Source organism: Actinomadura livida, from assembly GCF_014648675.1.
In the GTDB taxonomy this organism is placed as follows: domain Bacteria; phylum Actinomycetota; class Actinomycetes; order Streptosporangiales; family Streptosporangiaceae; genus Spirillospora; species Spirillospora livida.
Map to the genome: position 1 here is coordinate 1 of NZ_BMRO01000017.1, position 56771 is coordinate 56771.

Sequence of the window (56771 nt, forward strand, 5' to 3'; positions counted from 1 at the left end):
GGCGCGCCGGCGAGCGGTGGCTGCGGGCGGGCGCGTCGGTGCCGCAGCAGCAGACCATCCGGGACTTCGCCAGGTCCGGTCACCGCGGTCGCGGCGACCGTCGCGGGGGACGCCAGCAGCCGCTCGGGCAGGGCGCCCGTGCTGCTCGCGAGCTGCCACAGCGCCAGCAGCGCCAGCGGGCTGAGGACTTGCGGCCCGATGCGGGGCCGCGGGAGTGCGGGGAGTCGGGGGCGCGCCCCGGAGGCCGGGCGCGCGAGGTCTACGGACGATGTGGACATGGGGGCTCCAGGTCCTTCGTGAGCAGGTCCTTCGGGAGAAGGCGGTCGGGGGGAGAGACCGGTCAGGAGGTGGTGGTGGCCCTCGCGGCGAGCAGCCCGGCCACCTGCGGCGCGACCTGGGCGGCCCAGGCGTCCAGGAGCTCGCCGGCCTGCTCGATCCGGTTCTCCGGGACCACGGCACCGGGGGTCGGGACGGAGGCGCCGAGCTCCGCGAGCAGCGGGCGCAGGTGGACTTCGACGGCCGGCGCGTGGCGGGCGTCGCCCATGACCATCAGCGGGAGCGCGACGGCCGAGGCCAGCGCGCCACCGGGGAGGCGGTCCAGGAAGGTCTTCAGCAGGCCGGTGTAGGTGCCCTTGTAGGTCGGGCTGGCCACCACCAGGACGTCGGCGTCCTGGACCGTCCGCTCCGCCGCCTGCAGCGCGGCGGGGGCCGCGGCCGAGCCCAGCCCCGCCGCGAGCGCCGACAGGTCGACGACCTCGCGGTCCACCGGGCCGAGCCGGGCGCCGACGGCCTCGGCGGCCAGCACGGCGAGGGCGCGGGTCCGCGACTTCGGCCGGGGGTTGCCGACCAGCGTGACGAGCCGCGCGGGCGGCGGCGTCACCACTGGCCCGCGTCCTCGGTCGCGAGCCGCACCAGCCGGCCGTCGGCGAGGTCGTAGCGGTTCATGGTCGCCAGCGGCGGGGAGTAGGCGTGCACGCTGACCGCCGGGGCGGCGGAGACGTTGCGCACCTCGTGGACGTAGTCGGCCCCGAACGTGCGGACCGTCCCCGGACCCACGTCCCGCACCGCGCCGAGGTCCCGCTCCTGCAGGCCGCCCAGCGCCACCGCGAACGCGCCGCGCGAGCCGCCGTGGTCGTGCAGCCCGGTGCTCTGGCCGGGCAGCCAGCTGATCAGCCAGATCTCCCGGTCACCGTCGTGGTGCAGCCGCTCGTACCAGCGGCCGGCCGGGCTCAGCCGCACCCGCGGCAGCCATGCGCCGGGGTTCTCGGCGAGTTCCGTCACGGTCGCGGCCAGCGCCCCGGCCACCGTGTCCCGCACCGGGGCGATCGTGTTCGCCATCCGTCGTTCCTCTCCCTGTGTCCAGTGGATTGCGCGCCGTGCGCGGCTGGGACGCCGCGCACGGACACAGGCCGCTCGACAGCCGGCCGAGATCGACGTGCGGCCGCGTCCACAGAGAGAACCCCGAGTGCATGCGGCCAAGCATGGCGGCGATTTCCTACTAAGTCAACCGGAAATGTTCTCTACTGTGCCCGGCCGCCCGGGTTTCCACCGGCGCGGCGCGGGCAGGACGAACCCCGCTACGCCCGGCGGCGCCCGCGGATGAGGGCCGCGCCGCCGCGGCCGGAGGCGAGGAGATGAGATCCATGAGCGGGACGGTCCCCGAGGTCTGGATCGAGGCCGGCGGGGGGCAGGACATGGTCCGCGCCGACATGATCGTGGTGCTCCGCCTGGACGAGACCGGGCGGCTGACCGCGCAGCTCCGCGACGAGGCGAGGGTCAGCGTGACCCTCCTGGAGGGCTCGGCCGACCCGCGCCCGCCCGACGACTTCCATCGCCGGCTGATCCGGACCGTCGCCGAACTCGGCCGAACCGGCGGCGCGCAGCTCGTCCGCGCGCGGCACGACGGCGACGGCTGGCACTGGGTCAGCGAACCCGTGTAGGGACGCGCCGCCCCGCCTCCGCGCGCCGGTCCCGCCCGGGGCGGTTCACCCGTCCGCGGTGACCGCGTCCTGGTGCCACCAGGTGAAGGAGTGGATGTACCGGGTGCCGTCGCGCGCCGGGCGGCGCCCATAGGTGAGGGCCACGATGCCTCGGCCGGGCGCCTCGGGCACCGGTTCCGGCGCCGCGTCGTGGATCTCCCCGAGCAGGAGCCGCGCGGACGCCCGCAGCTCCAGCCGCAGGTCGATCGGGCCGCGCATCGGGCCGCGGGCCCGCGAGGCGGTGCGGGCCAGGAACTCCTGGACGAGGGCCGTCAGATGGTCGGTGAGGTCGCCGGCCACGGGACCGAGACCCCACCCGTGCAGTGCGCCGTGGACCGTCCGGCGGACCTGGCCGGCCGCGGCGCGGCCGCCCGGCAGCCGGCATCGGGCGACCCGCAGGCCCGTCCCCGGGTCGTCGTCGGCGTCGTGCTGGGTGAACGCGGTCACTTCGCTCTCCGATCGGGAAGCACGTCCGGTGTCGCTGTCCGTGTTGTCCCCGGCGGCGGGCGGTTCAGACACGCTCGGTGGAGATGTCGCAGGAGGCCAGGATCTCCTGCGGCATCATGTCCCCGGTCTCGATGGCGGACCTGGCCAATGCGGCCTCGGCCGACGCCGGCGCCGCGCCGGGCGGGACGACGAGGAGCAGGAGCGGGTCCGCCTGCCCGCGGGTGACCGCGACGACGTGGTCGAGGTGGGCCAGCCAGCCCACCCGGATCTCGCGCCCCCGCACGGTGATGCGGAGGGGGATCTCGTCCCAGTCGTAGAAGTCGATGGTCACCAGGCTGGCCGGGGCGCCGCCCGGCCCGGCCAGGGCGGTCAGGAGCTCGGTGAGCTCGGCGGCGGTGTCGCGGGACCGGGGCCACCAGCCGCCGTCCAGGACCCCGCGGCCGGTGCCGCTCGGGACGAGGCGCACGCGCGGCCGCGGCGATGCCGCGGTTTCCGGGGCCGCGGTGTCGGCAGCTGCGGTGTCGGCCGGTGCGGTGTCGGCCGGTGCGGTGTCGGGAGGTGCGGACGCGGAGAGCGAGGTCACGGAGAGTGTGATCGCGGGCTTTGCGTCCGGGGAGGCGAGCCGTACTGCTTCACGGGCCATGGATGGGCCCCATTCTCGGTCCGTACGGGACCGGTTCGTGTACCGCCGGGGACGGCGCGGCAGGACCGCCGGCGCGCGGGATGCCCTCGGGGCCCGCCAGTCTACGTCACGGCACGTGGACGGCCCGGCGCGTAGACTCGCGGTGACCAGGAGTTCCCATCGCGGGCGGCCGTGCCCGCGTCTCCCCGGTTTCTCGCCTCTCGGCCCGCCACCGGGCCAGACGGGGTCCGCCGCCGTGACACCTCCGCACCTCCCCGCCCTCCCCCCGCCGGATGCCGCCGCCCGGCCCGCCGCCGCGCCGGGGCCCGGTTCGAGCCGGGGAGCGAGGTGCGGGCATGACCGGTGACGACCTGCGGCCCGGCGCCTGGGGGCCGCCCAGCGGCGCGGAGGACGCCCGGCGCCTCGCGGCCTCGTTCGAGCTGATGACGGCGGTCCGCGACGGGACGCCGCTGCACGGCCTGCTGACCCTGGTGGCGGAGCAGGCGCGCGCCATGGCGGCCGTGCCGCTGGCGTTCATCGCCCTGCCCGCCGAGGACGCCCTCATGCTGCGCGTCGAGGTCGCGGTCGGCGCCGGGAGCGAGCGGGTGCGCGGGCTGACGGTGCGGCGCGGGCGGTCGATGCTCGGCCGGGTGTTCAGCTCGCACCGGGCGCTGTCCGCCCGGATCGTCGCCGACCAGACCCTCAGCGCGCTGCCGGCCGGCCCGATCCTGATCCTGCCGCTGGACACCGGGGAGGCGACGCGCGGGGTGCTCGCCGCCCTCGGCCCGCCCGGGGCGGCGCCGTGCAGCCCGTCCACCGCCCGGCAGCTGCTGCTGTTCGCCGACACCGCCGCCCGCCTCGTCCAGCTCGCCGAGGACCGGCGCGCGGCCGTCCCGCGGAACCCCGCGGACGCGGACGTCATCCCGCTCTGGCCGCCGGGCGCCTCGCGGGCGTGACCCGGGCGGGAACGGAAATCCGACACGCCCCGGTCCGTACCGCGAATCATGTGGTACCGTGACTACTAGTTGCGGTTCCCATAGACATTTTCGTGCGCCTGTCGGATCTGACCTCAGGCGCATTTTTTGTTGTTCTGGATCTTCCGGATGGGCCATCGCGGCGTTTCGGTCGCGCACGGTGCGCGGCCGGGATAGACCCAGAAGGAAACGAATATGGCCACCGGTACCGTTAAGTGGTTCAACGCGGAAAAGGGCTTCGGCTTCATCGAGCAGGACGGCGGCGGCGCCGACGTCTTCGCCCACTACTCCAACATCGCGGCCCAGGGCTTCCGTGAGCTCCAGGAGGGCCAGAAGGTGTCGTTCGACGTCACCCAGGGCCAGAAGGGCCTGCAGGCGGAGAACATCGTTCCCGCCTGACACGCGACAGCGCGGGCGTGCCCGCCGCCCCGGGGTCTCCCCGGAGCGGCGGGCACGTTCGTTTTCCGCCGTGGTGCGCGTGCGCTACTTGCGGCGCGCCACGTCGTACGCGGCGCAGCCGACCAGTTCGAGCGACACCTGGAGCCGCTTCAAGCTGATGTTCTGGGCGATCGTGTCCTCGGGGGTGTGGTAGATCGGTTCGAGCTGGCTGGGCGCCTCGTCGCCGCGCCAGCTGAAGTTGCCCGCCGCGATGCCGCGCTCGTAGAACGCCTCGTGGTCGCTGGAGCCGCGGGCGGTGGGGCCCTGGACCTGCCCGGTGTAGCCGAGGCGGCCCGCGGCGGCGTTCACCGCGGCCGTGGTGGTGTTGTCGGCGCCGTCCACGGACAGCAGCCAGTAGGTGCCCGCGGGCGGATGGCTGGTGGCGACCATGTCGTTCTGGAAGCAGCCGGTGATCTGCGCGACGCCCGCCTCGTCGAGTTCCCGCACGTAGTGCCGGGCGCCGATCAGGCCGTACTCCTCCGAGCCCCACAGGCAGATGCGGATCGCCTGCTGGGTGGGCAGCCGCCGCAGGACGCGCGCCAACTCCAGGCACAGCACCGTCCCGCTGCCGTCGTCGTTGGCGCCGGGCGAGCCGGGGACGCTGTCGTAGTGCGCGCTGACGATGACGGCCTTGCCCTCGGGGTTGGGCAGCGTCGCCTTCCGCTCGGCCAGGACGTTGTACGAGGTCAGCCCCGAGTGGTGCGTGACCTCGAACGACAGCCGCCGGGCGCCCGCGCGGATCCGCTCGCCGTGGTACTCGGCCAGGCCCAGCACCGGGATCGCGACCTGCTCCCCCAGGTTCGGGGTGAACGAGCCGGGCTTGCGCTCCGGGTAGGTCTCCGAGCGCGCGTTGACGATGAGCGCGGCCTTGGCGCCCGCCCCCGCGGCGGCCTTGGCCTGCTGGGTCTCCATGCCGGTCACCCGGTCGAACAGCACCAGCTTGCCCCGCACGTCGCCGGTCACCTCGGTGACGCGGCCGGCGTCCACCACCTTGCCCTCCACCGAGCCGACGGCGCCCTGCGGCGCCGCGCTGGCCTGCCAGAGCCGCTCGCCGCGGGCGCGGATCTCCGCGAGGTACTTGTCGGCGACCGGGAAGGGCTGCAGTTCGACCTTGTAGCCGAGTTCGCGCAGGGTTCCGGCGATGTAGCGGGCGGCGCGGTGCTCGGACCGCGTGCCGGCGATGCGCCAGCCGATCTCGTCGCTGAGCACCTTGAGGTGCCGCAGCGCCCGGCGGGCGTCGACCCGGGCGACCACGGCCCGGTCGCCGACGGAGAGGGAGGGCGGCAGGGCGGCGCCGGGGCGCTGCCGGGTCGCGGCGGCGGCGGTGCCGGGGAGCAGGCCGACGGTCGCGAACCCGGCGAAGGCCGCGGCTCCGGCCAGCAGGTCGCGGCGTTTGACCTCGGACATGGTGTCTCCTCGTGGAGATAGGTGCCGTGCCCGCCCGGCTCGGGTCTCAAGCGTGGCGGACGACGGCCTGACAAGGACCTTTGCCCCCGTTTGCACGAACCTATGAAAAGGGATCTATAGCGGCAAGAAACGCGTACCGTTCCGCAACTCAATCGTGATCAAGACCGCGCGGCGTGATCACGACGGGTTCGGCCGCATGCCGCCGCCGCACGGCCGCCCCGATCGGCCGCGTGCCGCGCGACGTGATCAGGTACGCGCTTTACCTTTTCCTCGCCCGCTCGAAAGGGACCAACGGCGGCCGGCCAAGGGACCAAGGTCTCTCTTCGCCCGCGAATTTCTGATGGACACTCATATTGACGGGATTAGCGTCCGAACAACCCTCGTCGCGCACTTCGCGGACACTCACCGTATACACCTCAATAAAGGAGGAGGAAATGTCCGCGGAACGAAGAACCATCCTCGTCGGAGCCGACGGCTCCGCCCCCTCCGACCTCGCCGTCATCTGGGCCGCCGACGAAGCGGCGCGCACCGGCAGGTCACTGCGCCTCGTGCACGTCGTGGAGACGGCCATCCTGGACGTCCCCGGGCGCACGACCGACGGCATCGTCGAGGAGCTCACCGGGGCGGGCGAGCGGATCCTGCGGGACGCCGAGGTCCTCGCGCTGCGCCGGCAGCCAGGGCTCGCCGTCGAGACCGAGGTCGTCCAGGACCAGAACGTACGCCTTCGCCACCGCCGCCGCCCGCGAGGCCCCGCTGCGCGTGGTGCACGTCCGGCAGCCCGCACCGCCGGCCGTCGAGGCCCGGGTGGACCGGCGGGACGCGACCGAGGCCGCTCGCGAGCGCCTGACCTCCGTCCTGGCGCCGTGGCGGGAGCGCTACCCGGACGTCAAGGCCGGTGAGGAGGTCTTCATCGGCCACCCGGTCGACGCGCTGGCGACCGCGTCCGCGAACGCCGGCCTGGTCGTCGGCTCCCGGGAGCGCCTCATCCCGCTGGGATCGGTGAGCCACGGCGTGCTCCACCACGCCCGCGGCCCGGTGGCCGTCGTCCGCCCCTACGCGTGACGCCGCACGCTCAGGTCACCAGGCCGTTGCGGTAGGCGTAGACGACCGCCTGGAAGCGGTCGCGCAGGTCCAGCTTGGCGAGGATGCGCGAGACGTAGGTCTTGACGGTCTCCTGGCGCCCGGCCGGCCCGCACAGGACACGTTCACCGCCTTGCCCCCGACGTCGATCTTCTGGTTGCCGGTGAGCAGGTCGCCGCCGGCGCCCTGCCCGGCGGCGGTGCTTCCGGCGGGGGACGGGGACGCCGCCGCGTCCGTGACCTCGTCGCAGCCGGCGAGCCCGGCGACGGCGGCGGACGCCAGCGCGACCCCGGCGGGAGCCCGGTAATCGCGGAACATCGTGTCCTCCAAGAATTGGCGCGAATGCGAATGGCGGGGGGAATCGCGCGGGTCCGAGTCGCGGGGGTGCCGCGTGCACGTGGAGAACGCTATTGACCGGACGGTAGCCGGATCATCACCGTGCGGTGGACAATCGCCTGTAGCTCGCACGGGGGACAACGGTGCCCGCTCCCTTGGAGGGGACCTTTACGCCTCGGGGCGAATTGCCTGCACAACGGCGTTGTCCACGACGCAGTACACCGTTCCGCCCGCCGCGGTGTAGTGCTGCGTGGAACCCACCACGCGCTGGACGTCCTCGAACTCGAACCGGTAGCGGGTGCGGCCGGACGCCAGGTCGAAGACCGACATGCCGCCGACCGCGCCGTAATAGACCAGGGATCCGGAGATCAGCGGCCGTTCGCCGAGGCCCTTGTCGACGCCGCGTTCCCAGCGGGGTTCGCCGGTGGCGGCGTCCAGGGCGGCGACCCGTCCCTCGTCGTCGGTGACCACCGCCAGCCCGCCGCCCACGGACGGGATCGAGAAGCCGCGCGATCCGCCGCGCTCGGAGGCGCCCGCGCCCGGCCGCTTCCAGCGGACGCGTCCGGTCGCCGGTTCGATGGCGTGCAGGGTGCCGTTCGGGCCGCCGACGAAGGCGAGGCCGCCGGCGACGCCGACCGGGAGCCCCTCGGGGGCGTCGGTCGCCGCGTCGTCCCCGAGGTCGGTGCGCCAGCGCTGCCGCCCGGTGGCCGCGTCGAGGCCGAGGACGGCGCCGTCCCCGGTGAGGACGGCCACCACGTCGCCCGCCACCATCGGCGTCGTGGTGGCGGGCCCGCCCGTCCGCCGCTGCCAGCGGGCGTTGCCGGTGGTGACGTCCACGCCGTAGACGAAACCCTTCCGCGTGCCGAAGTAGCACGTGTCACCCGAAAGCACCGCCCGGCTCTGCAGCAGGTCGTCCGCGCGGTACCGCCAGCGGGGCCGGCCGGTCGCGGCGTCGTACCCGTACAGGCCGTACTCGCCGGTGCCGCCGCTGCCGGTGAGGCAGACGACGCCGGAGCCGGCGACCGGGGAGGGCGCGAGCCCGAACGTCCTGAGCTGCTCGGTCCACAGGGTCTTGCCCGTCGCCAGCTCGAACCCGGTCAGCAGGTTGCCGGACGAGTCGTAGAGGAAGCCCCTCCCGTCGAGCAGGGCCGCCGCCGAGTCGCGGGCGGCCGTGAAGCTCCCGCGCCACTTCTGCTTCCCGGTCCGGGCGTCGATCGCGAACGTCGCGCCGGACAGCCCGGCGGAGCCGAACGCGAACACGGCGCCGCCGTGCGCGACCAGCCGCGTCCGGACGTACATGCCGCCGGGCAGCGCGAACGTCCAGCGGACCGGGTCGTCGCCGCGGCGCATCAGGAACGTGGCTCCGGTGCCGCCCGCCGCCAGCGCGGTGAAGGCGACGCCGGCCGCGCCGATGGCGAGCAGCCGGCGGCGGCTGGGACCGCCGGGGACGGTCGCCTCCCCCCGCTGTGCGACGTCGTGCGCGACCTGCGGCGGGAGCCAGTGCGTGCCCTGCGGAGCGGCGGCGGGATCGGCGGACAGCTCCGCCAGCAGCCGGTCGGTGCCGGGACGGCGGTCCGGGTCCTTCTCCATGCAGGCCGCGATCAGCGCGCGCAGGCCGGGGTCGGGCACGGCGTCCAGGTAGGGCGGCAGGTGCATGACCCGGTACACCATCTCGTGCAGGGCGCCCACCCCGAACGGGCCGGTGCCGGTGGCCGCGTAGGTCAGCACGGAGCCGAACGAGAAGACGTCGCTCGGCGGCCCGGCCGGCAGGCCGGACGCCTGCTCCGGGGACATATAGGCGGGGGTACCGAGGGTCGCGCCGGTCCGCGTCAGGGTCGTGGCCTCGCTCGGGCGGGCGAGGCCGAAGTCGATGACGCGCGGCCCCTCGGGCGTGAGCATCACGTTGGACGGCTTCAGGTCGCGGTGCACGATCCCGGCGGCGTGGATCGACCGCAGCGCCTCCGCGAGCCCCGCACCGAGCGCCCGCACGGCCGGCGGGGGCAGCGGCCCGTGCGCCGCGACGGCGTCCTGGAGGGACATGCCGCGCAGGTACGTGGTCGCCAGCCAGGGCGGTGAGGCGTCGGGGTCGGCGTCGACCACCGGGGCTGTGTAGCCGCCGCCGACGGCGCGGGCCGCGGTGATCTCGCGCCGGAACCGCGCCTTGAAGTCGCCGTCCTCCGCCATGGCCGGGTGGATGACCTTGACGGCGACCGTGCGGCCCGCGGGCGACCGGCCGAGGAAGACCTGGCCCATGCCGCCCGCGCCCAGCCTGCCGACGACGCGGTAGGGCCCGACCTGCCGCGGGTCCCCCGGACGTGTCGCGGACATCGCTCTCCGTTCTCAGCCGGTCGCGGTGCCCGAGCCACCGCGCGCGTCGAGTGCGTACAGGTAGCCGTCCTTGCAGCCGGTGTACACGATCCCGCCGGCGACGGCCGGGCTCGACTCGACGCCCTCGTCCGCCTGGAACCGCCACAGCTTGCGGCCGGTGGCGGCGTCCACCGCGTACACGCCGCCGTCGGAGTAGATCCCGCTCGGAACGTACAGCGTGCCGCCCGCCATGACCGGGTTGTCCTGGATCTGGCCTTCGAGCTGGGCCTGCCACCGCATGGTCCCGGTGGCCGGGTCGAGGGCGGACACCTTGCCGCCGTAGTCGGCGGCGTACACCGCCCGGTCCGTGATCACGGGCCGGGAGGTGGCGGTCTCGCCGATGTCGAACGTCCAGCGGCGCTTGCCGGTGCGGGCGTCGACCGCGTGGACCTTCTCGCCCTGGAAGTCGGCGAAGCAGACGAGGCCGTTCGCCGCCGCGGCGTCCTGGACGCCGCCGGGCGAGGGGTAGGTCCAGCGGGCCCGGCCGGTGGACGCGTCGTAGGCGACGAGCTTCTTCTCGCCGGGGACGTAGACGGCGCCTCCGGCGGCGGCCGGGGTCCGGCCGGCGCCCGCCCCCCGCCAGCGGACCGAACCGCCGGCCGCGTCGAGCGCGTTGAGGGCGTCGCCGCCGCAGTAGACGAGGCCGCCCGCGACGATGGGGTCCGCCTGGGTGTTCCCGACCGTCCGCTGCCACTTCAGCCGGCCCGTGCGGGCGTCGACCGCGTGCAGGACGCCGTCCTGGGAGAGGGCGTAGACGAGGCCCGACGCGGCGGCCGGGCCCGTGACGATCCGCCGCGCGGCCCGGTACGTCCACCGCGGCTTGCCGGTCCTGGCGTCGAACGCCAGCAGGTTCCCCTTCTCGCTGCCGACGAAGACCTGCCCGCCGGCGACCACGGGGCTGGAGACGAGGTACTCGTCGCCGGACGGGCGCTTCCACAGGACCTTGCCGTCCCGCATCGGCGGGGGCGCGGCGGACGCGGCGGGCGACGTGGCGGGGGGCTGCGCGGCGGGCTCGGCGGCCGGTTCGCGCAGCACCCGCACCAGCGCGGCGACTCCCCCGGTGCCGAGCGCGACGGCCGCGGCGGCGCCGCCCACGACGAGGAACCGCCGGCGGCCCGGCGCCGCGACCGTCTCGATCCCGGTGGGCGGCGGCTCCGGGATGCCGGTGCCCGCCTGGGCGATGCGCTCGCCCAGGTCGGCGGGCAGCCAGCCGACGCCGTGCAGGTCAGTGCTCGGCGGCACGTGGGGGGCCAGCCCCCGCAGCAGTTCGTCGGGGCTCGGGCGGCGGCCCGGGTCCGGCTCCAGGCACGCCTCGACGACGGCCCGCAGCGCCAGGTCCGTGACGCCGTCGAGCCGGGGCCGTTCGTGGACGGCCCGGTAGATGAGGACGTGCGGCGGCCCCTGCCCGTACGGGCCGACGCCGGTCGCGGCGAAGACCAGGACCGCGCCGAGCGAGAACACGTCGGCGGCCGGGCCGGTCGGCGCGCCCCGGGCCTGCTCGGGGGCGATGAAGCCGGGCGACCCGACGGTGGAGCCCGTCCGGGTCACGACGGCGGCGTCCGCGGCGTGCGCGATGCCGAAGTCGATCACCCGCGGCCCGTCGAGCGCCAGGATGACGTTGGACGGCTTCAGGTCGCGGTGCACGACCCCCGCGCGGTGGATCGACACGAGCGCCTCGGCGAGCCCCGCGCCCAGCGCGAGGACGGCGGGCACCGGCAGCGGGACGGCCTGGTCCAGCGGGACGCCCGGCAGGTAGGCGGTCGCCAGCCACGGCAGGGCGGCCTCGGGGTCGGCGTCCACGACGGGCGCGGTGAACGCGCCGCTGACGGCCCGCGCCGCGCCGACCTCCCGGCGGAACCGCGCCCGGAAGTCGGGGTCCTCGACCAGGTGCGGGTGGACGACCTTGACCGCGACCAGCATCCCGCCGGGCGAGCGCCCCAGGTACACCAGGCCCATGCCCCCGGCGCCGAGCCTGCCCAGCAGCCGGTGGCCGCCGACGCGCCGGGGATCGCCGGACCGCAGAGCCTCCATGGCACCCGCCTCCCGTCCCGGACCCGCGCCATGACCAATCGAACACGGAGTTCCGCGCCCGCGCGGGATTTTCGATCTAACCGCAGGCCCCTCGGCCGCTGCCACGGCGCCGCCCTGCGCACGGCCCCCGGATCCCGGACGCATGGGCCGAGCAGGCGGGGGTAGGCCCGGGGACGAACCGATCGTGAGGAAGGCCATGGGAACCTTCGTCCACCGCAACGGCCCGGAGTCCGACGTACCGCTCGACAAGGCGGTGGCGTGGTCGCGTGCCGTGGGCGGGGAGTCCAACCCCTCCCACCCGGACCAGGGCAGCACCACGGGGACCACGCCCAACGACACCTTCGTGGGGCGCATCGCCGGTGACGACATCGGCTACTTCGAGGAGACCGGCGCCGAACGCCGCGCCGCAGCCGCCGAGGGCCGCTAGGCGGAGCCGCCGAAGACCGGTGGGCGCGGCCTACCGGAGGGCGGCCGTCAGGGCGTCGCAGTGGGAGCACCAGACCTGGCGGGCCTCGGTGAAGCCCTGCTCGCGCAGCGCGTCCAGGTGCCATTGGGTCGCGGTCGGGCGATCGGCCTTCGCCTGTGCCGGGTCGCGGGGGTCGCCGAGGATCTCGAAGCGGCGGCGGGCGGGCTCGGCGAGGACGAGACCCGCCGGCCTGGCCGCCGACGGCATGGCGCTGCTCCTCCTGAGCCACGACCACGACATGGTGCGCGCTGCGTCGACCACGTCGTCCTGCTGGACGACGGCCGCGTCACCGCACAGGGTTCACCCCAGGACGTGCTGCCCGCCGCCACAACGCCGGTTCGCCTTCGTAAGAGCGCCCCCACCGCACCGGCGGGGCTGGACGTCCGGAACCTGACCGCTTGGCTGCCCCGCTCCCAGTGGTCGTCGAAGCGGCGGCCGGTGAAGGACCGGCCGGCCGTGAACGACTGGAATCGGAACGGTCCAGTGCCGACCGGCTTCGACGGGTCGGCGTAGCCGCGCCGCACGATGGCGGTACCGGTCATGGCGAGCAGCGAGGGCAGTTCGGCGTTCGGCCGCTTCAGCGCGATCTCCACGACCCGCTCGCCGGCGGCCCGGGAGCGCCCGAGGTCGATGCCCGCCAGCGAGGTCCGCGCCCTGCGGTCGACGCCCTTGGGGTCGAGGATGCGGGCGAGGCTGTAGAGGACGTCGCCGGCGTCCAGCACGTGACCGTCGTGGAACACGGCGGCGCGCAGGTGGAACCGCCAAAGGGTCGCGTCGCCGTTCGCCTCCCAGCGCTCGGCGAGCCGCGGCACCGGCCGCAGCGTCGGCCCGAGGTCGACCAGCTTGTCGAAGACCGCCTTGTGCCGGGCGATGTCGACGAACTGCCGCTGCGCGTGCGGATCCATCGTCTCCTTGGCGCCGGACCCGGGGAACACCGCCCGGACCGCGCCGCCCCGGCGGGGCGTCCCGCCGGACTCCGTCCCGCCGGACGAGCACGCGCCCAGCAGCACCGCCCCGGCCGCTCCGGCCAGCCCGAGGAACCCGCGACGGCTGGTAGCGCTCGGCACGCCGACCATCACCCCTTCACCAGCGGCACTTCATGCACATCAGAAGCAAATGCAACCATATTGCAAGAAGGGCCGGACGCAGGCCCCCAGGTCGGCGCCGCGCGGCCACGGGCGGCTGCGGGCGGCCCGGCGGAGCGCCGACCAGGGGAAACCGAATGCGGTCACGGACCGATCGAGATACGCCGAACTATGGAGTTCCGAATCAAGTTCTAGTATTCAAGAGGCACAACCGGCTCCAGCACGTCCATCAGGAGGCATAAGTGGAGACTCGAGCGGCGATTCTGTGGGAACCGCACACCGACTGGAGTGTCGAAGACATCGTGCTCGACGACCCCAAGGCGGGCGAGGTCAAGGTCAAACTCGCCGCCTCCGGCCTGTGCCACTCCGACGAGCACGTGGTCACCGGGGACATGGTGCTCAGCGACGAGATCGCGGCGCTGCTGGGCGCGGAGCAGTTCCCGCTCATCGGCGGCCACGAGGGCGCCGGCGAGGTGGTGGCGGTCGGTCCCGGTGTCACCACGCTGCAGGAGGGCGACCATGTCGTCCTGTCGTTCGTCCCGGCCTGCGGCCGCTGCCCCTCGTGCGCGAGGGGACGGCAGCACCTCTGCGACATGGGCGCGGTGCTGCTGGCCGGACGGCAGATCAGCGACATGACCGCCCGGCATCACTCCAAGAGCGGCAAGGACCTCGGCACCATGTGCTGCACCGGCACGTTCGCGCCGTACACGGTGGTCAACGAGGCGTCCGCCGTCAAGATCGACGACTGGATCCCGCTCGACAAGGCCGCGCTGGTCGGCTGCGGCGTGACCACCGGCTGGGGCGCGGCCGTCAACGTCGCCCAGGTGCAGGCGGGCGAGAGCGTCGTGGTGGTCGGCCTCGGCGGCATCGGCATGAACGCCGTGCAGGGCGCGGCCATGGCCGGCGCCCGCCACGTCATCGCCGTCGACCCGGTCGACTGGAAGCGGGAGAAGGCGGCCGAGTTCGGCGCCACCCACTCCGCCGCGTCCATGGAGGAGGCCGCCGCCAAGGTCGCCGAGCTCACCTGGGGCGCGAACGCCGACAAGGCCCTCCTCACCACCGGCGTCGCCACCGGCGACCTCATCAACCCGATGATGAGCATGGTCGCCAAGGGCGGCCGCGGCGTCGTGGTCGCCGTCGCGCCGATCCTCCAGGAGGACGTCAAGCTGAACCTGTTCGACCTGGCGATGCAGCGCAAGGAGCTGGTCGGCTGCATCTTCGGCAACGCCAACCCGCGCCGCGACATCCCGCGCCTGCTCCGCCTCTACGACGAGGGCAAGCTCAAGCTGGACGAGCTGGTCACCAACACCTACACCCTCGACGAGGTCAACAAGGGCTACCAGGACATGCGCGACGGCAAGAACATCCGCGGCGTGATCAAGTACTGACCCGTCCGGGCGCCGGCCGGGGTCCGGCCGGCGCCCGCCGCGGTGCGCGCGGAACGTCGGACCGTCCGGGCATGATCTCCGGTGACACCCACGTTGGATCCGGGGGGCCCGATGAACGACGACATGCGCGCGGGGCTGGCCGAGATCGAGGCCAAGCTGGAGCTGCTGCGGCGGACGGAGACCGAGCACGGCTTCGGGGTCACCATCGAGGGGCCCCTGGAGCCGGCGGACGTCCCGGAGCTGCCCGCCGGGGTGACGGAAGTCTTCCGGCTGTTCTCGCACCTGGCCGGTGACTACTTCCGCTTCAGGCAGCCCGAGGAGATCCAGGACCCGGACGCCTGGGCGAAGCGGCGCTGGATCGAGAACTGCCCGCTGGGCGACCCCCTGGTCATCGGCTGGGAACTGCACGGGATTCCGGCCGACCTCCTTGAGGACATCAACGGCGGCGGCCCCATCCGGCTGGACCTGAACGACGGCAGCGTCTACTACGTCGACCCCGACGACTACGTCTTCATGTACAAGCACGTCGACATCGAAGAGATCGACAGCGAGGACTTCGCGGACGACGTCGTCACGTTCTTCAACCACTACGTCCTCGGCGAGCGCTATCCGCGGCTGGTCGAAGGCGTGCTCGGAGCCGGCGCGGTCACCGCGACCGACCGGAAGGGCCGCCACAGGGACCGCTGGATGCGCCTCCTCTCGGCCGCCGGGCTGCTCGCCGCCTGAACCGCCCCGGGCGGTCAGCCGATCCTGGTGTTCCGGTTCTCCCAGTAGGGGTCGCGGAGGCGGCGCTTCAGCGTCTTGCCCGAGGGATTGCGGGGGATCTCCGCGATGCGGTCGAAGCCCCGCGGCGTCTTGTACGAGGCCAGGTGCTCCCGGCAGAAGCCGCGCAGGTCCTCGTCGGTGACGGCGTCGTTGGTGACCGCGTCGTCGTGCAGCACGACCGCGGCGTGCACCGCCTCGCCCCACTCGTCGGACGGGACGCCGAACACCGCCGCGTCCGCCACCGCCGGATGCGCGGTCAGCACCGCCTCGATCTCGGCCGGGTAGATGTTCACCCCGCCCGAGATGATCATGTCGGTGCGGCGGTCGCAGATGTAGTAGAAGCCCTCCTCGTCGCGGTAGGCGATGTCGCCGACCGTCAGCCACTCGCCGCGGCTCGCGTCGCGGTACTTGCCCTCGGCCTTGTAGTAGTCCTGGAAGACGGCGGCGCCGCGCACGTACAGGTCGCCGGGCACGTGCGGCTCCTCGACGGGCCGGCCCTCCTCGTCGAACAGGGCGATCTCGACGCCGGGGGCCGCCCGGCCGCAGCTGCCGGGCTTGCGGAGCTGGTCCTCGGGACGCAGCACGGTGTCCACGCCGAGTTCGGTGGAGCCGTACACCTCGAACAGCGATCCCTCGCCGATCTTGTCGATGTAGCGGCGCTTCAGCTCGAACGGCCACGGCGCCGCGTTGGCGATCATGCGCTGCAGCGAGGACAGGTCCCGGCGGGCGATAACCTCGTCCGGCAGGTCCAGCACGCGGCGGACCGGGGTCGGCGCGGAGAACGTGGTGGTCACCCGGTGCCGCTCGACGAGGTCCAGCCAGCGCTCCGGGTCGAAGTCGCGCATGACGACCACGGTCCCGCCCATGAGCTGGACGATCAGCATGAAGCTCATCGGGCCGGAGTGGTAGAGCGGGCCGGTCGTGAGGTAGACGTCGCCGGGCTGGAAGCCGATCTCCCCGACCAGCCCGAGCACGATCGCCTGGTCGATCTCGCCGCGCACGACGCCCTTCGGCTTGCCCGTCGTCCCCGACGTGTAGAACATCGAACTGCCGGCCACCGGGTCGGCGCCGCGGGGCACGGGCTCGGTCACCGGGCTCTTCGCGGCCAGGGCGTCGAGGGAGGACGCCCAGTCCGGCGCGTGCCCGCGGAAGGCGAGCCACCTGCGGACGCCCGGGGCCCGCCAGGACGCCGGTTCCAGCTGGGGCGCCTGCTCGGCGTCGAACACCACCAGGGCGGCGTCGGCGTTCTCGATGACGTAGGACGCCTCCTCCGGGGTCAGCCGGTAGTTGAGCGGGACGCCGACCGCGCCGCACTTGCGCAGCGCGGCGATCAGCGCGACGACCTCGGTGCTGTTGCGGCCGCACCAGACGACCTTGGCGCCCGCCCTGACGTCGTGGTCCACCAGCAGGTTGGCGTACCGGTTCACCAGCGCGTTGAACTCGGCGTAGGTGAGGCGCCGGTCGTCCTCGATGACCGCGGTCCTCGCGGGTTCGGCGGCGGCCAGCAGCGACAGCGGGTCCCCGGTCGGTGCGGTCACGGTGATCGACCTCCTTGGCGGCCGTTCGTGCGGCCGGTTCGGGCGGCCGCCCCGGCGGCGGCCGCGGCCTGGTCACATGGGGCGCTGCGCCAGCGTGCGCTCCAGCCGCTCCTGGGCGCGGGCGGCCTGCCGGGCGCGGTAGGCGATCGGCATGTAGCGGACGCGCTCGGGCAGCAGCGGCGTGCCCCGCCCGATGAGCTGCCCGGCCACCTTCAGCCGCCGCTCGTCCGACGCGGTCCACGACACCCCGAGCTTGCGGCGCGCCTCCGCCGGGAGGGTGCCGACCGTGATCAGCCGGCCGAGCCGCCCGCCGGCCGCGCTGAGCGGGGCGACCGCCGGCCGCAGCGGTCCCGGCACGTTGGGCGGTACCTGGCCCATCTGGGCGAGCACCTCGTGCGCCACCTTGTGGGGGACGAGGGTGTTCGCGACCATGTCCTCGAAGTAGTCCCAGTAGTCCGGGATGGTCTTCGGCAGCATCCGCTCGGGCACCCGCAGGATCCGGCCGAGGTTCATGAACTCGTCGAAGACCTGCTGCTCCTCTTCGGGCGTCATCGGCGCGGGCGCGAAGTACCTCGACGCGGTGACGGCGGCGTAGAAGCCGGTGAGGTGGACCCACGCCCACGGCTCGGCCGACAGCGCGTGGTGGCGGTTCCCGTCCTCGTCGACCGCGCTGAGCGGCTTGTGCATCTCGCGCAGCCGCCTGCCCTCCTCGATCGCGGTCTCGCCGCCGTACACCCAGGTCTGCACGGACGCGAAGCTGCGGGCGGCCCGGCCGAGCGGGTCGGTGCGGAAGCTGGACAGCCGGTCGACGACCGTCCCGATCGCGGGGTGCATGACCTGGAGGATGAACACGCCGTTCCCCGCGATGGCCGACGTGTAGAGCCCCATCGTGTCCCACAGCACCGACCCCGGCCCGAACGGGACGGGCTCCCGGGTGCCCTCCTTCTCGGCTGACGGGCTCTTGGGCATCCCATCGGTCACCGTCATGTGCGCGACCCTCCTGACGACACGGCTCTCCCTGTAAGGTAAACGCGAATAAGGAGTCGCTTACAAGTCGCGTTTGGAAGGTATCCGCCGATGGCCCGCTCACCTGGGCTTTCACCCCGGAAGATCCCGCGCCAGGAACGCTCCCGGCAGACCGTGGAACGCATTCTGGAGGCCGCCACTCGCGTTCTGTCCGACCGCGGCTACGACGGCGCCTCACTGGGACAGGGGTTCCCGCGGCTCCGGGCGCGACCTCACGCTCGCAGATCGGTGAGCAGGCGCCCGATGCCGCTGAGCGTCCGTGTCGCGGTCGCGCTGTCGGGGATGCGCTGGGCGGCCGCGCCGGCCAGGGAGAGGACATGCTCGGCGGTGTCCCGCGCGCCGCTCTGCAGGTGGGCGTGAGCCAGGCCCTGCAGCGCCAGGGCCTCGGCCCGCGCGTCACCGATGGACGAGACCCTGGTGATCGCACGGGAGAACGCCTCGGCGGCCGCGGCCGCATCGTGCCTGCCGAGGTGGGCCGAGCCGAGCCAGTGGTCGATATAGCCTTCGAGCGGCCCGCCGTCGACGGACCGCGCGATGGAGCGGGCCGAGCGAAGGCTCCGCTCGGCGGCCTTCAGATCACCGAGCGCGAGATGCGTCTGCCCGGTGTGCAGCAGGACGTGGGCCTCGGCGAGGGCGTCGCCGCGGCCTCGCAGGAGTTCATGGCCGCGATGGAAGTGCGAGAGGGCCTTGCGGCGGTCACGCCGTCCCCGCTCCGCGATGCCCATCGCGACATAGCAGAGCGCCTCCGCCCGGCGTTCCCCTAACCGGGCCAGCGTGTCGGCGGCGGGCGCCAGCAGGTCGAGCGCGTCCGTATGGCGCTGCTGATAGATCCGCAGGCCGGCCAGGTGGCTCATGACGATCGCCTCGCCACGGCGGTTCCCGCTGCGGACGGTCGCGGCGAAGGCCGTCTCATGCGTGGTCTGCCAATCGCCGAGATACCCGTACGTGCCGAACAGCGTCGTCGACGTGACGGCGAGGTCCCAGGCCGCCTCGTCCAGGCAGGCTCTGGCGGCCTGGGCCACCATGGCCACGAGCGAGCGATGCTCGGACTCCCACCACGCCCAGGGGTCGGCCAGAAGCTGACCGACGTAGGCCGGGGCGAGCGGCCATCGCGGGAAGGTGCCGTGGTTCAGCAGGAAATTGGCACCGTAGCTGGTCTCGTGGCCACGGTCGGTGAGCGTGAGCCAGGCGCCCAGGAGCCGCGCTACCGCGTCCCGCCGCTCGGCCACGGGGATGTGCCGCTCAGCGAGGTCCCCGCTGTAGAGATGGATCAGATCGTGCAGGCGATAACGCGTCTGGCCGGCGCCGTCTCGGCCCGCGACCTGCACGAGCTGGTTCTCCACGAGCACTTCGAGGTGATGCTCGCCCTCCGAGACCGTGGTGTCCAGGAGCGGCGCCGCGACCCAGGCCGCGAAGTCCTCGGCCTCCACCAGGCTGAGAAGGCAGAACAGCCGGCGCGCACGCGCCTCCAGCGCCTCGTAGCTCAGCGTGAAACTCGCGCGGACGCTCTTCCTGCCGTACTCGAGCTCGTCGATGCGCAGCCGCTCGTCCAGCAGCCGTCTCGTCAGCGTGCCGATCGTCCAGTGCGGCCGCGCCGCCAGCCGGCTGGAGCAGATCCGCAGCGATAGCGGATGGCGCCCGCACAGGTCGACGAGCTCGGCCGCCGTGGCCGGCTCTCTCGCCAGCCGATCCGGGCCGACGACGCTCGCGATGAGGTCGAGGGCCTGGCCCGCGCTCAGGACGTCGAGAACGATGTGCCGGGCACCGCTCAGGCCGGACAGGGGCCTCCGGCTCGTCACCAGGACCGCGCAGGTCGGGCTGCCCGGCAGGAGGGGCTCCACCTGCTCCTCGTCCGTCGCGTTGTCGATGACGATCAGGATCCGCCGGTTCGCCAGCGCACTGCGGTACACCGCCACCCGCTCCTCGGGATCGGACGGCACGTCCCGGCCGGTCATCCCGATCGCGCGCAGGAACCGCAGGACCACCTCGTCCGGGCTCCGCGCCTGCGGCCGCGACTCCCCCGACCACAGGTCCACGTAGATCTGCCCGTCGGGGAAGTTCCCCCTGAGGCGATGGGCGACCTGCAGCGCGAAGGTCGTCTTGCCGACCCCCGCCATGCCCGACACCGCGACCGTCGGCGCCGAGCCGCCGGCCGGTGCCCGCCCGAGGGCCGTCAGCGCCCTGGTGAGCTCTTCCTCCCGCCCGGTGAAGTCGGGGATGGCCGGCGGAAGCTGCGCCGGAGGCGCGGAGAGCCGCGGCGCCCTGGGCTCCGGTGCGGCCGGCGGCACGGAACCGGCCAGGACCTGCCCGTGGAGCCGTCGCAGTCCTTCCCCGGGCCCGATCTCCAGCTCCGCGGTCAGCAGCCGCTCGGCGTCGCCGTAGACCGTGAGCGCCTCGTGGCGGCGGCCGCTGCGGTAGAGGGCCAGCATCAGCTGCTCCCACAGCCGCTCGCGCAGTGGATGGTCCGCCAGCAGGGCGGTGTTCTCGGCGATGACCTCGTCGTTGCGCCGACGAGCGAGCCGGAGGTCCGCGCGCGTCTCCCACAGCGCGAGCCGCGCCTCCTCCAGCCGCGCCCTTTCAACGACGATCCGCGGCGACGCCGGGACATCGGCGAACGCCTCCCCGCGCCACAGGTCCAGCGCCCGGTCAACGTCGTCCGCGAGGCCGTCCGCGAGGCCGTCCGCGAGGCCGTCCGCGAGTTCCGCCGCCGGACCGGCGGCCGAGCGGGCCCGGATCCCGGCCACGGCCTGGTCGAACTCCTGCAGGTCCAGGCTCGCGTCGTCGGGCAGCGCGAACGCGTAGCCGGAGGCGTTCCCGACGAGCAACCGCCCGTCGGCGGCGCGGCCCTCGCCCAGGGACCGCCGCAGCCGGGAGACGAGCGACTGCAGCGTCCCGCGCGCTGACACCGGCGGGTCATGGTCCCAGAGCTCGGAGATAAGGCGCTCCGTCGGCACCGTTCCGCACCGATGGATCAGCAGCAGGGCGAGGACGGTGCGCTGCTTGGCCGCACGGATGGTGACCTGCTCCTCGCCCTTCTGTATGTGGAGAGGGCCGAGAACTCCGAAGCGCAACACCAGCCACCCCGCCATCGCACGCATGATCAACATCTGTGCAGAGATCATGTTATGCGAAACGAGTTTCTGTCCAGATCGCCGGCGGGCCGCCTCCGGACGGCGGCGAACGCCCGCCGAATGCGCGATCACGCGGCGTTGCGGGGCCGCCACGGCGCCTGAGGTCATCCGCCCGGTCCCCGCCGATACGTCATCAAGCGAATGAAGGCAATGAGGGCGCCTGGACCGAAGAGAAGCAACACGTGAACGGATGGCCCGCCGGTCCCCGCAGAGACGACGATGACCACGGAGGCAAGGAGGTACAGACCGAGGAACAACCTCCAGCCGTAGGACGAGCGCTTTCTGAATGGAAGGAGACCGAGCACGGTCCACAAGCAGAAAGCGACCATCCAGTAGATCAGATACGCCTGCCCGCCGAGGCCCATGCCCACCACTCTTCCGCTTCACGTTGGAGACGAGGACTCTCTGGCCGTCCCCGGTACGGGAACGGCCAGAGAGTCACTGGATCGCGCGCTTCATCCGCTTCCGGCGAACGCTAGACGCAGAAGTGCACGCTGTCAGGATTGGTCCCCGCCCCGCCCGGCGGAGCGATGTTCCACGGATTTCCGCTCTGACCCGAGCCCGAGCAGGAACCGTAGGGGTTGTCCCATATGCCGGTTCCCCCATCTGGGAGGCGGCTGAACAGCCGGAAGTTCCCGTTGATGATCGGACCGGAGCCGACCGGCTCCCCGTCGGTGTTGATGGCCTTGCCCTCGAAGTAGAGGTACTGGTCCGGCATGAAGCTGGACCTCAATATCGGCCGCCCGCCATTCTTGTGTATGGTCCCGTCCGCGCAGACCATGAAGCTGAGCTGCTGCCAGACCGGCGCCGCCATGTTGAACGGCGAGCCGGTCGCACCGCGATTGAAGAAGAGATTGTAGATCTCCCTCGCCACTCGCGTGACGTTGGGATGAACGCGGAAGTCGTGGCTCATCGTGTCGATCCACGCCTGCATGGCGGCGGCCGGTCCCGCCTCTCCGAGCATGGGACGGTATCCGATGCTCCCGCCCGAAACGGAATTCGCCGGGACGCAGCCGCCGACGATCGGCGCCGGCTCCTGGTCGTGAAGCGGGAGGTAGGCCCGCCCGGGGAGTATCCCCGTGGAGTGCGGCCTCGCCGTGCGCCTTCTCCCGTCGTGCTCGTTCAGGTCCTCGGTCGTGTAGGTGAGATCCGGCCGGTCGATCCCGTAGTCGAGTTCGATGGCCCGGAGCGTGTTCTGGACGAAGTCCGGCAGTACCGTGTCGGCCGTCCGGTCGTCGTACTCGACGTACGGACTGCCGTCGACGATCGCACCGTCCTCGCCCCGGATGAACGAGACGGTGGCACTGGCCTTGATCTTGTACGAGGTGTCATCGGTGTCGAAGTGTGCGGGCTTGGAGGAGCTCGTGGGGCGATCGGTGTACGGGTTCGCGAAATGGATCCAGTTCGCGATCCCCTGACCCGGTGGATGGTCGAGCGGGTCCGTACCCGCCGTGATGATCTGGTTCCGCCATGTCTGCATCGCGGACTTCATATGCGGGCCCGCGCATTCCTCGTCCGTCCCGTCGCACGTGGGCAGCGCGAGCACCCTCCCCGCGGTCTCCAGCCCCCAGTCGTGGAGTTTCTGATGGGTCTCGAGCGGGCTGTTCAGGAACCACGAGCTGATCGAGTCGGTGTTGATGTTCTGGGTCTCGTCGAACAAGGCGACGGCGTCGACGGTCCGTTCGACATAGGTCCCCTTGATGGGGCGCACCGCCAGCGCGTCGAAGGCGATCGTCTCGTCGCCGGTCGCGCCGCCGACGACACTGCTCAGTTTGACGCTGGGCCTGCCGTCGAACATGAAGGCGCCGATCGACAGCCACCGGTTGCCTTTCACCCGCTGTGAGATGGTGCGCTTCCGGGTGCCGCGCGCCGTCTCCACCTCATAGGTGGCCTGGTGCGTGTACCCGTAGTGGTCGGGGAGGTGCACCAGTATCTGCGCCGGTCCGCTGATCTCGCGGTCCAGCTTCCAGGTGCCGGAGACGCGCAGGTGCGGCCGGTCCGGATCACGGGTATGGCCGAAGTAGTAGTGGCCGCCGAAGCCGCCCCCCATCTGGTGTAGATCGATCTTGGACGGATACTTTCCGCCGGAATCGGCGGCGAAATCGAAGGTGAACGCTCCGGCGTTGCTCCAAGGACGGCCGCAGTTCGGCGCGGGGGTGGGCGTCCCGTCCGGCACGTCGTCGATGACCAGGGACCCTGATGGCAGGTCGTTCAGGGTGCAGGTCGGCGGATAGTTCACCTGGTCCGGCTGGTAGGCGTATCCGGGATCGAAGCGCAGGACCTCGTTGCCGCATTCGGCGGGGCAGTTCTTCCAGGTGATCGGCTGATGGAACCAGCATTTGAGGTCCCGCCGGCTGCAGGGCCCCTCCGGTTCGTCCAAGTCGTTCGGATACTTCGCCCCGGGCGTGCAGTAGTTCGAGGAGTTGCAGAACATCTCCGCCGGGGGCTTGATGCCCAGCCGGTAGATGTCGGTGTTCCACCAGGCCGCGCGGTAGCCCGGAACGTAGGTGTCGGGCGCTTTCTCCAGGGCTTCGATGGGGTAGGCGGCCCAGCCGAGAACCTTCTCCTGGTACGGCCACCACTGGGGGTTCTTGGCATCGGCGTAGGTGAGGCTGAGGAAGGGCGCGCGGTCAGCCGGATAGCGCGGGTTGATCGGATTGTTGGCCCAGCCGACACCCCATGGCCCGCCCTCATTGGGGTAGAAGCCGCTGTTGTAGGACCACAGTGCGAAGAACCAGTTCTCCGGCTTGGCCGGGTCGCCGTTGTTGACCCGCATGCCGGCGGCCATCGTCTGGTTCCACTTCTGCTCCAGCAGCCGGACTCCGGAAGCGATGTTGGCGGTGAAGTCGAGGGCGACCGCGCGCTGGTGCTGATAGGGAAGGGCCGTCTCCCCCGGCTTCTCCCGGCCGGCGAGACGCATGCCGTCGGTGCGCTGCGTGATGCCGTACCCGCAGTCCGCCTCGGAGAAGTCGATGTCCCAGTCGTTGGCCGGAGAACTGTCGTAGAGGTTGAGGCCGTAGTAGTTGCCGATCAGGGGATTGCCCGTCTCGCCGGGCGTGACCCAGCGGCTGGCCTGCCACAGGTTCGATTCCTGGGCCGCCACGCCGAGCATCACCTGCGCCGGGATGTAGCCGCCGCCGGTGAGCCCGGCCCGCGGGAACAGGCCCTGCGGGGTGTAGGCCGGCATGCCCAGGTTCTTCCAGTTCTGCGGCCGCTGGATCGTCAGCGCACCCCGGACCGCCTGGTCGACGGCCCATTCGACCTGCCGGGGAGTCGGCTGGTACGCCTGGTTCCGCGGGTCGTTGCGCGGCACCGAGCAGGTACGTTCCGACTCCACCGGGTCGGTCGGCGATCCGGCCGCCACCGCGCGTGGCCGGGCGTCGCTCGTGCCGAGCACCGGGCTCGTCTTCCGCCCGGCCGGGGCATCGCCGGGCGACACGGACAGTTCAGGCTGCTCACCGGTCGCGAGCACCTTCATCCTGAGCGTCAGGCCGCCCCGGTCCTGGCGCGGGACGGGCACCGGGGCCGGCTCTCCGCCCCGGGGCGATGCCGCCGCGGCGCCTCCACCGGCCGCCGAGAGCAGCGCCGACCGGCCGCGCGAGGAGACCTCCGCGCCACGCGGCACGTCCACTCTGGAGATCTTCGGCGGCAGCGCGCTGACCTTGGCCGGACGGCCGGTCAGGAACACCCGTCCGCCCGCCCCGGCCTGGACCCCGACTTGCCCTAGCACGCCCGTGGCCAGTTCCTTGGCCGGGCCGGGCCTCCCAGCCGATCGCCGCACCGAGACGCCGGCCTGGCCGCGTTCCATGAACACGACGCCGCCGTCCGCGTCGGCGGCGAGGTGGAAGGGCACGCCGCTCGTCTTGGTGAGCGGCGTGCGCCCGCCTCCCTTCGAGATTCGCACCAGGCGGTGGCCGTCGGCCGCGACGATCTTCCGCCCCACCGGGACCGCGGAGGTCACCTGCCCGGTCAGCACCGTCGCGGCGCCGAGGCGGCCGGTCACCGCGTCGATCCTGGTCAGCCGGGTCTTGCCGGCGTGGGACCCGGCACCGCCCTCCTGCGTGATCACGGCGTCCTCACCGGTGCCGCACCCGGGACTGAAGTAGGCCAGGGACGACTGGAGGGGCAGCTTGCGAACCGAGCCGCTCGCGAGGTCGACAACGGCGGTGAAGGCGCCCCGGGCGTTGAGCAGCGGCTTGTTCGTGAACGCCCGCGGCGCGTAGGCGACCACCGCGCGCTTCCCCGAGCCGGTGAGGCATGCATTGCCGATCCACTGATCGGCGTCGAAGCCGGGTTCGGAGAGCGTCGCGACGTTCCGCCACGCATACCCGTTCTTCTCCTCGGCCACGAGAACGTGGAGGCCGGTGGAGTCTCCGGTCGTCGTCCATGCCCGGTCGCCCGATGATCGCCAGCCGGGCCCGAGCACCTTGTCGCGGCTTCCGGGAGCCACGGCCGGGGCGGGCGCGGCCGAAGGCCGGGGGGGTGGAGCGGGGGACGCGAACGCAGTGTCCACGGGTGCCGCGAGCGAGAGCCCCACGCCCATGAGGGCGGCGCACCATCCAATTCTGGTCCAGGGAGCCGGCGCCCTCACGTTGTTCTCCTCATCGAAAGCACATCCCTATTGGTGCCGTCACTGAGCGAAGCTAGAAAGTTATCCGGCCTTCTTGCGCGACACTTGCGCCGCACTTGCAGGGGCGAAGCGCATTAACTGAATAATGGCTCTGACCAGCAGCTACCCGAGACCGGATTCGGCCAGACGACCGACAAGCGAGCACCCCGGAAGAACAAACCAGAGTGAGCTGTGATCTATCTCACTTTAGCGCCTTTACCTGTCACATAAGAGCCCGTATGAGCGCCGGCTAAAGGACTCCAGCCAGCGGAAACATCATCGGGCGCTTGAGAGTCGAGCCGTTTCTGGTAGCGGAATATTCACTCCGTGTCGAGTTATCTGCCGTTGACAGCCTTCCGCCCCGCTGGATACAAGCTTGGACGTCGGCAACTCGGAGACCCGCGGCCACCTCAGCGCTCGACTGCTGCCGAGAACGACCGACGTACTCGTCCATTTTCCTTGTCTGACGTTCTTTGTGAGCAGCGGAGCACAAATGTTTCAGAAGACCAATCTCCTCTTCCTTGCCTCGGCGGGGATCGCCTGCCTCGTTGCGTCCTCCGGTTGTGGGTCGATGTCTGCGGGAACGTCTGCGCGAACTCCGGTCGCGACCCCTACCCCGACGAGCATGGCGCAGCTCAGTTTTCCGTTGGACGCCTTTGCCCCTTCCGCAGCCCAGAATGCCCAGGAAGGCCAATTGTGGAGCCATATGGTGAATCTCTGCTTGCGAGAATTCGGCTTTCCGCCGCTGTCGTCGACAAACCTGTCGGAGTCCATCGATCAAGGCGTGCGGGTACGGCAGTACACCAAGACGCGCCGCTACGGGCTGTCCGACCGAGCCAGTGCCGAAGTGTACGGGTACGGAATGCCGAAGTGGGCACGGGGCAGCACCAAACCGCAATCCTTCGACGAGGTACCGCCGGAGCAGGCTCTAGTCCTCCGCGGCACACCCCGGGGCTCCGCCGACGTGCAGCACCAGAATCAATCCATCCCGGACGGTGGCTGTACGGGCGAAGCCACTAGAGCCATCGGCATCGATGACGGAGGCTCGTACCTCGCAGAAAGATTGCAGGCGAAGACATTCCAGCTCATGAGGACGGAGGCACGAGCGAAGAACGCCATCGAGCAATGGTCACGATGTATGAAGCGAAAGGGTTTCGACTACCCCGACCCCTGGAACGCGGGCAACGGATTCGGAGCCGCGGACGGTGAGCCCGGGCCGCCGGACTCCGAGGAGATCAAGTCAGCCGTCACCAGCGTCGACTGCAGTTTCGCGGTCAATCTCCCAGGCAAGCTGTTCGCCGTGGAGTCCGACCTGCAGAACATCGAGATCGACAATAATGCTGAAGCTCTGAAGAAGGAGAAGAAGCGGGTGGAGTCCCGAGCCCGGCACCTGCAGTCATTGGTGCGGAAACACGGTGGCTGACCTGATGAACCGGGAGACGGTATCCATTGCCGTCGACTCACCGACGGATCCGGCGACAAGGCGCACGGCTTCCAGGGAGCCGCGCTCCCCCATAGTGCGTCGCCAGCGGCTGATGCTGGGCGTGGCCTGTACCACCGCCGTGTTGTCGACCATGGGCTTGATCGCCTCGACCTGGGTGAGGTCGCCCGCCGAGATGGCGGCGCGGACGGGACCTCCCCCGGCCAGCGTGCTCACGGCTCCGGTCGAGGCGAAAGTACTCCAGCGCACAGTGATTCTTCGCGGCGAGTACTCGTCCGTACGGTCGTTGACCTTCACGCCTTCGACCGTGCTGAGTCCTGACGGCACCGCAGGCCGCACAGACGGTGAGCTGCTGATCACCAGATCACTGAAGAAGGCCGGCGATCAAGTACGCCCTGGAATGTTGATCGCCGAGGTCTCCTACCGGCCGGTCTTTGCCATGCGGGGCAGGATCCCTGCGCTCCGTGATCTCGTCCAGGGAATGCGAGGACGCGACGTCACGCAATTGCAGCAGGCTTTGGCCGAGGCGGGTTACCGCCGTGGATCTGACCGGGAGGGCTACTTCGGCGTCGGCACCGCCGCCGCCTTGAAGCGGCTATATGAGAAGCTCGGCTACGCCGTTCCAACAGTGCCTGGCCGTACCAGCGCAATTGCCAAGAATGAAGCCGAGAAGGCGAGTGGACAAGATATCGGTGCCGCCGGGGGAGGGAAACGCGACCAGCTCGTCATGGCACCGAAATCTGAAGTGATGTTCGTGCCCTCCTTTCCTGCGCGGATCGTCACGGTGAGCGACTCGGTCGGCACGAAGATATCCAAGGATCTGCTCAAATTGGCGGTCGGCGGTGTGCGACTGATCGGCCGCCTCAACCCGTCTGAAGGTGACATCGTCGAACCCGGGCACGTTGCCGAGGTCCTGATCGAAGAAGATGGAAGCCGGCATCGCGCTGCGGTGGCCAAGGTCGGCGACCTCGTCACCCCCAAGGCCGGCAGCAAGATACGCCAACCGCCCTACATTCCGGTGACCTTCAAGGCAAAGGCCCCTTGGAAAGCGGAGCTCAACGGGAAATCCGCGCAGATCACGGTGACCTCTGCGGCCACGTCCGACGAGGTTCTCACGGTACCGCTGAGTGCTATCACGGCACCCGCCGACGGCAAGACCTCGGTAACCGTCATTACGGGGTCGGGTGAGAGACGCCGTGTCAGAGTGGCCGCCGGCGCGTCTGCGGACGGCTATGTCGAGGTTACCCCCGAAGGCGGCGACCTTCGGGAGGGGGACCAGGTTGTGGTCGGCCGATGACACCCGTAATCAGTCTTGAGCGAATCAGCCACACCTATGCGGGGCCACCTCCTGTGACAGCGCTGCACGATGTGTCTCTCGTCGTGGAGCGCGGCGAATATCTCGCCATCGTCGGCCCTTCCGGCTCGGGCAAGTCGACCCTGCTCAACGTGATCGGGCTGTTGGACCAGGTCACGATCGGACGCTACCTGCTGGACGGGGTGAACGTCGCAACCCTGAGTGACGCGGAACGTGCAGCCATGAGGGGCGGGCGCATCGGTTTCGTATTCCAGGCCTTCCATTTGCTGCCTTACCGCAGCGCACTGGAGAACGTGATGCTCGCCCAGCTTTACCGGTCCGCGCCACGGAAGGCGAGGCTTGCCGCCGCGCGAGAGTCACTCCGGAAGGTCGGACTTCAGCACCGGATGGAAGCAATGCCGACCCACCTCTCCGGAGGAGAACGGCAGCGCGTCGCCATCGCACGGGCACTGGCCAACCACCCGCAGTTGCTTCTCTGTGACGAGCCCACCGGCAACCTCGACTCCGCCACCGCCGGCACGATCCTCGACCTCCTGGACGAACTCAACAACGAGGGTCAGACCGTGCTGACCATCACTCACGATCCGCTGGTCGCCGACCGAGCGCAGCGCCTCGTGGCCATCCGGGACGGGCGGCTGACAGATGAGGTGGGCTCGTGAGGCTACGGCGCCGTCCCTGGCTGGTCGATGTCGAACCGTCTCGACTGTCCGTCCGCGACATGGCGGCGGAGGCTGCGGCGGGCATCGCCCAACGTCCCGGGCGCTCGGTGCTGACCACACTCGGCACGGTTCTCGGCGTCGGCGCCTTCGTCGCGATCCTAGGTCTCACGTCCACCGCTTCCGGCCAGATCAGCGAGCAGTTCAACGTACTGACCGCGACGACCGTCACCGTCAAAACGGTTGACGAACGGGGCTTCGGGGAGTCGCGGGGTGAGGGGCCGGCAACCGGCACCGAGCCCGTCGACAGCGCATTCCCACCCGATTCGGATGCGCGGATCACCCGGCTCAATGGCGTTGAGACCGCGGGCACCTGGCGTCGCGTGCACTTCGAGAGCGATCCGGTGATCGCCGCGTCTCCCGAGGTGCGTCCCGGAAGCAGCACCAGCTTGGGAGGGATCAGTCCGGTGTTCGCGGCGTCGCCGGGAATGCTGCGCGCGGTCGAGGCGTCGGTCACCCGCGGGACGCCCTACAACGGGTTCCACGAACGGCGCGGGGAGCGCGTTGCCGTACTCGGCGCGACAGCCGCCCAGCACCTCGGCATCACCCGGCTCGACTCGCGACCCGCAGTGTTCATCAATCAGCAGGCGTTCACGATCGTGGGCATCATCGGCGACACCCGGCAGATGCCCGAGATGCTGGCGGGCGTCATCATCCCGCGCGGCACGGCCGACCGGCTCTACGGGCCCGCCTCCGTGGAGAGCTCGGAGGAAATGCTCATCAGGACCCGGCTCGGGGCCGCTGCGCTCATCGCCGGGCAGGCGCCCACCGCTCTCCGGCCGGAAGATCCGGGCCTGTTCACCGCGGTGCCCCCGCCAGATCCCCGCACTCTTCGCGAGAAAGTAAATCAAGACCTGACCGGTCTTTTTCTCGTACTCGCCGCGATCTGCCTCACCATCGGCACTCTAGGAATCGCCAACACGACTTTCGTTGCCGTTCTCGAGCGCAGGGCAGAGATCGGCCTGCGTCGCTCACTGGGTGCTCGGCCCAGACACATCGCCGCCCAGTTCCTCGCCGAATCGACCAGCCTCGGCCTGCTCGGTGGAATGGTGGGAACCTGTCTCGCCATCGCAACGGTGGTGGGTGTCGCCGTCGTTCAGGACTGGACCGCCGTGCTAGAGCCGGTCGCCGTACTGCCAGCGCCATTGATCGGCGCGCTGACCGGGCTCATAGCGGGACTGTATCCCGCCTTGCGTGCAGCAAGAATCGAACCTCAGAAAGCTCTCCGCCAATAGGGTGACTCAACACGCCACGACCATTTATGGAGGTGATGGTTTCACCGCTCAACCAGGTAAGCGATACATGACCGAGCGATGGCGAAGCAAGTAGTCAAATGGGGTGAACAGAAAGAGTTCTTCTGACGGTGAAACGGCATCAAGAAAGGAAGCCAAGTGAGGTACACCATACGACGCCCACTCGCGGCCGCGGCTGCCGCTGCGCTGGCCATGGGCGGAACCATCGGCCTCGGGGCCGGCTCCGCGCAGGCCGGCGACACCCTGCAGATCAGTCAGTGGTCTTCCTGGGGGCAGCCCTGCGGCACCTACCTCTGTCTCTACTACTCGCCAGGTCTGTGGAACGCGAGCTGGCGGCCTGATTACTACGTCGACCGGGACCTGAGCGGGAACAAGTTCTATGACAGCGGGTACTTCGGATCCGCCGGCAAGGGACAGGTCGTCAACGACAATGCGGCTTCCGCGGGGAACCGCACCACGAACTGCTTGCTGATCATCTGGCAGCACAAGAACCTGATGGGGTACGGCAACTTTCTTCACCCCGGCTGGTCCGGCAACTTCATCGATGGCAGCCCCGCCGTGTTCCACCTGCGGAATGCCGGATCGTCCGTGGACATGCTGACCTGTAGCTAGCCGCGATCGTGCGTAAAGCCGGTTGGCCGCGAAGCGATCCGACCGGCTTTACGTTCTCGATAGCAGGTCACCGGTAGGCACCGACCGCCGTGACCAATAGGCGTACACAGTTCACCCCGCGGCCGGCGCAGCGGCACCGCAGCGCCGTGTCGTCGCCGTCCGATACCGTGTCCGTTGTACAGTGCACGCGAATAAGGAGTCGCTTACAAGTCGCGTTTGAAAGGTGTCCGCCGATGGGCCGCTCACCTGGGCTTTCACCCCGGAGAATCCCGCGCCAGGACCGCTCCCGGCAGACCGTCGAACGCATTCTGGAGGCCGCCACTCGCGTTCTGTCCGACCGCGGCTACGACGGCGCCTCCACCAACCGGATCGCCAAGGCCGCCGGGATCAGCAACGGGTCGCTGTACCAGTACTTCCCCAACAAGGACGCGATCGTCATCGCGGTGCTGGACCGCTTCGCCGACCGGCTCGCCGACCGCCTCGGCGCCGAGATCGAGGCCACCATGCGCCTGCCGTGGCAGGAGGCGGGGCGCGCGCTGCTCGACGTCCAGATCCGGCTGTTCGAGGAGAACGCCGACCTGCTGCGCATCATCGTGGAGCAGATCCCAAGGCTCGGGCCGTTCGACAAACTCGCCGCGCTGCAGCGCCGGCTGACCGACCTCGTCCGGGTCTACCTGCTGGTCAACCGGGCCGAGTTCCGCGACGACCTCGACGTCGAGGCGACGGTGTGGATCCTCGCCGAGACCGTCGGACTCCTGTCGATCAAGTACGTCCTGGACCGGCCGCCCATCCCCCACGACCGCATGGTGGACGAACTCGCCGACCTGGTCATCGGCTACATCCGCGGCTGACCGCCGCGCCACATCGCAGCGCCGCATGTGGTGACGATCACATCACCTGAAAGCAAGATCTATCGCGCCCACCCCTTATCTCAGGCCGTGCGCATGGCTAACGTTCGCCCTGTCTGTCCTGTCCGCCCCAATTTGTCACCCTATGTCACGATGACCGACCCAGCGGTGACCACCGTACGTCTCTCCGGAGCCGCGTACCGTCACCGGGAAGCTCGTTTCACAGGAGGCAGTCCGATTCAGCGCCAAGAGTTCGGGGAAAATCCGACCGAGGTTCGCGACACCGACCATTACACGGAGGAGTACGTCCAAGGCTTCGTCGAGAAGTGGGACGAACTCATCGACTGGAAGAGGCGCTACGAGAGCGAAGGCAGCTTCTTCATCGACCAACTCAGGGAGCGCGGCGTCCGGAAGGTGCTCGACGTCGCCACCGGGACGGGCTTCCACTCCGTCCGGCTCCTGCAGGAGGGCTTCGAGACCGTCAGCGTCGACGGCAGCCCCGAGATGCTGCGCAAGGCATTCGAGAACGGGTTCGCGTTCGGCGGCCACATCCTGCGCGTGGTGCACGCCGACTGGCGTTTCCTGAACCGCGACGTCCACGGCGAGTTCGACGCCATCATCTGCCTGGGCAACTCGTTCACCCATCTCTTCTCGGAACGCGACCGGCGTAAGGCCCTGGCGGAGTTCTACGCCATGCTCAAGCACGACGGCGTGCTCATCATCGACCAGCGCAACTACGACTCGATCCTGGACAACGGCTTCTCCAGCAAGCACTCGTACTACTACTGCGGCGAGGAGGTCACGGCCGAGCCCGAGTACGTCGACGAAGGACTCGCGCGGTTCCGGTACCGGTTCCCCGACGACAGCGAGTACTGCCTCAACATGTATCCGCTGCGCAAGGACTACATGCGGCGGCTCATGCGCGAGGTCGGCTTCCAGCGCATCGACACGTACGGGGACTTCCAGGCCACCTACGATGACGACGATCCCGACTTCTTCATCCACGTGGCCGAGAAGAAATACCTGGAAGACGACGTGAACACCGGCTACTCCAGCGCGGTCAACACCGCCCGCGACTACTACAACTCCAGCGACGCCGACGCCTTCTACCACTCCGTCTGGGGCGGGCAGCACATCCACGTCGGCATCTACGAGGACGGCGACACGATCGACGCCGCCAGCGCCCGGACGGTCGAGCGGATGGCCGCCGGCCTCAAGCTGACGCCGTACTCGCACGTCATCGACCTCGGCGCGGGATACGGCGGCTCCGCCCGGTACCTCGCCCACACCTACGGCTGCCGCGTCACCTGCCTCAACCTCAGCGAGGTGGAGAACGAGCGCAACCGGGCGATGAACGAGGAGCAGGGCCTCGCCGGCCTCATCGAGGTGGTCGACGGCTCCTTCGAGACCCTCCCGTTCAACGACAACTCGTTCCACGTCGTGTGGTCGCAGGACGCGCTGCTGCACGGCGGCGACCGCATCCGGGCGCTGGAGGAGATCGCCCGGGTCCTCAAGCCGGGCGGGGAGTTCGTCTTCACCGACCCCATGGCGGCCGACGACTGCACCCGCGACGTCCTGCGGCCCATCCTCGACCGCCTGCACCTCGACACGATGGGGTCGCCCGGCTTCTACCTCCGCGAGATCGCCCGGCTCGGCCTGACGCCGGCCTTCGAGGACCTCACCCCGCACCTCACCACGCACTACGGGCGGGTCCTCCAGGAGACCGAGGCGCGGGAGGCGGAGATCTCCCGGCAGATCAGCGCGGAGTACCTGGAACGCATGAAGGCGGGCCTGGGCAACTGGGTCCGCGGCGGCGAGTCCGGCAACCTGAAGTGGGGCATCTTCCGCTGTAAGAGCTGACGAAGCCGCGAGACCGGCGAGGCCGGGAGAGGACGCTCCTCTCCCGGCCTCCGGCGTCCCGGGCGCCCTCGGGCAGACGTCAGTCCCAGCGGAACGCCTTCGCCGCGACCGCGCCGGCCAGCGCGGCCGTCCCGGCGAGCGCGCCGATATGCGCCAGGTCCGGCGGCACGCCCGTCCAGGCGGCGCTCAACGCCTCCACGCCCGCCCCGTACGGCAGGTACTCGCCGAGCGTCGCCAACGGGTCCGGGAGGTTGTCGCGCGGTCCGAAACCGCCGCCGAGGGCCATCGTCAGGAAGAACCCCACGAGGCCGAGCGCGACGGCCGCGTTCGCGGACGGCGCGACCGCCGCGACCAGCATGCCGAGCGCGTACATCGTCGCCGTCACCAGGCAGAAGACGCCGACCGCGGTGAGCGCGCCGCGCGGCATCGACGCGCCGAACAGCAGCCGCGCCGCCAGGAGGGCCGCCAGAACGCCGGCCAGCACCTGGGCGAGGCTCGCCAGCACCTGGGCGGCCAGGACCATCAGCGGGTGCGCGGGCGTCACCGCCAGCCGCCGCAGCACGCCCGTCCTGCGATAGGTGGCGAGGACGGCCGGCATGTTCACCAGGCCGATCAGCGCGACCACCATCACCATCGTCATCGGGACGACGAAGGCGTCCAGCGCGGGAAGCCCGCGGAAGCGCTCCGTCCCCGCCCCCTCTGCGCCCAGCCCGGACATCACCATGATCAGCATCGGCAGGCCGAGCGGGATGACCAGCCCGGCGGTGTCCCGGGCGACCAGCTTCGCCTCGGTCCAGGTCAGCATCGCCCACGCCCGCGCGGGCGGCCGGTAGGCCGTCATCCGGCCTCCTCCTCCGGCGCCCGCCCGGTCAGCGCCAGGAAGGCGTCTTCGAGGGTGGCGCGCTCAAGGCCGGTCCCCGCCCGCGCGACCAGGCCGCCCGGAGTGTCCAGCGCGGCGATCCGTCCCCGGTCGATGACCGCGACGCGGTCGCACAGCCGCTCCGCCTCGGGCATGAAGTGCGTGACGAGCAGCACCGTCACGCCGGTGTCGCGGATCCGCTCGATCAGCTCCCAGGTGCCCCGGCGGGCCCGCGGGTCGAGGCCGGTGGTCAGCTCGTCCAGCACCGCGACGCGGGGCCTGCCGACCAGCGCCAGCGCGATCGACAGCCGCTGCGCCTGGCCTCCGGAGAGGTCCTCGAACGCCGTGTCGCGCTTACCGGCCAGCCCAAGCTCGTCCAGCAGTCGCCCGGGGTCGGCGCCGTCGGCGTAGAACGACCGGTACAGCGACACCGCCTCGCCGACCCGGAGCTTGTCGGGCAGCCCGCCGCCCTGCAGCTGCGCCCCCATCACCTGCCTGAGCCGCGCGCGGTCCCGCAGGGGGTCGAGCCCCAGCACGCTGATCCGTCCCGCGTCGGGCCGCCGCACACCCTCGACGCACTCGACCAGGGTCGTCTTGCCCGCGCCGTTCGGGCCGACGATCCCGAAGATCTCCCCGTGCTCGACGGTGAACGACACGTCGTCCACGGCGACCGTCCCGCCGTACCGCTTGCGCAGCCCCTCGACCTCGACAACAGCCATCGTCACGCCCCTTCCGGCCGCAAACGCTAGGCGGCCGCCGCGCCCGCGCGCGTGTGCCGGAGGTCATGGACCGCACCCATGACTTCCGGCACAGTCCGGCCCGGCGCGATGCCCGTACCCTTCGAGCATGGCCAAGTCCCATCTCGCGGTCTGGGGCGCGGCGAGCGTCCTGGCCGTCTGCCTGCTGGTCGGCGCGCCGGTGGCGTTCTCCGCCGGCGACGTCACGATCGGGCCGGCCTGGCTGTGGTGGGCCTGCTACCTCGGGTTCCTCGTGCTGTTCACGTCGGCGCTCCTGGACGACGCGCCGCGCCGCACCGGCCGGTGGGCGCTCCTGCTCGCCGTCGCGGCGGCGGGCGCCGCGACCGTCCTGCTGGGCGCGCAGGCCGCCTGGCTCGCGATCCTGCTGGTGTTCGTCACCGCGGTCACGGCCCACCGGACGACGCTGCGCGACACGGCCGCGGTGCTCGGGTTCAACAGCGCCGTGGCAGGTGCGGCGCCCACGCTGCGCGACGGCACCGTCATGGACGTGGTGCTCACCGCGTCGCTCTACACGATGCTCCAGGTCTGCACGGTGTGGGCGGTGCGCAGCGAGCAGCGCGAGAGCGCGGCCCGGGAACGCCTCGCCGTGGCCAACACCGAACTCCGCGCCGCCACCGCGCTGCTGGCGGAGGCGAGCCGGTCCGCGGAGCGGCTGCGCATCTCCCGCGAGCTGCACGACCTCCTCGGCCACCAGCTCACGGCGCTCGTCCTCGAACTGGAGGTGGCCGCGCACCACAGCGCGCCGCCCGCCGCCGACCACGTGGCACGGGCCCGCGGGCTGGCGAGGGACCTGCTCGGCGACGTGCGCACGGCGGTGGGCGAGCTGCGCGCCCGCACCCCGCCCCTCCACCGCGCGCTCGCGGAGATCGTCGCGGACCTGCCGCACCCGCGCGTCCACCTGAGCGTCGCCGGCGAGGTCGAGCCGGACGAGGCGCGCACCGCGGTGCTGATCCGCTGCGTCCAGGAGGTCGTCACGAACGCCATCCGGCACGCCGAGGCCGAGAACCTGTGGATCGACATCGGCCGGACCGGGCGCGGCGAGATCGTCCTCACCGCGCGCGACGACGGCCGCGGCGCGTCCGTGCTGCGCCTCGGCAACGGCCTGACCGGCGTCCGCGAGCGCATCGCCCAGCTCGACGGCGAGGTGTCGTTCGACACCCGGTCGGGCTTCACCGTCAGCGCCAGGGTGCCGGCGCCGTGATCCGCGTGTGCGTCACCGACGACCAGACGCTGGTGCGGCAGGGGATCCGGCACCTGCTGGAGCTGTCCACCGAGGTGACCGTCACCGCCGAGGCGGCGGACGGCGACGAGGCGCTGGCCGTCCTGGAGTCCGACCCCCCGGACGTCCTCCTCCTCGACCTCCGCATGCCCGGCCGGGACGGCATCGCCACGCTCACCGCGATGCGCTCGCGCGGCCTCGCCGTCCCCACCCTCGTGCTGACGACGTTCGACGACGACGAGCTGGTGCTGCGCGCCCTCCGCGCCGGAGCGTCCGGCTACCTGCTCAAGGACGTCACCCTCGACCAGGTCGTCACCGCGATACGCACGCTCGCGGAAGGCGGCACGCTGGTCCAGCCGGGCCTGACCGAACGGCTGCTCCAGGCCATGCGGCGAATGCCGGACCCGGACGACCCCCGGGACCTCCCGCCCCAGCCGCTCACCGGCCGGGAACGGGACGTGCTGCGCCTACTGGCCGCCGGCTACGCCAACCGGGAGATAGCCGACGCCCTCCACCTGGCGGAGGGCACGGTGAAGAACCACGTCTCCAGCGTCCTGGCGAAGCTGGGCGTGCGAGACCGGACCAGGGCCGTGCTGAAGGCCCTGCACCACGGCCTGCTGGACGCTCCGCCGGGCCGCTGAGCCGGACCTCTAGAGCTTCAGAAGCTTGCTGTACGGGGCGGGGATGCGGACCTTCCCCGTCCCGAAGTCGACCAGGACCGCTTGGCCCTCCTCGACTTCGAGCACGCGTCCGAGCCCGTACTTGTCGTGCGTGACCCGGTCCTCAGGTGCGAACTCCTTGGCCGGTGGCGCAGCGGGCGGGGGTTTGAAGGGACTGGTGGGCAGATGTCGCCGCCTGGCGGCTCCTGTGGGTTTCATCAACGCCCAGTATGCGCCTGCCGGGGCCCCGCGGGCAGCCCGACCCCTCGATTCGGTCCGGACGTGTCGCGCGAAGGGTCGCGGTTTCGGCCCGGCCGCTCTGGCACGATTGTCTCCATGAGCGACCGCGTCGGCCTGCGGGAGGCCGAGGACGAGCTGCTTCCGCCGGCCGATTGGGGCCGCCGCGATCCCGTCGCTCCGGGTACCCGCGCCGCGCTGGTCTTCGGCCTGCTGGCGGCCGTGCTCGTGCTCGGGCGGACGTGGCTGGCACCCCTCATCGACGCGGGCGCGCTGGACGCGTGGACCACCATCTTCGTCGCGGTGTGCGTCCAGGCCCTGCCCTTCCTTGTGTTCGGGGTGGCGCTGTCGGCCGCGATCACCGCGTTCGTCCCGGCGTCGCTGTGGCGGCGGGTGCTGCCGCGCCGGCCGGGCGCCGCGGTGCCCGCCGCGGGCGCGATGGGGGCCGTGCTGCCGGGGTGCGAGTGCGCGTCGGTGCCGGTCGCGGGCGGGCTGATGGCGCGCGGGGTCGCGCCCTCCGCCGCGCTGACCTTCCTGCTCGCCGCTCCGGCGATCAACCCGGTCGTGATGGTCGCCACCGCGGTCGCCTTCCCGGGGAAACCGGAGATGGTGGTGGGCCGGTTCGCCGCGTCCCTGCTCGTGGCGGTGCTGGTCGGCTGGGTGTGGCTGCTCGTGGGCAAGGGCGAATGGATCCGGATCCCGTCCCGCCCGGAGGCGCACGGGAAGGCCGGGCGCGCGGAGGCGTTCCGGCAGGCGATGCGGCACGACATCGTCCACGCCGGGGGGTTCCTGGTGGTCGGCGCGATGGCGGCGGCCACCATCAACGTGGTCGTCCCCGCGGGCTGGGTGAACGCCGCGGCCGGGGACGCCGTCGTCTCGGTGCTGCTGCTCGCGCTGCTGGCCGTGCTGATGTCCATCTGCTCGGAGGCCGACGCGTTCGTCGCGGCGAGCCTGTCGCAGTTCTCGACGACCGCGAAGCTGACCTTCCTGGTCGTCGGGCCGATGGTGGACCTGAAGCTGATCGCGCTCCAGGCGGGCTTCTTCGGCCGCCGCTTCGCGGTCCGGTTCGTGCCGCTGACGTTCTGCCTCGCGGTCGGCGTCAGCGTGCTGGTGGGAGGGCTGCTGTCGTGACAAGGGCCGCGCAGAACCTGCTGCTTGTGTTCCTCGGCGCCGCGGTGCTGTGGATCACGCTGGTCAGCGGCGAGTACGTCAACTACGTGCGGCCGGGCTTCCGGTACCCGCTGGTGGCCGCGGCCGTGGCGCTGCTGGCCCTGGGCGCCGCCGGGCTGCGCCGCGAATGGCGGGACGCCCCGGGCCACGACGACGGCCATCCCGACCACGACCACCCCGACCACGACCACCCCGACCACGGGCACGGGCACGGGCACGATCACTCGCGCGGGCCGCGGGTGGCGTGGCTGCTCGGCCTGCCCGTGCTGGCGATCTTCGTGATCGCGCCGCCCGCGCTCGGCTCGTTCAGCGCGGCGCGCGGCACCGACCGCGCGGCGCCGCCGCCCGCCCCGCCGGACGACGGCTTCCCCCCGCTGTCCGCGGCCGCCGGGCCGGTCGACATGAGCGTGGGCGAGTTCATCGGCCGCGCCCACGAGGCCCAGACCGGCGACCCCGCGAAGCTCCAGGGCGTCCCCGTGCGGCTGACCGGGTTCGTCACCCCGGCCGGGAAGGGCCGGGGCGGCTGGCAGCTCACCCGGATGAAGATCGCCTGCTGTGCGGGCGACGCCGTCCCGTTCCCGGTGCGGGTGCGCGGCGTCCCGCAGCCGCCCGCCGACTCCTGGGTCCGGGTCACGGGCGTCTGGGAGCCGCCCCGCCAGTCCGGCAGGACGGTCGTGCAGACCCTCCGCGCCCACTCCCTCAGGGAGATCGAAGAGCCGAAGAACCCGTACGAGTGACCCGGCCCGTCAGGGTGCGTGCATGTCGGCGAGTTCCTTGCGGCCCTCGTCCAGCCTGCCGGGGATGAGGAGCAGCGTGCAGGCCCGCTCGTAACGGGCGCCGATGCGCTCCCATGCCTCGGCGGCGGCGGACAGTTCGCCCGGGTCGCCGTGGAGGCGCCCGGCGGCGCGGGTGAGGCAGGCGGCGGCCCAGTCGCTCTCCGCCGCGGCGTCGCGGGCCGCGGCGAGCCGTTCGGCCCCGTCGGGGAGCCCGGCCGCGACGGCCAGTTCGGCACCGGCCGCACGGGCGTACGTCCGGTACCAGTCCTGCGGCGGGAAGTCCGTGAACGCCGCATCGACCAATTCAGCCGGGCGCGCGTCCGTCGTTCCGGACCGCAGCGCGATCCGGGCGTCGACGAACGCGGCGAACGAGGCGAGGTACCGGGACCGGGCGGCCCCGGCGACGCGTTCCGCGCGGGCCCGCCACACCCGGAACCCGGCCTCCTCGCCGAGCAGCCCGTGCGCGAGGGCGACCGCCGCGACCGCCGGCGCGACCCAGGCGAGGGGGCTGCCCGCCTGCTCGCACACCCCCCACAGGGTCGGGGCGTGGTCCAGCGCCTCGCGCAGTCCGCCGGTGAGGACGAGCGGCGGCAGCAGGGTGCTCACCGCGACCGGCGACCGCTCCCCGATCAGGTCGTCGGCGGCGGCGAGCCGGGCCGTGGCCAGCGCGGCGGGCAGGTCCCCGGCCGCGACGGCGCAGGACGACCCCATGTGGAACGCGTCGGTGATCTCCGGGGCCGGGTACGGGACGTCGCGCGGCATCGCGGGCAGCAGCCCGACCCGTTCCGCGGCGACGCGGTGCGCCTCGCGGAACCGCCCGGCGGTGAGCGCGGCGATCCCCGCCGCGTCGAGCGCCCCGCAGAGCAGCACCGGGTCGCCGCTCGCGCGGGCGGCGGCCACCGCGCCGCCGACCAGGGACGGCTCCGGGGTGACCTTCTCCTCGCGGGCGTTCCAGGCGCGCGCCGCGGCGAGGTGCGCGGCGACGAGGGGGTCCCGGTCGTCCCCGGCGGACGCGGCCGCGGCGAGGAGGTCGCGGAGGCGCCCGTGCGGGATCTCGGCCGCGAACCCGGACGGGTGCCGCTCGGCGGTCGTGACGGCGAACGCGAGCGCGACCGCCTCGGCGTTCCCGGCACCGGCCGCGCGGGCCCGGTCCGCCGCGGCGAGGAGCAGCTCGAAGGCGCGGCCCGTGTCGATGAGCGCGTGCGCGGCGTCCGCGGCGGCGCGCAGGTCGGCGACGGCCTCGCCCGGGTCGGGCGCCCGCCGGGCGGCCTCCTCGTAGTGGCCGGGCACCTCGCGCAGGAACCTGCGGGCGTAGGTGAGGTGGGCGAGGGAGCGGGCCAGCCGGTGCGGGACGGCGGCGCGGCCGGGCGGCGCGCCCGCGAGCGCCGACCGCAGGTCGTCGGCGACGGCGTCGAAGCCCGCGCGCGTCTCGCCGTCCATCCGGCCGTCCAGCCGGTCCTCCAGCTCGGCGGCCGTCTCGGTGGCCCACCGCAGGTGGCGGTCCCGCACCGCGTCGCCCTCGCCGCCGGCCTCCAGCCGTTCGGCGGCGAACGCGCGCACCGTCGCCAGTAGCCGCCACCGGCCCCGCGCGGGACCGGCGACGAGGCTCTTGTCGACCAGCCGCCCGAGCAGGTCGGCGGTGCGGCCGGGTGCGGCCGTGCCGGGATCCGCCGCGACGGCGGTGGCCGCCGCGAGGTCGAACGCGCCGGCGAAGACCGACAGCCGGCGGAACAGCACCCGCTCGTCGTCGGTGAGGAGGTCGTGGCTCCAGCCGAGCACCGCGCGCAGCGACCGGTGCCGTGCCACGGCCCCGCGCCCGCCGCTCAGCAGGCGCAGGACGTCGTCCAGGGCGGCCAGCAGGCCAGGCGCGCCGAGCGACGCGCTGCGCGCCGCCGCCAGCTCGATCGCGAGCGGCATCCCGTCCAGGCGGCGGCACAGCTCGCGGACGTCGGCGCGGTCGGCGGTGAAACCGGGGTCGGCGGCCACCGCCCGGTCGAGGAAGAGCCGTTCGGCGTCGGAGTCCAGCGGGAGGGGCGGCACCGGGACGGTCCGCTCGCCGGGCACGCCGAGCCGTTCGCGGCCGGTGGTCAGCACGGTCACCGCGGCGCAGCCGGACAGCAGCCGCTCGGTGAAGGCGGCGACGGCGTCCAGCAGGTGCTCGCAGTTGTCCAGGACGAGCAGCGACCTCCCGCGGCCGAGGTGCCGCGCGACGGCGTCCTCCAGTGCCTGCCCGGGGCGTTCGGTCACCCCGAGGGCGGACGCCACCGCCTCCGCGACGAAGCCGTCGCGCACCGGCACCAGGTCGACGAACGCGCCGCCCAGCGGGAACGCGGGCGCCGCGGACTCGGCCACCGCGACCGCCAGCCGCGTCTTGCCGATCCCGCCCGTGCCCAGCAGCGTCACCAGCCGGGTGTCCCCGAACAGGCCGAGGGCCAGTTCCAGCTCGGCGGCGCGGCCGAAGAACGCCGTGCGCGGCGCCGGGAGGCCGGACAGGTGGCCGGGCGGCGGGGTGCGGCGGGACGCCTCGTCCGCGAGCGCCCACCGGTCGGCGACCCCGTACTTGCGCAGCAGCGACGAGATGTGGCTCTCGACCGTGCGCACGGAGATGTGCAGGCGCCCGGCGATCTGGGCGTTCGACAGCCGCGCGCCGAGCGCGGCGAGGACCTCGGCCTCGCGCTCGGTGATCTCCACAGGCCGCTCGCGGGTCACCACGCCAGTCTGACCGATCCGCGGGGCCCTCGGTGGCCTCCGTGGTGCTTCAGTTCCGTGGTGCTTCAGTGGCGCCACGGATGCCCGCGCACCGGTCGCGGAACGAGGCTGGAGCCACGGTTCGAGATAGGAGGAAACACCATGCGACGCATCATCAACTCGACCTTCGTCACGATCGACGGGGTCATCAAGGACCCGCAGGACTGGCCGTCGCTCGACGCCACGGACGACACCGACGCGCAGACCGAGGTGCTGGCGGCCTGCGACGGCGTCCTGTTCGGCCGGCACACCTACGACGGCTTCGCCTCGGTGTGGCAGGGACGGTCCGGCGACCCGTACACCGACAAGATGAACGCGGTGTCCAAGTACGTCGTCTCCACCACCATGGACAAGGCGGACTGGGCGAACTCCACCGTCATCGGCGGCGACGTCCCCGCCGAGATCGCGCGGCTGAAGGACGGACCGGGCGGCGACATCGTGCAGTACGGGTTCGGCAGGCTCTCCCACACCCTGATGGAGCACGGCCTGCTCGACGAGCTCCGGCTCTGGGTCCACCCGTTCTTCTTCGGGCGGGCAGGCGGCGACGGGCTGCTGTTCCGCGCGGGCACCCGGGCGATGTTCGAGGTCAACGAGACGAAGACGTACGCGTCGGGGGTCGTGCTGCTGTCCTACCGGCTCAAGCCGGAGGCCGCCCGGTCCTGATCCCGGAGGCGGATCGCCCGGTGGCCGGTCGGTTCCGGTCACCGGGACTCGCGTTGGCGGGGGCGCCGGGGGCTTCTACCGTGCAGCCATCCGGGCGATCGGGCCAGGCGCGGGTTCCCACCAGTGGTCGCCTCGCGGACGCTGAGAGGTGCACATGGATCGGACCGCTGATTACGTCGTCGTGGGGGCGGGCAGCGCGGGCTGCGTGCTGGCGAAGCGCCTGGCCGAGTCGGGGGCGGACGTCGTCCTGGTCGAGGCGGGCGGATCCGACCGGACAGCGCTCGTCCGCAAGCCGGGGCTGATCGCCATCTTCCACAACGTCCCGCAGCTGAAGAAGCGGCTGGACTGGGGCTTCTACAGCGCCCCGCAGCCGAACGCGCTCGACCGGAAGATCCCGCAGACCAGGGGCCGGGTGCTCGGCGGCTCCGGGTCGATCAACGGGCTGCTGTTCGTGCGCGGCCACCGCAGGAACTACGACGACTGGGCGGCGGAGGGCTGCGAGGGCTGGGGCTACGACGACGTCCTGCCCAGCTTCCGGCGGATGGAGAACTGGGAGGACGGCGCGACCGACCTGCGCGGCGCGGGCGGCCCGATCCAGGTGACCCGGCAGCGCGACCTCACGCCCGCGTCCGAGGCGTTCCTGGAGGCGATGGCCGACACGGCGGGCGTGAAGCGGAACGACGACTACAACGGGGAGGAGCAGGAAGGCGCGTCGATCTTCCAGCAGAGCGCCCACGACGGGCTGCGCTACAGCTCCTCGGTCGGCTACCTCGACGACCACGGCCTGGACAACCTGACCGTGCTGACCAAGGCGACCGTGGGGCGCGTGGTCGTCCGGGACGGCCGCGCCACCGGCGTCGAGATCGTGGACGGCAAGGACCGCGGAACGATCCACGCGACGCAGGAGGTGATCGTCGCGGCGGGCGCGTTCGGCTCGCCGCACCTGCTGATGCTGTCGGGGGTCGGGCCCGCCGCGCACCTCCGCGAGCACGGCATCGAGGTCCACGCGGACCTGCCGGTCGGCGACAACCTCCACGACCACATGTTCGTGCCGATGACCTTCGTCATGGGCACCGCCCGGAACCGCGGCACCGCGCCCTACTTCGCGTCGGGGCTGCTCAAGGAGTGGACCCGCGGCGGGACGTGGATGGCGCGCAGCGTGTTCGAGGCCGTCGGGTTCGTCCGCAGCCCGCAGGCGGGCGACATCCCCGACCTGCAGATCCACGCGCTGCCGTGGTCGTACCCGTTCCCCAACCAGGACGCGCCGACCCGGCACAAGGTCGACAAGCGCCCCGCCCTCACGATCATGCCGACGCTGATCTACCCGAAGAGCCGCGGCACGGTGCGGCTCGCGTCCGCCGACCCGGCCGCCGCGCCCGTCATCGACCCCGGCTACCTCACCGAGCCCGACGACGCCCGGCTGCTGCTGGACGGCATCGAGCTCGTCCGGGAGATCATGGCGAACCGGCTCATCGCCGGGGACGTGACCGCCGAGCTGTCCCCCGGGCCGGAGTTCCCCGACCGCGCGACGATGGCCAGGGAGCTGCCGAACCGGGCGACGACCGTCTACCACCCGGTGGGCAGCTGCCGGATGGGCACGGACGAGCGCGCCGTCGTCGACCCCGCGCTGCGCGTCCGGGGCGTGGAGGGGCTCCGCGTCGCGGACGCCTCGATCATGCCGAGCATCACCGGCGGGAACACCGCGGCGCCGAGCATGATGATCGGGGAGCACGCGGCGTCGCTGATCCTCGGCGGCTGACCCGGCGGGTCGGCCGGCGGCGGGTCAGCCGGGGAACGCGGCCACCCAGCGGCGCTGCCAGGGCGTCTCCACGGCCCGCGGGTGGTGGTGCTCGCGCGCCCACGCGACGGCTTCGGACGGTGCCACGCCGGACAGGACGGCGAGGCACGCGACGACCGTCCCGGTGCGCCCGACACCGCCCCCGCAGGCGACCTCCACCGGCTCGCCCGAGCGGGCCCGCTCGTGCAGCGCGCGGATCTGCCTTACGGCCTCGTCCCGGTCGCGGGGCAGCCGGAAGTCGGGCCAGTCGAGCCACACGGACGGCCAGGTCAGCGCGGGCTCGTGCCGGCGGCGGAGCTTGCCATGGCCGAGGTAGAGGCCGAAGCCGGGGACGGGGCCGTCCGGCATCGGGTTGCGCAGGCCGCGCCCCCGGATCCAGGTGCCGTCCGGGAGCTGCAGGGAGCCGGTGAGGGGCGCCGTGGTCGTCACGACGACGACTGTAGCCCCTCCCCTCTCGCCGGTTCCCTCTCCTCGGTCGTGACGTGGAACTCCAGGCCGCCGTCGACCGCGGAGACCCGCACGTGGCTGCCGCGCCCCAGGTCGCCGGCGAGCAGCAGGTCGGACAGCTGGTCGTCCACCTCCCGCTGGATCGTGCGGCGCAGCGGGCGGGCGCCGAACTCGGGCTGGTGGCCGCGCTCGGCGATCCAGTCGACGGCCTCAGGGGTGAAGGTGACGTCGACGTCCTGCGCGCGGAGGCGGCGGCGCGTCTCGTCCAGCAGCAGGTCGGTGATCTGGCGGAGCTGCCCCGCCTCCAGCCGCTGGAACACGATGATCTCGTCGATCCGGTTGAGGAACTCGGGCCGGAACGCCTCGCGCAGCCGGCGCATGATCCGGTCGCTGAGCGCGGCGCCCTCGCCGCCGGCCGTCCCGAACCCGATGTCGGTCCGGCCGGTGATCAGCTCGGAGCCGAGGTTGCTGGTCATGATGACCACGGTGTTGCGGAAGTCGACGGTGCGTCCCTGCGCGTCGGTGAGGCGGCCGTCGTCCAGGAGCTGCAGCAGCACGTTGAAGACGTCCTGGTGCGCCTTCTCGATCTCGTCGAGCAGGATCACCGAGTACGGCTGCCGCCGGACCGCGTCGGTGAGCTGCCCGGCCTCCTCGTACCCGACGTATCCGGGCGGCGCGCCCATCAGCCGGCTCACCGTGTGCCGCTCCTGGAACTCGCTCATGTCGAACCGGATCAGCCGGTCGCGGCTGCCGAACAGCGCCTCGGCGAGCGCCTTGGCCAGCTCGGTCTTCCCGACGCCGGTCGGGCCGAGGAACAGGAACCCGCCGATCGGGCGGTCCGGGTCGCCCATGCCCGCGCGGGACCGGCGGACGGCCCGCGCCACCGCGGCGACGGCGTCCTCCTGCCCGATCACGCGCTCGTGCAGGTGCTCTTCGAGCCGCGTCAGCCGCTCCCGCTCGGCCTGCGTGAGCTGGGTGACCGGGACGCCGGAGATCCGCGAGACGACCTCGGCGATGTCCTCCGTCGTCACCTCCGGGACCGTGGCCGGGCCGCCGTTGTCGCGGATCGCCGCGATCTCCCGCTCCAGCCGGGCGACCTCGTCGCGGAGCTCGGACGCCCGCTCGTAGTCCTCGTCGGCGACGGCCTGGTCCTTCTCCCGGCGCCGCCGGTCGAGCCGGTCCTCCAGCTCGCGGCGGCCGCCGTCCCGCCCGGAGCGCAGCCGGACGCGGGCGCCGGCCTGGTCGATCAGGTCGATCGCCTTGTCCGGCAGGAAGCGGTCGGTCAGGTAGCGGCTGGACAGGTCCACGGCCGCGACCAGCGCCTCGTCGGTGAACCGCACCTGGTGGTGCGCCTCGTACCGGTCGCGGAGGCCGCGCAGGATCTCGATGCTGTCGTCCACGGACGGCTCGGGCACCAGGATCGGCTGGAACCGGCGTTCCAGCGCGGCGTCCTTCTCGATGTTGCGGCGGTACTCGTCGATGGTCGTCGCGCCGACGACGTGCAGCTCGCCGCGCGCCAGCGGGGGCTTCAGCATGTTGCCCGCCGACATCGCGCCCTCGGCGCCGCCCGCGCCGACCAGCGTGTGGATCTCGTCGATGAAGATCACCAGCTCGTCGGCGTGCGCGCGGATCTCGTCCACGACCTTCTTCAGCCGCTCCTCGAAGTCGCCCCGGTAGCGGGTGCCGGCGACGACGCCGCCGAGGTCGAGCTGCACCAGCCGCTTGCCGCGCAGCGTCTCCGGGATGTCGTCGTCCACGATCCGCTGCGCGAGCCCCTCGGCGATCGCGGTCTTGCCGACGCCCGGGTCGCCGATCAGCACCGGGTTGTTCTTGGTGCGCCGGGACAGGACCTCGACGGTCTCCTCGATCTCGTCCTCGCGGCCGATCACCGGGTCGATCCGGCCCTCCCGGGCGAGCGCGGTCAGGTCGCGGCCGAACTCGTCCAGCGTCGGGGTGCCGGTCTGCTGCCCGCCGCCGGGACCGCCCGGGGGAGGCTGCCCGCCGCCGGTCGCCGCCGACTGGAGCGTGTCCGGAGTGACGTGCTCGGCGTCCAGGATCCGGCCCGCGCCGGAGCCGCGGTCGAGCGCCAGCGCGAACAGCAGGTGCTCGGGCCCGATGTAGGACGACCCCAGCGCCCGCGAGACCTGGTGGCTGTCCAGGAGGGCGCGCTTGGCCGACGGCGTCAGCTCGGGCGGCACGTCCCGCGGCTCACCGCGCCGGACGTGCTCCTCGATCTCGTGCTTGATCTTGTCCGGGTCGGCGCCGGCCCGTTCCAGCCAGTGCCGGGTGCCCTGCTGCCGGGTCGCCGCCCACAGCAGGTGGTCGGTGTCGAGGTCGACGCTGCCCCACTGCGCCGCCTGCGTGGCCGCGTCCCGCACGAGTTCCCGCGCGGGCTCGCTCATCAGGCGCGCGATGCTGATCCGCTCCATCGGACGGCGGTGCGCCCGCGATCCGAAGAAGCGGGCGAGCATCTCCTCGAACGGGTCCATGCCGCCGCCCGATCCGTACCACCCCGATGCCATGTCCCAAACCCCCAGCGCTGGAGACGACAACGTTCGGCAACGGTCACTCACCTGCCCGGACACGCATTCCGGAAACCCGCCGCGGCCGTGCGCGCCGCAGGCGGCGGGCCGCGAGTTCCCCGGCCGCGTCCGCCCAGCTCGGGTGGTCGAACGCGAAGCCCGCGTCGAGGAGGCGGCCCGGCACGACGCGGCGGCTCTTCAGCAGGAGTTCGGTGTCGGAGCGGATCGCGAGCGCTCCCAGCTCAGCCATCCACGCGGTCGCGGGCAGCCCGACCGGCATGCGGCACGCGGCGCGCAGGGCCCGCATGAACGCGCGCTGCGGCAGGGGGCCCGGGGCGGCGATGTTCACCGGCCCGGCGATGTCGTCCCGGTCGATCAGGAACTCGATCGCGCGGACGAAGTCGTGCTCGTGGATCCAGGACACGTACTGCGCGCCGCCCGCGACCGGCCCGCCGAGGCCGAGCCGCGCCATCCACAGCAGGACGTCGAAGACGCCGCCGCGGTCGGGGCTCATGACCATGGCGGAGCGCAGGGCGACCTTGCGGGTGGCGGGTGTCGCGGCCCGCTCCTGCGCCCGCTCCCAGTTCCTGGCGATCTTGACGCTGTAGGCCCAGTACGCCGGGACGCCGGGCTCGGCACCGCCGATCACGCCGGTCGCCTCGTCGTTGGGTGCGTCGAAGCGGTGGGCGTAGACGGTCGCGGTGCTCATCTGCAGCCAGACGCGCGGCGGCCGGGCGGCGGCGGCGATCGCCTCGCCCACCACCTCGGTGGAGTGCACGCGGGAGTCCATCATGTCCTGGAGGTTGGCGGGCGTGTAGCGGCAGCTGACACTGCGCCCGGCGAGGTTGATCACCACGTCGCTGCCGTCGACGGCCTCGGTCCAGGGGCCCGGCGTGCGGCCGTCCCAAGCGACCTCGCGCTCACGCGACGGCCTCCTGGTCAGGATCGTGACCTCATGGCCCGCGGCCGTCAGGGCGCGATCCAGGATCGTGCCGACCTGCCCGGTTCCTCCGGGAATGACAATGCGCATCGTCCCACCCCTCAGCGTCGCGGCAAGCCTACGCCAGTTTTGAACATGTTCAAAGAGGGGCTGCGCTGTCAGCGGGGCTCTGCGAGCAGGGTTCTGGGGAATCTGCCGGAGGCGTTCGTTTCGCTCGTCCGGCGCGGTATCGCCGCCCTCGCCTTTGAAGGCGGACGACCCGTCGGAAACGGTTGCCCGGGCCTGCGGCCGGGCGGGGGCGGGCCTAGATGAGGCCCTGGGCGAGCATGGCGTCGGCGACGCGCTCGAAGCCCGCGATGTTGGCTCCCACGACGTAGTCGCCGGGCGCGCCATAGCGCTCGGCCGTCTCGTAGCACTTCTCGTGGATGCCGGTCATGATCGAGGCCAGTTCCTCCTCGACCCGGGCGAACGACCAGCACGCGCGGCTGGCGTTCTGGCGCATCTCCAGCGCGCTCACCGCGACGCCGCCGGCGTTGGCGGCCTTCCCCGGGCCGAACGCGACGTCGGCCTCCTGGAAGATGTGGACGGCCTCGGGCGTCGTCGGCATGTTCGCGCCCTCCGAGACGGCCTTCACGCCGTTGCGGACGAGGGTCCGCGCCGCGGCGGCGTCCAGCTCGTTCTGCGTCGCGGACGGCAGGGCGATGTCGGCGGGCACGTCCCACACGCAGCCGCCGGGGACGAACCGGGCCGAGCCGCCGCGCAGGTCCGCGTAGTCGGAGACGCGGCCGCGGTCGACCTCCTTGACGTGCTTGAGCAGGTCGAGGTCGATGCCCTTCTCGTCCACCACGTAGCCGCCGGAGTCGGACACGGTGATGACGTTCGCGCCGAGCTGCTGGGCCTTCTCGACCGTGTAGATCGCGACGTTCCCGGAACCGGACACCACGATCTGCTGGCCGTCCAGGTCCTCGCCGCGCCGCCGCAGCATCTCGGCCGTGAACATGACGTTGCCGTACCCTGTCGCCTCCGTCCGGCCCGCGGAACCGCCCCACATCTGGCCCTTGCCGGTCAGCATCCCCGCCTCCCAGCGGTTGGTGACGCGGCGGTACTGGCCGAACAGGTAGCCGATCTCGCGGGTTCCGACGCCGATGTCGCCGGCGGGGACGTCGGTGTGCTCGCCGACGTGCCGGTACAGCTCCGTCATGAACGACTGGCAGAACCGCATGACCTCCTCGTCGGAGCGGCCGTGCGGGTCGAAGTCGCTGCCCCCCTTTCCGCCGCCGATGCCGAGCCCGGTCAGCGCGTTCTTGAACACCTGCTCGAAACCGAGGAACTTCACGATGCCGAGGTTCACGGTCGGGTGGAACCGCAGCCCGCCCTTGTACGGGCCGAGCGCCCCGTTGAACTCGACGCGGAAGCCGCGGTTGACTTGGACACGGCCCTGGTCGTCCTGCCAGGGCACCCTGAACATGATCTGACGTTCCGGCTCGACCAGGCGCTCCACCAGCTTGGCTGCGGCCAGGCCGGGACGTGCGGCGAGCACCGGCCCGAGGGACTCCAATACCTCGTGGACGGCCTGGTGGAACTCCGCCTCGCCCGGATCGCGCCTCAGCACCCTGTCGTACGTCTCCTCTAGGGCAGACAACATCTCGGGTGGGGCCGGCAGGCGGGGGGCCAACGGCATGTGATGATCCCTTCCTCGAAGACCCCTCCACTGTAAGACGTGCGCATCAGCGCACGTGACAGGCCCTGCCGCAGGTTATGGCGGTGTATCGGCGCCGGACGGGAACGGCCGCCCGGCCGCGTCCCCCGGTATCTCGGATGTTGCGTGCGGCGTTGGCGTCGGCGTTGGCCCGGTGCCCGCAGGCCGTGCACCGGAACACCGCTTGGCTGTCGCGGTTGTCCGGGGCGCGGTGCCCGCAGGGGTTGCAGGTCTGCGAGGTGTACGCGGGGTCGACCTTGACGACCCGTCCGGGGGCCTTGCGTTCCAGCCGGGCGGCGAGTCGTCCCCAGCCGTTGGCGAGGATGCCCCGGTTGAGCCCGGCCTTGGCGCCGACGTTGACGCCCGGCTCCTCCAGGGTGCCGCGCGCCGACGCGGGTCACCCGGAACGACTTCACCCCGCCGGGCACCGGGCGGGACCAGCGGAACCGCACCCATCCCCACCTTCGGGACCCGCACCTGGCCGGTGCGGCGGTTCAGCCGCCGCACCTCCCACGCCCGGCCGGGGGACGTCGCGGAACGGTCAGCCGCCGCGCAGGCGAGCCGCCAGCACGGCCGCCTGGCTGTGGTCGATGTCCTTGGTCGCGGTCAGCAGGGTCACCGGGCCGCCGCCCGCGATCTCACGCAGGCGGTCCAGCGCGGCGGCGCGCTCGGGCTCGTCGAGCTCGGCCTCGTAGCGGCGGGCGAACTCGCCGAAGCGGCCGGCCTCGTGGCCGTACCACTTGCGGAGCTCCGTGGACGGGGCGACGTCCTTCGCCCACTCGTCCAGCCGCGCCTTGTCCTTCGACAGGCCCCGCGGCCACACCCGGTCGACCAGGATCCGCTTCCCGTCGTCGGCCGAGGCGTCGTCGTACACCCTGCGCAGTCGTACCTCCATGGTTCCTCCCATTCCCTCCCTACCCTCACGCACGCGGCCTCCCGCATGGGCGGGCGTCACTCCCACTTCAGTACCGCGTCGGCGATGTCGACGCTGGCGTGGGCGTTCCCCGGCCTCGGCGCTCGTCCCGGCACGGCCGGGACTGGCCCGGCGGCAAACGGTCGGTGGCGAGGGATAGGTTCCGACCGTGACGAGCCCGGGAGACGAGGACAGGCACGGCGGCGCGGGGGCCATGGGCGCGCTTCACGAACTCCGGCTGGAGCGCTGGGGAATGGACCGGCCCCCGCTGGCGACGATCGGCGAGGCCGCCGGCTTCGTCGACGACGTCGGCTTCGCGCTCCTGTTCGGCGACGCGGACGCGACGTTCCCGGCGCTGCGGGAGGCCGCCCGCGACGACGCGAGCGCGCGCCTCCCGGCCGGCTGGGGCGAGGACCTCGACCGCATGTGGGCCTGGAAGGACGAGCTTCCCGTGCTCGGCCGGGCCTGGGTGGGCCGGTTCGTTCTCGGGCGCCAGTCACTGCTCTCTCCCCGCCTGCTCTCTCTCCTGCTCCCGTGCGCCCGGGAGGGAGACCCCGTCGTCCCCGATCTGTCCGCCACCGCGCGGACGGTGCTGGCCCGTGTCGCGGCGGAGGGCCCCACGTCGATGCGGGCCATCCGGCAGGACCTCGGCCTCAACTCCCGTTCCGCCCAGAAGGTCCTGGACGAGCTGGGCCGCGCCCTGCTGGTGACCAATTACGGCACCGTCCAGGACGGCCCCGGCTGGCCCAGCTGCGTCATCGAGACCACCGCCCGCGCCTTTCCGGACCCCGATCCGCGTCCCGCCGCGGAACGGCGGGGGGACGCCGCACTGGTGCTGCTCGACGCCATGGTGGAGGCCGACGCGAGGCAGCTCTCCCGCGCCTTCCGCTGGCCGCGCCGGGAGGCGAAGGACGTCCTGGAACGCCTCACCCGCGCGGGCTTGGCCGAACCGGTCGCCGAGGGCCGCTACCGCACTCGCTGAGAGCCCGCCCCCGGTCCCCCCGAGCACCGCACCAGCGTCACGCACCGGGGCGGCGGGACCCGCCGGCATCCGGTGCGGAGGGCGTCGCCGAGGGGCCGGCGCCGCCGGCGGCCCCTCGGTCGGCGGTGCGGCGGGCGAACTCGGCGGCGGCGGTGCGGCGGGCTAACTCCCCGGCGAGGGCGCGGCCGAGGACGTCGTCGTCGGGACGGTGGCGTTCGAGGTAGCCGAGGGCCTCGGCGAGCTCGCCGGCGGTGAGCTGCCGCACCGGCTTCACGGCCCAGCGCGGCGGGGCCGGCGCGGCGGGCGGTGCCGCACGGGGTTCTGTGGTCACGGGTAAAAGCCTTTCCTTTTCGGTTTCCGTAACGGGCGGCGCGGCGGCGGCGCGGAATTCGACCGGGCCAATAGAATCGCCGCGTGCATTGGTGGAGCCAGCAGGCGTGCGACGCGGCCGCGGAGGCACAGGCCGCCGATCCCTCGCCGGGGAACCTCATGGCGGCCGCCCAGGTGCAGGCGATGATCTCGATGGCGGAGGCGCTGCACCGCATCGCCGCGGCCCTGGAGGAACGGGGCGATCCCGAAAACGCGCCGCCGCACCCGGCCGCTTTCCCGGCGCGGCCTTCCCGGCCGGCGCGGCAGCGCGCGGAACAGCCGGAAAAGCACGCACCCGCCCGGCCGCGATAGCGCGGGTCAGCAAAATACCGGTGCACCCGACGGGGTGCACCGGTATCTCACGTGTGCTCAGACATCGCTGAACGATTTGCGTTCCGTCCTGCCATTGGTGCTCGCGGCGAGCCGGGAGGTCTTGGCGACGGACGGGCGCGGCGGGGTGGTCTCCAGCTGGTAGTCGGTGTCGGGCACCGGGGAGGCCGGCCGCTCCTCCGCCGCGGCCGGGCGGGGCTCGTCGCGCGGGCGGTCCCGCAGCCGGCGCGCGGCCTGCCGGAGCGCGCGCTCGCCGACCAGCCGGGTCAGCTCCAGGCCCCAGCAGTCCAGCTTGTCGGCGTCGGTGAGGTCGTCGCGGTGGCTGAGCTCGGCGGCGAGGCCGCCGAGCCGCTGCGCCTCGGACAGGTCGAACTCGCGCATGAGGTGGCAGCACAGTTCGGCGAGGGCCGCGTGGTCGCGTTCGAACGACAGGCCCGACAGGTCGTTGCGCGACAGCCGGCTGAGGGCGCGTTTGCGCTCCAGCTCGCCGTCGGCGATCCGGAGGATGCCGTTCAGGAGGGCGACGGGGCCGGTGCCGCCGACCCTGCCGTTCGCGGGGCCGAACGACATGCGCAGGAGGGCCGCGGACCCGAGCCCGGCGGTCATCACCTGGATCACCGCGAGGCTGGCCGGGGGCGTCGCCGCGGGCAGGCCGAACGTCCAGCCGGAGGCGGTCACCGCGATGAGCGCGACGATCGCCGCGCTGGCGTTGACGAAGACGAACAGCAGCCCGCCCGGGGACAGCAGGGCGCCGACCGGCTTGTCGCGGTAGCGCGCGACGAGCTCGGCGAGGCCGATCGCACCGCCGATCAGGGCGGCGAGCAACATCTCGATGGTCATGGCCTTCCTCTACGCGCTGCGGGCGGTCAGCCGCCCGAACGGGGACTCCTCGGGCCTGCCGCGGCGCGACAGCAGCGGCGCGGCGCGCTCGGGGCGCTGCCGGGCGGCGAGTTCGGTGCGCTCGACCTCCAGGAAGACCAGCAGCCATTCCGTGGGTCCCGCGGCGAGTCCGGTATGGGTGCGCATCGCCTGTTCGCGCGCGCCGAGAAAGGCGAGCAGCCATCTTGTGGGCCCGGACGTCCCGGCACCCTTGATTCGTGAATACATGGGGGAGACCATTTCGCAGCGCGCCCCGGAAGTCGACCTCCGCCGCGTCAAGTTTCCACGGCGGGGCCAATAGGGGAAGCCATCACCGTTACGCCGGAAACGTCCCGCGGCCAGGCTGATCTAGCTGCAATTTTCGCCAAGCCGAACGCCTTTTGCCGAACTCAAGAAGACCTTTGCGAAGAATTCCAGTCACCGCCCCGAACGAAGATCCATCACCTGGCGCGGACGACCACTTCCCCTGCCGTGCCACCCCGCCGGCACGACACGCCGAGCAAGCCCCAAAGAACCGCCCACCGCCTTCGCATCCGCCGAGCCTGGTGGCGGCGCGGAGCGAGGAGTTGATCGACGTGGTGGCTGGTTCGCGGCCGGTGCCGCTGCTGCGGGGTGCTCGTGAGCACGAGCAGACCGTTCGGTATCGGGTTCCCGCAGGCTGGAGGAGACGCTGGGCGGGGTTCCCACAAGCTCCCCGGAAACGGACGGAGGGGTCACTTCCCCCGAAGTGACCCCTCTTCCCCCCGTTCCGCCGGGTCGGCCCCGGATGCGTACAGGACCGGCCGCTCCCCCCGAAGCGGCGGTCGCACCGGCCGTTCGGCGGATGTGACGAACGTAGCGACGCGGGGCGGCGGGTTCGAGGTTTCGGCCGTCCGCGTCGATGAGCGGGCGACGGTGTGCGACGAACGGAACACGCTCCGCGGTCAGGCGGGCGATGTATTTTTGCACCGACGTGTAAGGAATGAACCCTTGCGGGCCGGGAGGCACGGGCGATGGCGGGACGGGCGCGACCGATCACACTGGTGGGGACGCCTGTCCTGCACCGTCCATGCCGTCCCGTCGAGGACTTCGACGCGGCGCTGCGGGAGCTGGCCGACGACATGTTCGCCAGCATGTACGAGGCGGAGGGCGTCGGCCTGGCCGCGAACCAGATCGGCGTGGACCTGTGCGTCTTCGTCTACGACTGCCCGGACGAGGACGGCGAGCGGCGCAAGGGGGCCGTCGTCAATCCCGTCCTGGAGCTGCCGACGCTGGAGAACCGGCGCCTGGACGACGACGAGGAGGGCTGCCTTTCCGTGCCCGGCCCGCACGCGCGCGTGGCGCGTCCCGACCAGGCGACCGTCTACGGCTTCGACGTCACCGGGACGCCGATCTCGGTCGAGGGGACGGGCCTGCTCGCCCGATGCCTCCAGCACGAGACCGACCACCTCGAGGGCAAGCTCTACATCGACCGCCTGTCGGCCCGCGCGCGCAAGAAGGTGCTGAAGGAGTACGAGGCGCTCCGCGCGGAATCAGGGGCGCTGCCCGGCTGACGCCTACGCCCCGCTGATACCTATGCCTGGCCGTCCCGGACGGGCAGGTGGACGGCCGACGGGTACGTCGCGCCGCGGAAGACCTCGAAGCGGGTGCGGCGGGTCGCGACGGCCTCGCCCGCGGGTTCGCCGGTGCCGGGGTTGCGGGCGAACCGGGGGAAGGCGCCTCCGGCCAGCATGACCCGGAGCCGGTGCCCGCGCCGAAACCGGTAGGCGGTCGGATGCATCTCGATCTCCGCGCGGACGATCCCGTCGGCCGTGGCGTGGTCCGGGGTCAGGCGGAGGATGCCGTCCGTGACGTTCCGGGAGACGCCCTCGCGGTCGACATCGCAGAGGCGGAGGAACAGATCGCCGTGCCCGGTGTTCGTGCGGACGTGAACCGTCGCCGAGACCGGGCCGATGATGTCGAGGTCGCGTTCCAGGGCCGCGCCGGTGAGGACGACCACGTCGTGACGGCGTTCGATCCGCGTGTTGTCGCGCTGCCCGCCCTTCCCAGGGGACAGCAGGGGGCCGCCAACGCTCGGCGTAGGGTCGAGCGGGTCGTAGACGAACGTGGCACGCTCGGCATCGGCCGGCACGTCCCAGGAGAGGCTTCGGGACAGATAGAGCGGTGTGGGCTTGGTCCCGGGCGGCGGCCAGCGGTCGAAGTCGAGCCAGCGATCGGCTCCCTGGAGGTGAAGCCTCACCGGTGCCTGACGCAACCGGGCCTTGCCGCCGTTCAGGTGGGCATCGAGCCAGGAGACCTGGTCGATGAGCATGGCGCGGAGGGCTTTCGTGTCATGTCCCCATGGGCCGATCGTGATGCGGACGTCGCGTCCGGCGGCCTGGAGTGCGGCGAAGTCGCGGAGCTGTCGGCGGAGGAAGAGGTCCCACCAGCCGGTCACCATCGTCGCGGGCGCGGTCGTCTCGGGAACGCCGCCGCTGTGGTCGGTGGCCTTCCAGAAGTCGCCGCCGGACCCGGCGTGGGCGGTGACCTCCTGGAAGAACGGTTCGGGACGTCGGATCGCGGCCGTGTCGGCCTCGCCCACGGGCAGGTGCCGCATCGCCCGGCGCACGCGCCGGTTGTGCAGGGGACGCGTCCCATCGCCCTGGGTGCCCATCAACGACGACCAGATCAGCGTGTTGTGAAGGGCCAGCGCACCGCCCGGATAGAAGGAGCTCGCGAACTCGGACGCGGTGACGCCGAGCCCCAGCGCCTCCAGGGGCGGGTCCGCGTAGGGGGCGACCGCCCAGGCGGTGAAGCCGAGGTAGCTCGCCCCGGCCATCGCCACGCGGCCGTCGCACCACGGCTGCGCGCGGAGCCACGCGAGCGTCGCGAGGCCGTCGTCCTTCTCGCGGTGGAAGGCGCGGAACTCCCCGCCCGACCCGGGGACGCCGCGCACGTTCTGGACCACGACCTGGAGGCCGCGGCGCGCGAGGACCCCGGCGAACAGCCGCAGGGCGGGCCGCTCCTTGCCGTACGGGGTCCGGATCAGCACGGCGGGCAGCGGCCCGGCGCCGCGCGGGCGGCGGAGGTCGGCCACGAGCACGACCCCGT

General features: G+C 72.2%; 49 protein-coding genes and 3 pseudogenes (1 of these 52 running past the window's edge). 24 read left to right on the top strand and 28 right to left on the bottom strand.

Annotated elements, in window-relative coordinates; genetic code table 11:
* The 3 genes and pseudogenes from IEZ03_RS31275 to IEZ03_RS31285 all read right to left on the bottom strand — a co-directional run.
* Nucleotides 1–278, bottom strand: a pseudogene (locus IEZ03_RS31275) (ABC transporter permease); the annotation flags it as partial.
* Between the two features lie 62 nt (nt 279–340).
* Nucleotides 341–883 (bottom strand): NADPH-dependent FMN reductase, encoded by a 543-nt coding sequence (locus IEZ03_RS31280; RefSeq protein WP_229808695.1) that lies wholly within the window; start codon nt 881–883, stop codon nt 341–343.
* Nucleotides 877–1338 carry a cysteine dioxygenase gene (locus IEZ03_RS31285; protein WP_184889660.1) on the bottom strand — a complete coding sequence of 154 codons (462 nt, stop codon included), beginning with the start codon at nt 1336–1338 and terminating at the stop codon, nt 877–879. Before IEZ03_RS31285 ends, IEZ03_RS31280 begins: the two co-directional genes overlap by 7 nt.
* A gap of 305 nt (nt 1339–1643) precedes the next feature.
* On the opposite strand from IEZ03_RS31285, the gene IEZ03_RS31290 reads away from it, so the two are divergent.
* Nucleotides 1644–1940, top strand: coding sequence for a hypothetical protein (locus IEZ03_RS31290; protein WP_184889662.1), 297 nt, complete (start codon nt 1644–1646; stop codon nt 1938–1940).
* Nucleotides 1941–1985: 45 nt separating this feature from the next.
* On the opposite strand, the gene IEZ03_RS31295 is transcribed toward IEZ03_RS31290, so the two are convergent.
* Together IEZ03_RS31295 and IEZ03_RS31300 are read right to left on the bottom strand one after the other, a co-directional pair.
* Nucleotides 1986–2426: a hypothetical protein gene (locus tag IEZ03_RS31295; protein ID WP_184889664.1), complete on the bottom strand. Its 441-nt coding sequence runs from the start codon at nt 2424–2426 to the stop codon at nt 1986–1988.
* A 64-nt stretch (nt 2427–2490) separates the two neighbouring features.
* Complete coding sequence (locus IEZ03_RS31300; protein ID WP_184889666.1) at nt 2491–3069, bottom strand: DUF5994 family protein; 579 nt, start codon at nt 3067–3069, stop codon at nt 2491–2493.
* Between the two features lie 335 nt (nt 3070–3404).
* Here IEZ03_RS31300 and IEZ03_RS31305 point away from each other — a divergent pair, with 335 nt between their 5' ends.
* Both IEZ03_RS31305 and IEZ03_RS31310 read left to right on the top strand, forming a co-directional pair.
* Nucleotides 3405–4004: a hypothetical protein gene (locus IEZ03_RS31305; RefSeq protein WP_184889669.1), complete on the top strand. Its 600-nt coding sequence runs from the start codon at nt 3405–3407 to the stop codon at nt 4002–4004.
* Between the two features lie 213 nt (nt 4005–4217).
* A complete protein-coding gene (locus tag IEZ03_RS31310) occupies nt 4218–4421 on the top strand; it encodes a cold-shock protein (RefSeq protein ID WP_067460243.1) in 204 nt (67 codons plus the stop codon).
* 84 nt (nt 4422–4505) lie between these two features.
* Here IEZ03_RS31310 and IEZ03_RS31315 read toward each other — a convergent pair whose 3' ends face one another.
* Entirely contained in the window at nt 4506–5867 is a 1362-nt protein-coding gene (locus tag IEZ03_RS31315) for a M28 family peptidase (protein ID WP_184889671.1), read from the bottom strand.
* A 434-nt stretch (nt 5868–6301) separates the two neighbouring features.
* Here IEZ03_RS31315 and IEZ03_RS38920 point away from each other — a divergent pair.
* Both IEZ03_RS38920 and IEZ03_RS38295 read left to right on the top strand, forming a co-directional pair.
* Nucleotides 6302–6517: pseudogene (locus tag IEZ03_RS38920) on the top strand (universal stress protein); the annotation flags it as partial.
* A gap of 112 nt (nt 6518–6629) precedes the next feature.
* Entirely contained in the window at nt 6630–6929 is a 300-nt protein-coding gene (locus IEZ03_RS38295) for a universal stress protein (RefSeq protein WP_229808697.1), read from the top strand.
* 10 nt (nt 6930–6939) lie between these two features.
* Here the strand turns inward: IEZ03_RS38295 and IEZ03_RS31325 are convergent.
* The 3 genes and pseudogenes from IEZ03_RS31325 to IEZ03_RS31335 form a co-directional block, all read right to left on the bottom strand.
* A pseudogene (locus tag IEZ03_RS31325) lies at nt 6940–7041 on the bottom strand (LuxR C-terminal-related transcriptional regulator); the annotation flags it as partial.
* A gap of 410 nt (nt 7042–7451) precedes the next feature.
* On the bottom strand, nt 7452–9611 hold the full coding sequence (locus IEZ03_RS31330; protein WP_184889673.1) for a serine/threonine-protein kinase: 2160 nt from the start codon (nt 9609–9611) through the stop codon (nt 7452–7454).
* Between the two features lie 12 nt (nt 9612–9623).
* A complete protein-coding gene (locus IEZ03_RS31335; protein WP_184889675.1) occupies nt 9624–11681 on the bottom strand; it encodes a serine/threonine-protein kinase in 2058 nt (685 codons plus the stop codon).
* A 196-nt stretch (nt 11682–11877) separates the two neighbouring features.
* On the opposite strand from IEZ03_RS31335, the gene IEZ03_RS31340 reads away from it, so the two are divergent.
* Nucleotides 11878–12108 carry a hypothetical protein gene (locus IEZ03_RS31340; RefSeq protein WP_184889677.1) on the top strand — a complete coding sequence of 77 codons (231 nt, stop codon included), beginning with the start codon at nt 11878–11880 and terminating at the stop codon, nt 12106–12108.
* Nucleotides 12109–12155: 47 nt separating this feature from the next.
* On the opposite strand, the gene IEZ03_RS38300 is transcribed toward IEZ03_RS31340, so the two are convergent.
* Complete coding sequence (locus IEZ03_RS38300; protein ID WP_221480926.1) at nt 12156–13214, bottom strand: ABC transporter substrate-binding protein; 1059 nt, start codon at nt 13212–13214, stop codon at nt 12156–12158.
* A gap of 260 nt (nt 13215–13474) precedes the next feature.
* On the opposite strand from IEZ03_RS38300, the gene IEZ03_RS31350 reads away from it, so the two are divergent.
* Nucleotides 13475–14620: an NDMA-dependent alcohol dehydrogenase gene (locus IEZ03_RS31350; protein WP_184889679.1), complete on the top strand. Its 1146-nt coding sequence runs from the start codon at nt 13475–13477 to the stop codon at nt 14618–14620.
* A gap of 111 nt (nt 14621–14731) precedes the next feature.
* Nucleotides 14732–15346 (top strand): hypothetical protein, encoded by a 615-nt coding sequence (locus IEZ03_RS31355; protein WP_184889681.1) that lies wholly within the window; start codon nt 14732–14734, stop codon nt 15344–15346.
* 14 nt (nt 15347–15360) lie between these two features.
* Here IEZ03_RS31355 and IEZ03_RS31360 read toward each other — a convergent pair whose 3' ends face one another.
* The 4 genes from IEZ03_RS31360 to IEZ03_RS31375 all read right to left on the bottom strand — a co-directional run bounded on the left by IEZ03_RS31360 (nt 15361) and on the right by IEZ03_RS31375 (nt 25530).
* Nucleotides 15361–16923 (bottom strand): AMP-binding protein, encoded by a 1563-nt coding sequence (locus IEZ03_RS31360; protein WP_184889683.1) that lies wholly within the window; start codon nt 16921–16923, stop codon nt 15361–15363.
* 72 nt (nt 16924–16995) lie between these two features.
* The gene (locus IEZ03_RS31365) at nt 16996–17910 is read right to left on the bottom strand and encodes an oxygenase MpaB family protein (RefSeq protein WP_229808698.1); all 915 of its coding nucleotides are present in this window, start codon (nt 17908–17910) and stop codon (nt 16996–16998) included.
* A 251-nt stretch (nt 17911–18161) separates the two neighbouring features.
* A complete protein-coding gene (locus tag IEZ03_RS31370; RefSeq protein WP_184889685.1) occupies nt 18162–21056 on the bottom strand; it encodes an AfsR/SARP family transcriptional regulator in 2895 nt (964 codons plus the stop codon).
* A gap of 499 nt (nt 21057–21555) precedes the next feature.
* Nucleotides 21556–25530, bottom strand: coding sequence for a golvesin C-terminal-like domain-containing protein (locus IEZ03_RS31375; RefSeq protein ID WP_221480927.1), 3975 nt, complete (start codon nt 25528–25530; stop codon nt 21556–21558).
* Nucleotides 25531–26314: 784 nt separating this feature from the next.
* Here IEZ03_RS31375 and IEZ03_RS31380 point away from each other — a divergent pair.
* From IEZ03_RS31380 to IEZ03_RS31410, 7 genes are all read left to right on the top strand, one after another.
* Complete coding sequence (locus IEZ03_RS31380; protein WP_184889689.1) at nt 26315–27112, top strand: hypothetical protein; 798 nt, start codon at nt 26315–26317, stop codon at nt 27110–27112.
* A complete protein-coding gene (locus IEZ03_RS31385; RefSeq protein ID WP_184889691.1) occupies nt 27105–28427 on the top strand; it encodes a peptidoglycan-binding protein in 1323 nt (440 codons plus the stop codon). Before IEZ03_RS31380 ends, IEZ03_RS31385 begins: the two co-directional genes overlap by 8 nt.
* Nucleotides 28424–29104 carry an ABC transporter ATP-binding protein gene (locus tag IEZ03_RS31390; RefSeq protein WP_184889693.1) on the top strand — a complete coding sequence of 227 codons (681 nt, stop codon included), beginning with the start codon at nt 28424–28426 and terminating at the stop codon, nt 29102–29104. The genes IEZ03_RS31385 and IEZ03_RS31390 overlap by 4 nt, the downstream gene beginning before the upstream one ends.
* Nucleotides 29101–30396, top strand: coding sequence for an ABC transporter permease (locus tag IEZ03_RS31395; protein ID WP_221480928.1), 1296 nt, complete (start codon nt 29101–29103; stop codon nt 30394–30396). The genes IEZ03_RS31390 and IEZ03_RS31395 overlap by 4 nt, the downstream gene beginning before the upstream one ends.
* Nucleotides 30397–30552: 156 nt before the next feature.
* Nucleotides 30553–31026 carry a hypothetical protein gene (locus tag IEZ03_RS31400; RefSeq protein ID WP_184889694.1) on the top strand — a complete coding sequence of 158 codons (474 nt, stop codon included), beginning with the start codon at nt 30553–30555 and terminating at the stop codon, nt 31024–31026.
* A gap of 233 nt (nt 31027–31259) precedes the next feature.
* Nucleotides 31260–31877, top strand: coding sequence for a TetR/AcrR family transcriptional regulator (locus tag IEZ03_RS31405; protein WP_184889696.1), 618 nt, complete (start codon nt 31260–31262; stop codon nt 31875–31877).
* A gap of 150 nt (nt 31878–32027) precedes the next feature.
* Nucleotides 32028–33734, top strand: a complete 1707-nt coding sequence (locus IEZ03_RS31410; protein ID WP_184889698.1) for a glycine/sarcosine N-methyltransferase — start codon at nt 32028–32030, stop codon at nt 33732–33734.
* Between the two features lie 79 nt (nt 33735–33813).
* Here the strand turns inward: IEZ03_RS31410 and IEZ03_RS31415 are convergent, their stop codons facing one another.
* The gene (locus IEZ03_RS31415) at nt 33814–34575 is read right to left on the bottom strand and encodes an ABC transporter permease (protein WP_184889700.1); all 762 of its coding nucleotides are present in this window, start codon (nt 34573–34575) and stop codon (nt 33814–33816) included.
* A complete protein-coding gene (locus IEZ03_RS31420; RefSeq protein ID WP_184889702.1) occupies nt 34572–35312 on the bottom strand; it encodes an ABC transporter ATP-binding protein in 741 nt (246 codons plus the stop codon). The genes IEZ03_RS31415 and IEZ03_RS31420 overlap by 4 nt, the downstream gene beginning before the upstream one ends.
* Before the next feature lie 127 nt (nt 35313–35439).
* Here IEZ03_RS31420 and IEZ03_RS31425 point away from each other — a divergent pair, with 127 nt between their 5' ends.
* Nucleotides 35440–36552, top strand: coding sequence for a sensor histidine kinase (locus IEZ03_RS31425; protein WP_184889704.1), 1113 nt, complete (start codon nt 35440–35442; stop codon nt 36550–36552).
* On the top strand, nt 36549–37211 hold the full coding sequence (locus tag IEZ03_RS31430; RefSeq protein WP_184889706.1) for a response regulator: 663 nt from the start codon (nt 36549–36551) through the stop codon (nt 37209–37211). The genes IEZ03_RS31425 and IEZ03_RS31430 overlap by 4 nt, the downstream gene beginning before the upstream one ends.
* 9 nt (nt 37212–37220) lie before the next feature.
* Here the strand turns inward: IEZ03_RS31430 and IEZ03_RS31435 are convergent, their stop codons facing one another.
* Nucleotides 37221–37448, bottom strand: a complete 228-nt coding sequence (locus IEZ03_RS31435) for a hypothetical protein (RefSeq protein ID WP_184889708.1) — start codon at nt 37446–37448, stop codon at nt 37221–37223.
* 117 nt (nt 37449–37565) lie between these two features.
* On the opposite strand from IEZ03_RS31435, the gene IEZ03_RS31440 reads away from it, so the two are divergent.
* The gene (locus tag IEZ03_RS31440) at nt 37566–38597 is read left to right on the top strand and encodes a permease (RefSeq protein WP_184889710.1); all 1032 of its coding nucleotides are present in this window, start codon (nt 37566–37568) and stop codon (nt 38595–38597) included.
* Nucleotides 38594–39373, top strand: coding sequence for a TIGR03943 family putative permease subunit (locus IEZ03_RS31445; protein ID WP_184889712.1), 780 nt, complete (start codon nt 38594–38596; stop codon nt 39371–39373). The genes IEZ03_RS31440 and IEZ03_RS31445 overlap by 4 nt, the downstream gene beginning before the upstream one ends.
* Before the next feature lie 9 nt (nt 39374–39382).
* On the opposite strand, the gene IEZ03_RS31450 is transcribed toward IEZ03_RS31445, so the two are convergent.
* Nucleotides 39383–42121 carry an ATP-binding protein gene (locus tag IEZ03_RS31450; protein WP_184889714.1) on the bottom strand — a complete coding sequence of 913 codons (2739 nt, stop codon included), beginning with the start codon at nt 42119–42121 and terminating at the stop codon, nt 39383–39385.
* A gap of 141 nt (nt 42122–42262) precedes the next feature.
* Between IEZ03_RS31450 and IEZ03_RS31455 the strand changes: the two genes are divergently transcribed.
* Both IEZ03_RS31455 and IEZ03_RS31460 read left to right on the top strand, forming a co-directional pair.
* On the top strand, nt 42263–42823 hold the full coding sequence (locus tag IEZ03_RS31455) for a dihydrofolate reductase family protein (protein ID WP_184889716.1): 561 nt from the start codon (nt 42263–42265) through the stop codon (nt 42821–42823).
* 154 nt (nt 42824–42977) lie between these two features.
* A complete protein-coding gene (locus tag IEZ03_RS31460) occupies nt 42978–44582 on the top strand; it encodes a GMC family oxidoreductase (protein WP_184889718.1) in 1605 nt (534 codons plus the stop codon).
* A gap of 24 nt (nt 44583–44606) precedes the next feature.
* Here the strand turns inward: IEZ03_RS31460 and IEZ03_RS31465 are convergent, their stop codons facing one another.
* From IEZ03_RS31465 to IEZ03_RS31490, 6 genes are all read right to left on the bottom strand, one after another.
* Nucleotides 44607–45050: a protein-tyrosine phosphatase family protein gene (locus IEZ03_RS31465; RefSeq protein ID WP_229808699.1), complete on the bottom strand. Its 444-nt coding sequence runs from the start codon at nt 45048–45050 to the stop codon at nt 44607–44609.
* Nucleotides 45047–47590, bottom strand: coding sequence for an ATP-dependent Clp protease ATP-binding subunit (locus IEZ03_RS31470; RefSeq protein WP_184889720.1), 2544 nt, complete (start codon nt 47588–47590; stop codon nt 45047–45049). Before IEZ03_RS31470 ends, IEZ03_RS31465 begins: the two co-directional genes overlap by 4 nt.
* Nucleotides 47591–47633: 43 nt before the next feature.
* Nucleotides 47634–48620 (bottom strand): TIGR01777 family oxidoreductase, encoded by a 987-nt coding sequence (locus tag IEZ03_RS31475; protein ID WP_184889722.1) that lies wholly within the window; start codon nt 48618–48620, stop codon nt 47634–47636.
* 214 nt (nt 48621–48834) lie between these two features.
* Nucleotides 48835–50175 carry an NADP-specific glutamate dehydrogenase gene (gene gdhA / locus IEZ03_RS31480; RefSeq protein ID WP_184890982.1) on the bottom strand — a complete coding sequence of 447 codons (1341 nt, stop codon included), beginning with the start codon at nt 50173–50175 and terminating at the stop codon, nt 48835–48837.
* A gap of 82 nt (nt 50176–50257) precedes the next feature.
* On the bottom strand, nt 50258–50605 hold the full coding sequence (locus IEZ03_RS38305) for a zinc ribbon domain-containing protein (protein WP_221481812.1): 348 nt from the start codon (nt 50603–50605) through the stop codon (nt 50258–50260).
* A 165-nt stretch (nt 50606–50770) separates the two neighbouring features.
* Nucleotides 50771–51124 (bottom strand): DUF488 domain-containing protein, encoded by a 354-nt coding sequence (locus IEZ03_RS31490; RefSeq protein WP_184889724.1) that lies wholly within the window; start codon nt 51122–51124, stop codon nt 50771–50773.
* 187 nt (nt 51125–51311) lie between these two features.
* Here IEZ03_RS31490 and IEZ03_RS31495 point away from each other — a divergent pair, with 187 nt between their 5' ends.
* The gene (locus tag IEZ03_RS31495) at nt 51312–52124 is read left to right on the top strand and encodes an AlkZ-related protein (protein ID WP_184889727.1); all 813 of its coding nucleotides are present in this window, start codon (nt 51312–51314) and stop codon (nt 52122–52124) included.
* A gap of 37 nt (nt 52125–52161) precedes the next feature.
* Here the strand turns inward: IEZ03_RS31495 and IEZ03_RS31500 are convergent, their stop codons facing one another.
* A complete protein-coding gene (locus IEZ03_RS31500; protein WP_184889729.1) occupies nt 52162–52455 on the bottom strand; it encodes a hypothetical protein in 294 nt (97 codons plus the stop codon).
* Between the two features lie 83 nt (nt 52456–52538).
* Here IEZ03_RS31500 and IEZ03_RS31505 point away from each other — a divergent pair, with 83 nt between their 5' ends.
* Nucleotides 52539–52805 (top strand): hypothetical protein, encoded by a 267-nt coding sequence (locus tag IEZ03_RS31505; RefSeq protein ID WP_184889731.1) that lies wholly within the window; start codon nt 52539–52541, stop codon nt 52803–52805.
* Nucleotides 52806–52862: 57 nt separating this feature from the next.
* On the opposite strand, the gene IEZ03_RS31510 is transcribed toward IEZ03_RS31505, so the two are convergent.
* Both IEZ03_RS31510 and IEZ03_RS31515 read right to left on the bottom strand, forming a co-directional pair.
* A complete protein-coding gene (locus IEZ03_RS31510) occupies nt 52863–53663 on the bottom strand; it encodes a hypothetical protein (protein WP_184889733.1) in 801 nt (266 codons plus the stop codon).
* Between the two features lie 9 nt (nt 53664–53672).
* Nucleotides 53673–53930, bottom strand: coding sequence for a hypothetical protein (locus IEZ03_RS31515; RefSeq protein WP_184889735.1), 258 nt, complete (start codon nt 53928–53930; stop codon nt 53673–53675).
* Nucleotides 53931–54694: 764 nt separating this feature from the next.
* On the opposite strand from IEZ03_RS31515, the gene def reads away from it, so the two are divergent.
* On the top strand, nt 54695–55234 hold the full coding sequence (gene def / locus IEZ03_RS31520) for a peptide deformylase (protein WP_184889737.1): 540 nt from the start codon (nt 54695–54697) through the stop codon (nt 55232–55234).
* 20 nt (nt 55235–55254) lie between these two features.
* Here the strand turns inward: def and IEZ03_RS31525 are convergent, their stop codons facing one another.
* Nucleotides 55255–56771, bottom strand: the 3' portion of a protein-coding gene (locus IEZ03_RS31525) for a CocE/NonD family hydrolase (protein WP_184889739.1). It continues 100 nt past the right edge of the window; the window shows 1517 of its 1617 coding nt (coding positions 101–1617); the start codon falls outside the window, past its right edge; its stop codon occupies nt 55255–55257.

Excerpts from the sequence above, each read along its gene's own strand:
- IEZ03_RS31415 (WP_184889700.1), bottom strand. The coding sequence starts at position 34,575 with ATGACGGCCTACCGGCCGCCCGCGCGGGCGTGGGCGATGCTGACCTGG.
- IEZ03_RS31305 (WP_184889669.1), top strand. The coding sequence starts at position 3,405 with ATGACCGGTGACGACCTGCGGCCCGGCGCCTGGGGGCCGCCCAGCGGC.
- IEZ03_RS31470 (WP_184889720.1), bottom strand. The coding sequence starts at position 47,590 with ATGGCATCGGGGTGGTACGGATCGGGCGGCGGCATGGACCCGTTCGAG.
- IEZ03_RS31370 (WP_184889685.1), bottom strand. The coding sequence starts at position 21,056 with ATGTTGATCATGCGTGCGATGGCGGGGTGGCTGGTGTTGCGCTTCGGA.
- IEZ03_RS31390 (WP_184889693.1), top strand. The coding sequence starts at position 28,424 with ATGACACCCGTAATCAGTCTTGAGCGAATCAGCCACACCTATGCGGGG.
- IEZ03_RS31330 (WP_184889673.1), bottom strand. The coding sequence starts at position 9,611 with ATGTCCGCGACACGTCCGGGGGACCCGCGGCAGGTCGGGCCCTACCGC.
- IEZ03_RS31300 (WP_184889666.1), bottom strand. The coding sequence starts at position 3,069 with ATGGCCCGTGAAGCAGTACGGCTCGCCTCCCCGGACGCAAAGCCCGCG.
- IEZ03_RS31515 (WP_184889735.1), bottom strand. The coding sequence starts at position 53,930 with ATGTATTCACGAATCAAGGGTGCCGGGACGTCCGGGCCCACAAGATGG.
- IEZ03_RS31335 (WP_184889675.1), bottom strand. The coding sequence starts at position 11,681 with ATGGAGGCTCTGCGGTCCGGCGATCCCCGGCGCGTCGGCGGCCACCGG.
- IEZ03_RS31425 (WP_184889704.1), top strand. The coding sequence starts at position 35,440 with ATGGCCAAGTCCCATCTCGCGGTCTGGGGCGCGGCGAGCGTCCTGGCC.
- IEZ03_RS31355 (WP_184889681.1), top strand. The coding sequence starts at position 14,732 with ATGAACGACGACATGCGCGCGGGGCTGGCCGAGATCGAGGCCAAGCTG.
- IEZ03_RS31510 (WP_184889733.1), bottom strand. The coding sequence starts at position 53,663 with ATGACCATCGAGATGTTGCTCGCCGCCCTGATCGGCGGTGCGATCGGC.
- def (WP_184889737.1), top strand. The coding sequence starts at position 54,695 with ATGGCGGGACGGGCGCGACCGATCACACTGGTGGGGACGCCTGTCCTG.
- IEZ03_RS31315 (WP_184889671.1), bottom strand. The coding sequence starts at position 5,867 with ATGTCCGAGGTCAAACGCCGCGACCTGCTGGCCGGAGCCGCGGCCTTC.
- IEZ03_RS31410 (WP_184889698.1), top strand. The coding sequence starts at position 32,028 with ATGACCGACCCAGCGGTGACCACCGTACGTCTCTCCGGAGCCGCGTAC.
- IEZ03_RS31380 (WP_184889689.1), top strand. The coding sequence starts at position 26,315 with ATGGCGCAGCTCAGTTTTCCGTTGGACGCCTTTGCCCCTTCCGCAGCC.
- IEZ03_RS31455 (WP_184889716.1), top strand. The coding sequence starts at position 42,263 with ATGCGACGCATCATCAACTCGACCTTCGTCACGATCGACGGGGTCATC.
- IEZ03_RS31285 (WP_184889660.1), bottom strand. The coding sequence starts at position 1,338 with ATGGCGAACACGATCGCCCCGGTGCGGGACACGGTGGCCGGGGCGCTG.
- IEZ03_RS31490 (WP_184889724.1), bottom strand. The coding sequence starts at position 51,124 with ATGGAGGTACGACTGCGCAGGGTGTACGACGACGCCTCGGCCGACGAC.
- IEZ03_RS31310 (WP_067460243.1), top strand. The coding sequence starts at position 4,218 with ATGGCCACCGGTACCGTTAAGTGGTTCAACGCGGAAAAGGGCTTCGGC.
- IEZ03_RS31405 (WP_184889696.1), top strand. The coding sequence starts at position 31,260 with ATGGGCCGCTCACCTGGGCTTTCACCCCGGAGAATCCCGCGCCAGGAC.
- IEZ03_RS31365 (WP_229808698.1), bottom strand. The coding sequence starts at position 17,910 with ATGACGGTGACCGATGGGATGCCCAAGAGCCCGTCAGCCGAGAAGGAG.
- IEZ03_RS31475 (WP_184889722.1), bottom strand. The coding sequence starts at position 48,620 with ATGCGCATTGTCATTCCCGGAGGAACCGGGCAGGTCGGCACGATCCTG.
- gdhA (WP_184890982.1), bottom strand. The coding sequence starts at position 50,175 with ATGTTGTCTGCCCTAGAGGAGACGTACGACAGGGTGCTGAGGCGCGAT.
- IEZ03_RS31340 (WP_184889677.1), top strand. The coding sequence starts at position 11,878 with ATGGGAACCTTCGTCCACCGCAACGGCCCGGAGTCCGACGTACCGCTC.
- IEZ03_RS31460 (WP_184889718.1), top strand. The coding sequence starts at position 42,978 with ATGGATCGGACCGCTGATTACGTCGTCGTGGGGGCGGGCAGCGCGGGC.
- IEZ03_RS31440 (WP_184889710.1), top strand. The coding sequence starts at position 37,566 with ATGAGCGACCGCGTCGGCCTGCGGGAGGCCGAGGACGAGCTGCTTCCG.
- IEZ03_RS31290 (WP_184889662.1), top strand. The coding sequence starts at position 1,644 with ATGAGCGGGACGGTCCCCGAGGTCTGGATCGAGGCCGGCGGGGGGCAG.
- IEZ03_RS31435 (WP_184889708.1), bottom strand. The coding sequence starts at position 37,448 with ATGAAACCCACAGGAGCCGCCAGGCGGCGACATCTGCCCACCAGTCCC.
- IEZ03_RS31420 (WP_184889702.1), bottom strand. The coding sequence starts at position 35,312 with ATGGCTGTTGTCGAGGTCGAGGGGCTGCGCAAGCGGTACGGCGGGACG.